Source organism: Yoonia sp. D2-7 (assembly GCF_055809435.1).
Window position 1 is genome coordinate 1,500,686 of record NZ_CM147912.1, and the last position, 55,351, is coordinate 1,556,036.

At 56.3% G+C, this 55,351-nt stretch carries 64 protein-coding genes (2 of these 64 cut by a window edge); 52 read left to right on the forward strand and 12 right to left on the reverse strand.

What is annotated here, in order from left to right:
* On the forward strand, window positions 1–1,034 hold the 3' portion of the coding sequence (locus AC0L7R_RS07160) for a DUF3422 family protein (RefSeq protein WP_473659900.1). It extends 247 nt beyond the left edge of the window; the window shows 1,034 of its 1,281 coding nt (coding positions 248–1,281); its start codon lies off the left edge, out of view; the stop codon is at window positions 1,032–1,034.
* 102 nt (window positions 1,035–1,136) lie between these two features.
* Window positions 1,137–2,300 carry an amidohydrolase gene (locus AC0L7R_RS07165; protein WP_473659902.1) on the forward strand — a complete coding sequence of 388 codons (1,164 nt, stop codon included), beginning with the start codon at window positions 1,137–1,139 and terminating at the stop codon, window positions 2,298–2,300.
* Between the two features lie 95 nt (window positions 2,301–2,395).
* On the opposite strand, the gene moaA is transcribed toward AC0L7R_RS07165, so the two are convergent.
* Window positions 2,396–3,400 (reverse strand): GTP 3',8-cyclase MoaA, encoded by a 1,005-nt coding sequence (moaA, locus tag AC0L7R_RS07170; RefSeq protein WP_473659903.1) that lies wholly within the window; start codon window positions 3,398–3,400, stop codon window positions 2,396–2,398.
* 50 nt (window positions 3,401–3,450) lie between these two features.
* Here moaA and AC0L7R_RS07175 point away from each other — a divergent pair, with 50 nt between their 5' ends.
* The gene (locus AC0L7R_RS07175; protein WP_473659905.1) at window positions 3,451–3,987 is read left to right on the forward strand and encodes a D-galactarate dehydratase; all 537 of its coding nucleotides are present in this window, start codon (window positions 3,451–3,453) and stop codon (window positions 3,985–3,987) included.
* Between the two features lie 14 nt (window positions 3,988–4,001).
* Here the strand turns inward: AC0L7R_RS07175 and AC0L7R_RS07180 are convergent, their stop codons facing one another.
* Genes AC0L7R_RS07180 through glmU form a run of 3 tightly spaced genes read right to left on the reverse strand, consistent with a single transcriptional unit; the run spans window position 4,002 to window position 7,864 of the window.
* Window positions 4,002–4,688, reverse strand: coding sequence for a DNA alkylation repair protein (locus AC0L7R_RS07180; protein ID WP_473659907.1), 687 nt, complete (start codon window positions 4,686–4,688; stop codon window positions 4,002–4,004).
* A complete protein-coding gene (gene glmS, locus AC0L7R_RS07185) occupies window positions 4,685–6,508 on the reverse strand; it encodes a glutamine--fructose-6-phosphate transaminase (isomerizing) (protein WP_473659909.1) in 1,824 nt (607 codons plus the stop codon). The genes AC0L7R_RS07180 and glmS overlap by 4 nt, the downstream gene beginning before the upstream one ends.
* 3 nt (window positions 6,509–6,511) lie before the next feature.
* On the reverse strand, window positions 6,512–7,864 hold the full coding sequence (gene glmU, locus AC0L7R_RS07190; RefSeq protein WP_473659911.1) for a bifunctional UDP-N-acetylglucosamine diphosphorylase/glucosamine-1-phosphate N-acetyltransferase GlmU: 1,353 nt from the start codon (window positions 7,862–7,864) through the stop codon (window positions 6,512–6,514).
* Between the two features lie 117 nt (window positions 7,865–7,981).
* Between glmU and AC0L7R_RS07195 the strand changes: the two genes are divergently transcribed.
* From AC0L7R_RS07195 to AC0L7R_RS07205, 3 genes are all read left to right on the forward strand, one after another.
* Window positions 7,982–8,641 carry an HAD family hydrolase gene (locus AC0L7R_RS07195; protein WP_473659913.1) on the forward strand — a complete coding sequence of 220 codons (660 nt, stop codon included), beginning with the start codon at window positions 7,982–7,984 and terminating at the stop codon, window positions 8,639–8,641.
* 228 nt (window positions 8,642–8,869) lie between these two features.
* Window positions 8,870–9,796 carry a sulfotransferase gene (locus AC0L7R_RS07200; protein ID WP_473659915.1) on the forward strand — a complete coding sequence of 309 codons (927 nt, stop codon included), beginning with the start codon at window positions 8,870–8,872 and terminating at the stop codon, window positions 9,794–9,796.
* 224 nt (window positions 9,797–10,020) lie between these two features.
* Window positions 10,021–11,214: a DegT/DnrJ/EryC1/StrS family aminotransferase gene (locus tag AC0L7R_RS07205; RefSeq protein WP_473659917.1), complete on the forward strand. Its 1,194-nt coding sequence runs from the start codon at window positions 10,021–10,023 to the stop codon at window positions 11,212–11,214.
* Here the strand turns inward: AC0L7R_RS07205 and AC0L7R_RS07210 are convergent.
* Entirely contained in the window at window positions 11,202–11,651 is a 450-nt protein-coding gene (locus tag AC0L7R_RS07210; protein ID WP_473659919.1) for a CreA family protein, read from the reverse strand. The genes AC0L7R_RS07205 and AC0L7R_RS07210 overlap by 13 nt on opposite strands.
* 123 nt (window positions 11,652–11,774) lie before the next feature.
* Here AC0L7R_RS07210 and AC0L7R_RS07215 point away from each other — a divergent pair, with 123 nt between their 5' ends.
* The 11 genes from AC0L7R_RS07215 to AC0L7R_RS07265 all read left to right on the forward strand — a co-directional run bounded on the left by AC0L7R_RS07215 (window position 11,775) and on the right by AC0L7R_RS07265 (window position 21,159).
* Entirely contained in the window at window positions 11,775–12,938 is a 1,164-nt protein-coding gene (locus AC0L7R_RS07215; protein WP_473659921.1) for an acyl-CoA dehydrogenase family protein, read from the forward strand.
* Window positions 12,935–13,429, forward strand: coding sequence for a lysozyme inhibitor LprI family protein (locus AC0L7R_RS07220; RefSeq protein ID WP_473659923.1), 495 nt, complete (start codon window positions 12,935–12,937; stop codon window positions 13,427–13,429). The genes AC0L7R_RS07215 and AC0L7R_RS07220 overlap by 4 nt, the downstream gene beginning before the upstream one ends.
* 2 nt (window positions 13,430–13,431) lie before the next feature.
* Window positions 13,432–13,731: a hypothetical protein gene (locus tag AC0L7R_RS07225; RefSeq protein WP_348107662.1), complete on the forward strand. Its 300-nt coding sequence runs from the start codon at window positions 13,432–13,434 to the stop codon at window positions 13,729–13,731.
* Window positions 13,728–14,234, forward strand: a complete 507-nt coding sequence (locus AC0L7R_RS07230; RefSeq protein WP_473659925.1) for a lysozyme inhibitor LprI family protein — start codon at window positions 13,728–13,730, stop codon at window positions 14,232–14,234. The genes AC0L7R_RS07225 and AC0L7R_RS07230 overlap by 4 nt, the downstream gene beginning before the upstream one ends.
* Window positions 14,231–14,710: a lysozyme inhibitor LprI family protein gene (locus tag AC0L7R_RS07235; RefSeq protein WP_473659927.1), complete on the forward strand. Its 480-nt coding sequence runs from the start codon at window positions 14,231–14,233 to the stop codon at window positions 14,708–14,710. The genes AC0L7R_RS07230 and AC0L7R_RS07235 overlap by 4 nt, the downstream gene beginning before the upstream one ends.
* Window positions 14,707–16,266, forward strand: coding sequence for a carboxyl transferase domain-containing protein (locus AC0L7R_RS07240; RefSeq protein WP_473659929.1), 1,560 nt, complete (start codon window positions 14,707–14,709; stop codon window positions 16,264–16,266). The genes AC0L7R_RS07235 and AC0L7R_RS07240 overlap by 4 nt, the downstream gene beginning before the upstream one ends.
* A gap of 23 nt (window positions 16,267–16,289) precedes the next feature.
* Entirely contained in the window at window positions 16,290–16,832 is a 543-nt protein-coding gene (locus AC0L7R_RS07245; protein WP_473659931.1) for a thermonuclease family protein, read from the forward strand.
* Window positions 16,832–18,778 carry an ATP-binding protein gene (locus tag AC0L7R_RS07250; RefSeq protein WP_473659933.1) on the forward strand — a complete coding sequence of 649 codons (1,947 nt, stop codon included), beginning with the start codon at window positions 16,832–16,834 and terminating at the stop codon, window positions 18,776–18,778. The genes AC0L7R_RS07245 and AC0L7R_RS07250 overlap by 1 nt, the downstream gene beginning before the upstream one ends.
* Window positions 18,775–19,437 carry a glutathione S-transferase N-terminal domain-containing protein gene (locus tag AC0L7R_RS07255; RefSeq protein WP_473659935.1) on the forward strand — a complete coding sequence of 221 codons (663 nt, stop codon included), beginning with the start codon at window positions 18,775–18,777 and terminating at the stop codon, window positions 19,435–19,437. The genes AC0L7R_RS07250 and AC0L7R_RS07255 overlap by 4 nt, the downstream gene beginning before the upstream one ends.
* Window positions 19,438–19,521: 84 nt before the next feature.
* Window positions 19,522–20,379 (forward strand): hydroxymethylglutaryl-CoA lyase, encoded by an 858-nt coding sequence (locus AC0L7R_RS07260; RefSeq protein ID WP_473659937.1) that lies wholly within the window; start codon window positions 19,522–19,524, stop codon window positions 20,377–20,379.
* 3 nt (window positions 20,380–20,382) lie between these two features.
* A complete protein-coding gene (locus AC0L7R_RS07265; protein ID WP_473659938.1) occupies window positions 20,383–21,159 on the forward strand; it encodes a crotonase/enoyl-CoA hydratase family protein in 777 nt (258 codons plus the stop codon).
* On the opposite strand, the gene AC0L7R_RS07270 is transcribed toward AC0L7R_RS07265, so the two are convergent.
* Entirely contained in the window at window positions 21,156–21,995 is an 840-nt protein-coding gene (locus AC0L7R_RS07270; RefSeq protein ID WP_473659940.1) for an aminoglycoside phosphotransferase family protein, read from the reverse strand. The genes AC0L7R_RS07265 and AC0L7R_RS07270 overlap by 4 nt on opposite strands.
* Window positions 21,996–22,187: 192 nt before the next feature.
* On the opposite strand from AC0L7R_RS07270, the gene AC0L7R_RS07275 reads away from it, so the two are divergent.
* From AC0L7R_RS07275 to AC0L7R_RS07445, 35 genes are all read left to right on the forward strand, one after another.
* Window positions 22,188–22,553 carry an NADH-quinone oxidoreductase subunit A gene (locus AC0L7R_RS07275; RefSeq protein ID WP_247128229.1) on the forward strand — a complete coding sequence of 122 codons (366 nt, stop codon included), beginning with the start codon at window positions 22,188–22,190 and terminating at the stop codon, window positions 22,551–22,553.
* Between the two features lie 123 nt (window positions 22,554–22,676).
* The gene (locus AC0L7R_RS07280; RefSeq protein WP_348394446.1) at window positions 22,677–23,078 is read left to right on the forward strand and encodes a hypothetical protein; all 402 of its coding nucleotides are present in this window, start codon (window positions 22,677–22,679) and stop codon (window positions 23,076–23,078) included.
* Between the two features lie 226 nt (window positions 23,079–23,304).
* Entirely contained in the window at window positions 23,305–23,838 is a 534-nt protein-coding gene (locus tag AC0L7R_RS07285) for a NuoB/complex I 20 kDa subunit family protein (RefSeq protein WP_247128227.1), read from the forward strand.
* 4 nt (window positions 23,839–23,842) lie between these two features.
* Entirely contained in the window at window positions 23,843–24,457 is a 615-nt protein-coding gene (locus tag AC0L7R_RS07290) for an NADH-quinone oxidoreductase subunit C (RefSeq protein WP_247128226.1), read from the forward strand.
* Between the two features lie 6 nt (window positions 24,458–24,463).
* Window positions 24,464–25,348, forward strand: a complete 885-nt coding sequence (locus AC0L7R_RS07295) for a sulfotransferase (RefSeq protein ID WP_473659943.1) — start codon at window positions 24,464–24,466, stop codon at window positions 25,346–25,348.
* On the forward strand, window positions 25,345–26,583 hold the full coding sequence (locus AC0L7R_RS07300) for an NADH-quinone oxidoreductase subunit D (protein WP_247128224.1): 1,239 nt from the start codon (window positions 25,345–25,347) through the stop codon (window positions 26,581–26,583). Before AC0L7R_RS07295 ends, AC0L7R_RS07300 begins: the two co-directional genes overlap by 4 nt.
* A gap of 19 nt (window positions 26,584–26,602) precedes the next feature.
* Window positions 26,603–26,899: a hypothetical protein gene (locus AC0L7R_RS07305; protein WP_348109446.1), complete on the forward strand. Its 297-nt coding sequence runs from the start codon at window positions 26,603–26,605 to the stop codon at window positions 26,897–26,899.
* A 53-nt stretch (window positions 26,900–26,952) separates the two neighbouring features.
* Window positions 26,953–28,167, forward strand: a complete 1,215-nt coding sequence (locus AC0L7R_RS07310) for an NADH-quinone oxidoreductase subunit E (protein ID WP_473659945.1) — start codon at window positions 26,953–26,955, stop codon at window positions 28,165–28,167.
* 161 nt (window positions 28,168–28,328) lie between these two features.
* Window positions 28,329–29,243, forward strand: coding sequence for a hypothetical protein (locus AC0L7R_RS07315; RefSeq protein ID WP_473659946.1), 915 nt, complete (start codon window positions 28,329–28,331; stop codon window positions 29,241–29,243).
* Window positions 29,244–29,255: 12 nt separating this feature from the next.
* Entirely contained in the window at window positions 29,256–29,480 is a 225-nt protein-coding gene (locus AC0L7R_RS07320) for a DUF5337 domain-containing protein (RefSeq protein WP_348109449.1), read from the forward strand.
* A gap of 6 nt (window positions 29,481–29,486) precedes the next feature.
* Window positions 29,487–30,773, forward strand: a complete 1,287-nt coding sequence (gene nuoF, locus AC0L7R_RS07325; protein WP_473659949.1) for an NADH-quinone oxidoreductase subunit NuoF — start codon at window positions 29,487–29,489, stop codon at window positions 30,771–30,773.
* Window positions 30,773–31,177 carry a hypothetical protein gene (locus AC0L7R_RS07330; protein ID WP_473659951.1) on the forward strand — a complete coding sequence of 135 codons (405 nt, stop codon included), beginning with the start codon at window positions 30,773–30,775 and terminating at the stop codon, window positions 31,175–31,177. Before nuoF ends, AC0L7R_RS07330 begins: the two co-directional genes overlap by 1 nt.
* Before the next feature lie 58 nt (window positions 31,178–31,235).
* Window positions 31,236–31,655, forward strand: coding sequence for a hypothetical protein (locus AC0L7R_RS07335; RefSeq protein WP_473659952.1), 420 nt, complete (start codon window positions 31,236–31,238; stop codon window positions 31,653–31,655).
* Window positions 31,656–31,770: 115 nt separating this feature from the next.
* Window positions 31,771–32,163, forward strand: a complete 393-nt coding sequence (locus AC0L7R_RS07340) for a hypothetical protein (protein WP_473659954.1) — start codon at window positions 31,771–31,773, stop codon at window positions 32,161–32,163.
* A 10-nt stretch (window positions 32,164–32,173) separates the two neighbouring features.
* Window positions 32,174–32,494, forward strand: a complete 321-nt coding sequence (locus AC0L7R_RS07345) for a hypothetical protein (RefSeq protein ID WP_473659956.1) — start codon at window positions 32,174–32,176, stop codon at window positions 32,492–32,494.
* The gene (locus tag AC0L7R_RS07350) at window positions 32,491–32,958 is read left to right on the forward strand and encodes a DUF3291 domain-containing protein (RefSeq protein WP_473659958.1); all 468 of its coding nucleotides are present in this window, start codon (window positions 32,491–32,493) and stop codon (window positions 32,956–32,958) included. The genes AC0L7R_RS07345 and AC0L7R_RS07350 overlap by 4 nt, the downstream gene beginning before the upstream one ends.
* On the forward strand, window positions 32,955–33,188 hold the full coding sequence (locus tag AC0L7R_RS07355) for a hypothetical protein (RefSeq protein ID WP_247128213.1): 234 nt from the start codon (window positions 32,955–32,957) through the stop codon (window positions 33,186–33,188). Before AC0L7R_RS07350 ends, AC0L7R_RS07355 begins: the two co-directional genes overlap by 4 nt.
* A gap of 111 nt (window positions 33,189–33,299) precedes the next feature.
* Window positions 33,300–33,707, forward strand: coding sequence for a DUF5333 domain-containing protein (locus AC0L7R_RS07360; RefSeq protein WP_348109456.1), 408 nt, complete (start codon window positions 33,300–33,302; stop codon window positions 33,705–33,707).
* A 137-nt stretch (window positions 33,708–33,844) separates the two neighbouring features.
* Window positions 33,845–35,863 carry an NADH-quinone oxidoreductase subunit NuoG gene (gene nuoG, locus AC0L7R_RS07365; protein WP_473659960.1) on the forward strand — a complete coding sequence of 673 codons (2,019 nt, stop codon included), beginning with the start codon at window positions 33,845–33,847 and terminating at the stop codon, window positions 35,861–35,863.
* On the forward strand, window positions 35,864–36,253 hold the full coding sequence (locus AC0L7R_RS07370; RefSeq protein WP_473659962.1) for a hypothetical protein: 390 nt from the start codon (window positions 35,864–35,866) through the stop codon (window positions 36,251–36,253).
* Between the two features lie 9 nt (window positions 36,254–36,262).
* Window positions 36,263–37,303 carry an NADH-quinone oxidoreductase subunit NuoH gene (nuoH, locus tag AC0L7R_RS07375; protein ID WP_348109459.1) on the forward strand — a complete coding sequence of 347 codons (1,041 nt, stop codon included), beginning with the start codon at window positions 36,263–36,265 and terminating at the stop codon, window positions 37,301–37,303.
* A gap of 1 nt (window position 37,304) precedes the next feature.
* On the forward strand, window positions 37,305–37,526 hold the full coding sequence (locus AC0L7R_RS07380) for a hypothetical protein (RefSeq protein WP_247128209.1): 222 nt from the start codon (window positions 37,305–37,307) through the stop codon (window positions 37,524–37,526).
* Entirely contained in the window at window positions 37,523–38,017 is a 495-nt protein-coding gene (nuoI, locus tag AC0L7R_RS07385) for an NADH-quinone oxidoreductase subunit NuoI (RefSeq protein WP_247128208.1), read from the forward strand. Before AC0L7R_RS07380 ends, nuoI begins: the two co-directional genes overlap by 4 nt.
* Before the next feature lie 21 nt (window positions 38,018–38,038).
* On the forward strand, window positions 38,039–38,464 hold the full coding sequence (locus AC0L7R_RS07390; protein ID WP_473659965.1) for a DUF4259 domain-containing protein: 426 nt from the start codon (window positions 38,039–38,041) through the stop codon (window positions 38,462–38,464).
* Window positions 38,461–38,847 carry a carboxymuconolactone decarboxylase family protein gene (locus tag AC0L7R_RS07395; protein ID WP_247128206.1) on the forward strand — a complete coding sequence of 129 codons (387 nt, stop codon included), beginning with the start codon at window positions 38,461–38,463 and terminating at the stop codon, window positions 38,845–38,847. Before AC0L7R_RS07390 ends, AC0L7R_RS07395 begins: the two co-directional genes overlap by 4 nt.
* Entirely contained in the window at window positions 38,844–39,239 is a 396-nt protein-coding gene (locus tag AC0L7R_RS07400; protein ID WP_247128205.1) for a carboxymuconolactone decarboxylase family protein, read from the forward strand. The genes AC0L7R_RS07395 and AC0L7R_RS07400 overlap by 4 nt, the downstream gene beginning before the upstream one ends.
* Entirely contained in the window at window positions 39,236–39,841 is a 606-nt protein-coding gene (locus AC0L7R_RS07405) for an NADH-quinone oxidoreductase subunit J (protein WP_247128204.1), read from the forward strand. The genes AC0L7R_RS07400 and AC0L7R_RS07405 overlap by 4 nt, the downstream gene beginning before the upstream one ends.
* A 281-nt stretch (window positions 39,842–40,122) precedes the next feature.
* The gene (locus AC0L7R_RS07410) at window positions 40,123–40,461 is read left to right on the forward strand and encodes a hypothetical protein (RefSeq protein ID WP_473659968.1); all 339 of its coding nucleotides are present in this window, start codon (window positions 40,123–40,125) and stop codon (window positions 40,459–40,461) included.
* A 448-nt stretch (window positions 40,462–40,909) separates the two neighbouring features.
* Complete coding sequence (gene nuoK / locus AC0L7R_RS07415) at window positions 40,910–41,215, forward strand: NADH-quinone oxidoreductase subunit NuoK (RefSeq protein ID WP_247128202.1); 306 nt, start codon at window positions 40,910–40,912, stop codon at window positions 41,213–41,215.
* A gap of 4 nt (window positions 41,216–41,219) precedes the next feature.
* Window positions 41,220–43,427, forward strand: coding sequence for an NADH-quinone oxidoreductase subunit L (gene nuoL, locus AC0L7R_RS07420; protein WP_473659970.1), 2,208 nt, complete (start codon window positions 41,220–41,222; stop codon window positions 43,425–43,427).
* On the forward strand, window positions 43,427–44,974 hold the full coding sequence (locus AC0L7R_RS07425; protein WP_473659972.1) for an NADH-quinone oxidoreductase subunit M: 1,548 nt from the start codon (window positions 43,427–43,429) through the stop codon (window positions 44,972–44,974). Before nuoL ends, AC0L7R_RS07425 begins: the two co-directional genes overlap by 1 nt.
* A gap of 11 nt (window positions 44,975–44,985) precedes the next feature.
* Window positions 44,986–46,425, forward strand: a complete 1,440-nt coding sequence (gene nuoN, locus AC0L7R_RS07430; protein WP_473659974.1) for an NADH-quinone oxidoreductase subunit NuoN — start codon at window positions 44,986–44,988, stop codon at window positions 46,423–46,425.
* Window positions 46,415–47,185: a biotin--[acetyl-CoA-carboxylase] ligase gene (locus tag AC0L7R_RS07435; protein WP_473659976.1), complete on the forward strand. Its 771-nt coding sequence runs from the start codon at window positions 46,415–46,417 to the stop codon at window positions 47,183–47,185. The genes nuoN and AC0L7R_RS07435 overlap by 11 nt, the downstream gene beginning before the upstream one ends.
* An 11-nt stretch (window positions 47,186–47,196) precedes the next feature.
* Window positions 47,197–47,970, forward strand: coding sequence for a type III pantothenate kinase (locus AC0L7R_RS07440; protein WP_247128197.1), 774 nt, complete (start codon window positions 47,197–47,199; stop codon window positions 47,968–47,970).
* Entirely contained in the window at window positions 47,967–49,640 is a 1,674-nt protein-coding gene (locus AC0L7R_RS07445; protein ID WP_473659978.1) for an MBL fold metallo-hydrolase, read from the forward strand. The genes AC0L7R_RS07440 and AC0L7R_RS07445 overlap by 4 nt, the downstream gene beginning before the upstream one ends.
* A 98-nt stretch (window positions 49,641–49,738) precedes the next feature.
* On the opposite strand, the gene AC0L7R_RS07450 is transcribed toward AC0L7R_RS07445, so the two are convergent.
* The 6 genes from AC0L7R_RS07450 to AC0L7R_RS07475 form a co-directional block, all read right to left on the reverse strand.
* Entirely contained in the window at window positions 49,739–49,966 is a 228-nt protein-coding gene (locus AC0L7R_RS07450; protein WP_473659980.1) for a DUF2798 domain-containing protein, read from the reverse strand.
* Window positions 49,967–50,018: 52 nt separating this feature from the next.
* A complete protein-coding gene (locus AC0L7R_RS07455) occupies window positions 50,019–51,524 on the reverse strand; it encodes a DEAD/DEAH box helicase (protein ID WP_473659981.1) in 1,506 nt (501 codons plus the stop codon).
* A gap of 119 nt (window positions 51,525–51,643) precedes the next feature.
* On the reverse strand, window positions 51,644–52,264 hold the full coding sequence (locus tag AC0L7R_RS07460) for a hypothetical protein (protein WP_473659982.1): 621 nt from the start codon (window positions 52,262–52,264) through the stop codon (window positions 51,644–51,646).
* Window positions 52,265–52,320: 56 nt separating this feature from the next.
* On the reverse strand, window positions 52,321–53,049 hold the full coding sequence (locus AC0L7R_RS07465) for a HupA family protein (protein WP_473659984.1): 729 nt from the start codon (window positions 53,047–53,049) through the stop codon (window positions 52,321–52,323).
* A gap of 113 nt (window positions 53,050–53,162) precedes the next feature.
* Window positions 53,163–54,758: a peptide chain release factor 3 gene (locus tag AC0L7R_RS07470; protein ID WP_473659986.1), complete on the reverse strand. Its 1,596-nt coding sequence runs from the start codon at window positions 54,756–54,758 to the stop codon at window positions 53,163–53,165.
* Between the two features lie 242 nt (window positions 54,759–55,000).
* Window positions 55,001–55,351 carry the 3' portion of a TetR family transcriptional regulator gene (locus tag AC0L7R_RS07475; RefSeq protein ID WP_473659987.1) on the reverse strand. 189 nt of this gene lie beyond the right edge of the window, so the window shows 351 of its 540 coding nt (coding positions 190–540); the start codon falls outside the window, past its right edge; it ends in the stop codon at window positions 55,001–55,003.

A 55,351-nucleotide genomic window follows, 5' to 3' on the forward strand; every position in this document is an offset into this window, starting at 1 on the left:
AATGGGAAAGCCATACAGAATTCGTGACCTACACGATCTTTGGTGACGGCAACGCCCAACGCCCGTTTGACGCTGAAACCTTCGCTGTTTTTCCACAAGATTGGCTCGATACGGCACCGGGTGTGCGGATCACGTCTGCGCTTATTCGGGTCGAAACGGCAGTTGGCGACGATGGTATCCTCGACAAAGTGGGGGATTGGTTCGTTCCAGAAAGCCTAGCGATTAGTCGCGTGTTGGATGATGGGCTGATCGTTGCAGGCGATTTCCGCATTGATGTGGGCGGACACATGCGGTTCGCGGTGTTCGCGCGCCCAGAAACCGGCCGCCGCCGGACAGGGCGAGTGGTGCAACGCCTCTGCGAGATCGAAACGTACAAAGCGATGGCAATGCTTGGTCTCGCGCTCACCCGCGAAATGGGTCCCAAGATGGGCGGCATCGATCAGCGTCTCACAGCCCTTTTGGCAGACATGAGCGGGGCGGAGGCTAAGCCGGAAAAGGTCTTACAGGACCTGCTGACGGTCTCTGCAGAGCTGGAAAATATCGTGGCTCAGACGTCTTTCCGGTTTGGCGCAACAGGCGCCTACGAGACGATCGTGAACCAACGCATCGATGTGCTGCGCGAAGACAGGTTTATGGGGCGGCAAACCTTCGGTGAATTCATGATGCGCCGATTTGATCCTGCAATGCGGACCGTGAATTCAACGCAGGGCCGATTGCAGGCCATGTCCAACAGGGCGCAACGCGCAAGCGATTTGCTGCGGACGCGGGTCGATGTGGAACGCTCTGCCCAGAACCAAGAATTGCTCACGTCGATGGACAAGCGTGCTGATCTGCAATTACGGCTGCAAAAGACGGTCGAAGGACTGTCTGTCGTCGCGATCAGTTACTACGCGGTGAACTTGGTGCTTTATGTGCTGGGGCCGCTGGAAAAGACACATGACGTGCCAAAGGCGGTGATGGCGGCCATCGCGACACCATTGGTTCTGCTTGCCGTCTGGTTGATGGTGCAGCGCATCCGTAAACACATGGAGTGACCCCGAATTTCCGCAAAAATCGGGGCTGACTACAGCCGTTTGACCGCTTGTCCTCAACGCAGGCTTTGGGCAGAGTGCAGCTAACCAAGAGGTGGACCCGATATGCCAATCAAGAACCGTTTTGCTGAACTTCTGCCAGATATCACCGCATGGCGGCGTGACCTGCACGAAAATCCGGAAATCCTGTTTGAGACGCACCGGACGGCTGGCATCGTCGCCGAAAAGCTCGCGGCTTTTGGGTGCGAGGAAGTGGTCACAGGTATTGGCCGCACTGGCGTTGTCGGTGTGATCAAAGGCAAAACCGATACGACGGGCAAGGTCATTGGCCTGCGTGCCGATATGGATGCGCTGCCGATCCACGAAGAAACGGGTCTGCCTTATGCCTCCAAAACCGATGGTGCGATGCATGCCTGCGGTCACGATGGCCACACCTCGATGCTATTGGGTGCGGCGCAATATCTGGCCGAGACCCGCAATTTCGACGGCACTGTTGTTGTGATTTTCCAACCCGCAGAAGAAGGCGGCGGTGGCGGTCGCGAGATGTGTGAAGACGGCATGATGGACCGCTTCGGCATCCAAGAGGTTTACGGCATGCACAACTGGCCGGGCCGTCCGCTTGGGTCTTTTGCGATCCGTCCGGGGCCGTTTTTTGCAGCGACCGATCAATTCGACATCACGATTGAAGGGCAGGGCGGTCACGCCGCGAAACCGCAGGAAACGATCGATCCCGTTGTCGTTTCCGCCCAAGTTGTGATGGCCCTGCAAACCATCGTCAGCCGCAATGCTGATCCTGTCGAACAGGCGGTAGTGTCGGTTACGTCAGTAGAAAGCAGTTCAAAGGCGTTCAACGTCATCGCCCAGTCCGTACAACTAAAAGGCACAATCCGCACGTTGACGCCTGAAGTGCGGGCCTTGGCGGAAGACCGTCTGCATAGGATCGTAAACGCAACCTGCGAGGCCTACGGGGCAACCGCCAACATCACCTACTACAAAGGCTACCCGCCGATGGTAAACCACGCGGCCCAGACTGAATTTGCGGCCAAAGTTGCCACCGATGTGGCCGGTGCCTGTGATGAGGCCCCGTTGATCATGGGCGGCGAAGATTTCGCTTACATGCTCGAAGAACGACCCGGAGCGTATATTCTGGTCGGTAACGGTGACACGGCCGCGGTGCATAATGCGGCCTACAACTTCAGCGACGAAGCCATCCCCGCGGGCTGTTCATGGTGGGCAGAGATCGTGGAACAGCGGATGCCAGCGGCGTGATCCCACGCCGGCGGCGCGTTTGACGAGAGTGCGGGATGCCTCCGGCGGGGATATTTAAGAGCCAAAAGAAATGGAGCGGACGCCGCTTTTGTTCGTTAGCCGCCAGTGTGTGACATATGGCGGCTGACCTGACCGTCTGCCTTTTGACGCGAATAGTCAAAATCATGCCCTTTGGGTTTTAGCGAAATTGCGTGCCGGATTGCGTCTTCGAGGTGCGCATCGGATTCGCTCGACCGCAATGGTGCCCGTAGGTCAGAATGGCCTTCTTGCCCCAGACATGTGTAGATTTCGCCCGTGCATGTCACCCGCACACGGTTGCAGCTTTCGCAGAAATTGTGGGAAAGCGGCGTGATAAAGCCGATTTTTTGTTGCGTATCGTCAAGCCGCACATAACGGGCTGGGCCACCGGTGCTTTCCGGCAGATCCGTCAGCGTGGTCCGTTCTGCAAGCCGCGCACGCAAGTCTTTCAGCGACCAATATTGTGTAATCCGGTCTTCGTTACCAATGTCACCCATTGGCATAACCTCGATAAATGTGATGTCCATGTCGCGGCTCGCGCACCAATCGGTGAGGGTGAACAACTCATCCTCGTTAAAGCCTGCAAGCGCCACGGTGTTGATCTTAACCCGCAGCCCAGCCTTTTGGGCCGCATCAATGCCGCGAATGACTTGGGGCAGGCGGCCCCAGCGAGTGATGTCCGCGAATTTCTGCTCGTCCAGCGTATCCAGCGAAACGTTGATCCGTTTCACACCAGCCGCCGCCAGATCGGCTGCGTATTTTTCCAGCTGACTGCCATTGGTCGTCACGGTCAGCTCTTCCAATGCACCGCTATCCAGATGCCGTGTCATCGACCGGAAGAAGGTCATGATATCGCGGCGCACCAGCGGTTCGCCCCCAGTAATACGTAGCTTTTTCACGCCCAACCGGACGAACGATGAACACAACCGATCAAGCTCTTCGAGCGACAACAAATCCTTTTTCGGCAGGAATGTCATGTTCTCGGACATGCAATACACGCAGCGAAAATCACACCGGTCGGTCACAGAGACACGGAGGTAAGAAATGGCGCGGGCGAATGGATCGATTAATGGCTGTGTCATGGTGTGACCGTAGGGGGCGGCAAAGGCCTGCGCAAGGTGGCCTTTGGTCCTTGCGATACCATTTTCGCCGGATTAACCTCACCCACATGAAAGTGATCTATACCTTACCCGTTTTGTGCCTTGCCGCCTGTACCGACCCTGCGTGGCAGTTAACCCCACCCAATGCCGCCCCTGTGGTCGATGCGGCTGCTGTTGTGCCGGCTGAACCGGTTGAGACACTTGACCCGACCCCACCACCACCGCCACCACCTGCGGCGCGCACGGTCGAAGAATTTGACACCACATCTGCCGAAGATCGCGCTGCTGCCGTCGCAGTGGTTGCTGAACCCGCAGGCGAACAGTCGCTTGGGATCACCAACATTTCGCTTGGACCACCCGCGCAGCCGGGAATTTGGATGGAAACCGGTCTTGTCAGCGAATTGGTACCAGGGCGGGTCGAAAACCCGGCATCTGGCAAATCCGTGAACCTTGAACTGCGTCCGTCTGGCGGCCCTGCGACAGCAGGCAGCCAGATGAGCCTTGCTGCGATGCGTCTGCTTGACGTCCCGCTGACAGGGTTGATCGACGTGCAGGTTTACCGCAACTAATTGAATTTCTTAGGTTACGCAGGGGCGGCTGGCAGTTTGCTGGCCGCCTCTTTGCGTGCGAAGGGTTTCATTCGGTCGCCGAAGTCTTCCAGAAACGCGCGTGTGCGGGGTTCATCGTGTTTCGACAGATCGCGTAACCACCACGCTACGGATTTCTGAATAAACCAGTCGTGGTCATCGACATAGGTCGCAGCCCAGCCCAGAACACGAACGCGCGCGGCTTCCTCATCCGGTTTTGGATGGTTCTGCTTCGCCCAAGGCAAGGTCATCACCAGCGCGGCGCGTTTCGTCCATTTGTCGTCCGAAGTTGTCCAAGCCTCGACTTCATCAAGCCGCGATGGATCCGCGACCAACCGCTTTTGACCTGCGATACAGGCGTGATCAGCCACGGCCCATGCATCAAAAGTCGGCACCCACGATGTGATGATGGTCCAGACGTCTGAATCGTCCGGCTTGATCCGCGCTTGGGACAGCAGTTTTGCCCCCGCGACCATGCCTTCGTGGATATTCGTAGCCCATAGATCGCGGGCCAATTGCAGACGGTCTTCAAAGCTCAACTCGGCGCGCCATGCTTTCACATGCACGTCGATGTCTGGGTTTGGCACACCAAGGTAGGGGCGGTCGACCTTATGGTAGGCCGCCATGCCGATGGCTTTGATGTCGTCGCGGCCCAAAGCGGCGATGGCGTCATTAACGTTCATTCGACGGTCACAGACTTAGCAAGGTTGCGCGGCTGGTCAACGTCTGTGCCTTTGGCAATGGCCGTATGGTAGGCCAGCAGTTGGGCAGGGACGGCATAAAGGATCGGCGCAAGGAAAGCGTCGATTTCCGGCATGATGATCGTGTCCCAGACACCCTCACCAGCTTCTTTTTCACCTTGCTTGTCGGTGATCAACAAGACCTTGCCGCCACGGGCCATAACCTCTTGCATGTTGGACACAGTCTTGTCGAACAGGCTGTCGCGGGGGGCCATGACGATGATCGGCACGTTTTCGTCAACAAGCGCGATTGGGCCGTGCTTCAGTTCGCCTGACGCGTAAGCTTCGGCATGGATGTAGCTGATTTCTTTCAGTTTTAACGCGCCTTCGTGTGCAAGCGGATACATCGCGCCGCGTCCCAAGAACAGAATGTCGCGGGCATCGGCCAGCTGGCGTGCCACGGTCTGGCATTTGCCTTCGATGCCAAGTGCTGCGTTGATCACACCCGGAATGCCGCGCAGATCGGCGAGCATTTTCCCAACTTTCGCGTCGGTCAAATGGCCACGTGCGCGTGCCGCTTCAATGACCAAGATGGCAAGCGTCGTAAGCTGACAGGTAAATGCTTTGGTTGATGCCACGCCAATCTCTGCGCCAGCCAAAATCGGCAGCGCCAGATCGCTTTCGCGCGCAATGGAGCTGGTCTCGACGTTCACGACGGAGATGATCTTGTCCGCCTTACCCTTCATGTAACGCAGCGCGGCCAAGGTGTCGGCGGTTTCGCCGGACTGGGACACGAACAACGCAGCGGTGCCTTTGGTGACAGGCGGTTCGCGATAGCGGAATTCGGATGCGACGTCGATTTCAACCGGCATACGGGCGACCTGTTCAAACCAGTATTTCGCGACCATGCAGGCATAATAGGCCGTACCACAGGCCACCAGCGTCATGCGTTCAATCTTGGTAAAATCGATACCGCTGTCGGGCAGGGTGATCGCATTGGCATCTGCGTTGATGTAATGGGACAAAGCGCCTTGCAACACAGTCGGTTGTTCAGCGATTTCTTTGGCCATGAAGTGTTTGTAGCCACCTTTGTCGACGTTGGTGGCGCTGACTTCGATGATCTTCATCTCGCGGCTTGTCTGCTGACCCGCCTCATCGCGGATTTCGACAGAATTGCGCGTGATGATCGCCCAGTCACCTTCTTCAAGGTATGTGATCTGGTTCGTCATCGGGGCCAGCGCAATTGCGTCAGAGCCAACAAAATTTTCGCCGTCACCGTGCCCGATCGCAAGCGGGGACCCTTTACGGGCCGCGACAAGCAGATCGTCTTCACCGTCAAACAGGAAGCACAGCGCATAAGCCCCTTCCAACATCGCGATGGTCTTCTCTGCGGCTTCGCGCGGGGCAAGGCCCGCATCGAGGTGGTATTGGGCCAGCAGCGCTACGGTTTCGGTATCCGTGTCGGTCGAATACGCGATGTTCTTTTCTGCAAGGAACTCGCGTAATTCACGGAAATTCTCGATGATGCCGTTATGAACAACAGCCACACCGCCCGCGCGGTGGGGGTGGGCGTTGCCGACGCTTGGCACACCGTGGGTTGCCCAACGCGTGTGGCCGATGCCGGATTTACCAGCCAGCGGTTCATGCACCAGCAAGTCGGACAGGTTCACCAGTTTGCCAAGCGCACGACGGCGCTCCAGCTTATTGTCGTTGATGGTCGCAATACCCGCGCTGTCGTAGCCGCGATATTCGAGCCGTTTCAGGCTGTCGACCAGCAAAGGGGCCGCTTGGTGGTTGCTTAGTACGCCAACAATTCCGCACATGTCTTAATGTCCTTTCGACTGCTTGGCCTTACGTGCCCGCAGCATATCAAATAATTTTGTCGCAAAACCTGCTTTGGTCACCTGACGCGCACGGCCAAGACCAAGTGCGCCATCCGGCACATCGTCTGAAATCACAGACCCGCTGCCCGTCATCGCGCCATTGCCGACAGTGACAGGTGCCACGAGCATCGTATTCGATCCAATAAACGCCTCGCGCCCGATGGTCGTCTGATGTTTGAAAAAGCCATCGTAATTGCAGGTAATCGTGCCCGCGCCGATGTTTGCTTTTTCGCCGATGGTCGCATCGCCGATGTAGGACAGGTGATTCACCTTCGCGCCCGCCGCGATTTGCGCGTTCTTGATCTCGACGAAATTGCCAACCTTGGTGTTCTCGGCCAGCTCTGCGCCAGGGCGCAAGCGGGCGTAGGGGCCGATGATCGACCCGCGCGATACATGACATCCTTCAAGGTGGCTGAACGCGCGGATTGTCGTGTCGGATTCAATGGTCACAGCAGGGCCAAACACGACGTTTGGCTCAATAATTGTGTCACGGCCAATGACGGTGTCGTGGGCGAAGTAGACTGTGTCCGGATCGGACAGGGTGATCCCGTCGGCAAGTGCCGAAGCACGGGCGCGGCTCTGGAATTGTGCCTCTGCGCCAGCCAGTTCTGCGCGTGAATTCACGCCGAGCGTTTCCGCCTCGTCGCAGCTGACGACCGTGGCGGACAGGCCCTGATCACGTGCAATGCCGATGATGTCAGTCAGGTAATATTCTTCGGATGCGTTATCATTGCCGACCTTTGAAATCAGATCAAACAAGACGTCAGATTTTGCCATGATCACACCGCTATTACAAAGCGTTATCGCGCGTTCCTCATCTGTCGCGTCTTTGAATTCAACGATCCGTTCCAGCGTGTCACCGTTAGTGACCAGACGACCGTAACGCCCCGGATCAGCGGCTTCAAAGCCAAGAACAACTACGTCATGACTGCTACGCGCTGCAGCCATCGCCTCTAGCGTTTCGGGTTGGATAAACGGTGTGTCACCGTACAACACAAGCGCGTCACCATCGAAACCATCAAGCGCATCTTTGGCCTGAGCGACCGCATGAGCGGTGCCCAATTGTTCGGTCTGCATAACCGTCGCAACGTCCGGGTCCCACGCGACTGCGGCGGCTGTCACTTTTTCCGCGCCGTGGCCCGCAACGATCACTGTCTTCTCAGGCTCGAGTGATGCACCTGCTTTCATCGCGTGCACCAACATCGGCGCACCCGCAATTTTGTGCAGCACTTTGGGCAGGTCGGAATTCATCCGCGTTCCCATGCCCGCGCCAAGAATGATCAATGCTGTGCTCATAATACCGCCCCAAACCCTTTTGCGCCCTTCTACCTGAGCGGGGGGCTACCGCAAGGGTGGGGGCTTCACTTCGCCTTACACATCGTTACAGAAGGGTAAACGGTGATGGAGACGGACATGCGCACGGTGATTTTCGATCTTGATGGGACGCTTGCGGATACCAGCGGCGATCTGCTTGCTGCGGCTAATACCTGTTTTCGCGACCTGGGGTTGGGTGATCTGCTGACACCTGCGGACAGTGGGACCGCGCTCAAAGGTGGACGTGCAATGCTACGCCTTGGGTTTTCGCGGGTTGATGGCTACGGCGAAGACGAAGTCGACCGCCAGTATCAACCACTGCTCGACGCTTACGCGCAGGACATCGACAGCCACACCGTGCTGTACCCCGGCGCGATGGACGCGGTGCGCGCATTAAAGGACGACGGCTATGTCGTGGCGATCTGCACGAACAAACCCGAAGGATTGGCCGAGACACTGATGAACAGCCTCGGTGTGCGTGATGAATTCGCGGCCCTTTTGGGGGCGGACACATTGCCCGTCCGCAAACCCGATCCGGAACACCTGTTCGAAACGGTCCGCCGCGCAGGTGGTCATATCGACAAATCCCTGCTGGTGGGGGATACGCTTACAGACCGCAAAACATCTGCCAACGCAGGCCGGCCGTCGATCCTCGTGACTTTTGGGCCGGGGGATGACGACGTGCGAGACCTCAACCCCGAAGGGCTTATCGGGCACTTCGACGAGCTGCACGCTGAAGTGCGCCGCTTGATCGGGTAGCGGCAAGGACAATGTCGAAGTGGCGCGGCGCGCGCTAAAGTCTGCTCTGGAAACAAAGCTTCCGTCGGATTTGGCCCTACAAATGACTGCTGAGAATGGGATGTAGTCATACGGCAGCCATAAATTAAAGAATTAGCTATTCGAAAGTATAGTGGCTTACCCCATAAGATCGACTGACCTATGCTATTCGATAACTGAAAAGTTGGGCCAATGTGCGATGTCTGAAATATGTTAAAATCTGACGCACAATTTTCCCCAAATTTCTTCGTGGTTGGAGCACCGAAAGCTGGAACTACGGCGGCCTATCATTGGTTACGGTCGCATCCAGCCGTGTTCTTACCTACTGTTAAAGAACCGAGCTACTTCGCCTATGCTGGCAATTCTGCAATTCCGACGAACGGTCCCTATGATCCGGATTACGTCAGGCAAATCACCGTAGAACTTGAAAGCTATGCCGAGTTATACGAGGCAGCAGGCACAAGGCTAACAGGGGACATCTCGCCGGTTTACCTGTTGGATGACTATGCAGCAGAGCGGATCGTAGCGGCGTGCCCGGATGCACGAATTATCATTCTTCTGCGGGATCCGGTTGAACGGGCGTTCTCTCAGTTCATGCACCATGTGCGCGATAGTCTTGAACCCTGTGAAACTTTCGAAGAGGCGCTCGCGCAAGAAGAGCAGCGTCTGCGTGACGGATGGAGCCCGGGCCATGGCTACGCGACCTATGGTCACTATTTGTCACAGATCGAAAAATACTTTGCCGTATTCCCCAAAGAACAGATACTTGTTCTGGAATATCAAGATTTACAATCCACCCCAGAACACTGTTGGCATCAGATCTGTGAACATCTGCGCATTGAACCGAAAAGCTTGGTTCGAAACGAACGGGTCAACTCGACCCAAGATTTAGCCGAAGTGCCTGGCCGCCCCGGGTTGGTACGTCGATTGAAACACCCAGGAGCGGCTCAAGCGCTGCTCAAGCGATTGATGCCCCCGCGTCTTAGGGCAAAGCTTCGCCAATTCCTCGAAGGACCTCCGCGTCCGGTTCCCGTGCTATGCGCGGACACAGCGCATGCTCTTGCAAGCAGATACCAAAGCGAACGCCGTCAAATCGAACATCTCACTGGCCTGTCCCTGGCACACTGGACTTCATGAACTGAAGATGACCGCTTTTGGTGCATGATTCAGCATGCGTTGCGATGGGATTATTTCCGCTGTCCGTTGCGGGCGCTTCCGTTTTGGCGTTTCTTTGCAAAGCTGCTTTCCACCTGCCGACCCGCAATCAGTTTCCCTGAAACATCGGCTCAGCTTATGCAAACCGGTCCTTCACCGCCGCACTTTCGATTGACCCTGTTCCAAAGGCTCTGCACAAATCGGGCATGACAGAGCGATTCAACGGTAGTTTCACCCAGCAAGAACCGATCCCTGACGCGGGGATCAAGGCCGCTATGGCTGTGATGCAAAGCGGGCGTCTGCACCGCTACAATACGCATGGCGATGAAATCGCCGAAGCTGCGTTGCTGGAAGAAGAATTTGCCGCACAAGTCGGGTCCAAATATTGCCTTGCTGTGGCCTCTGGCGGCTATGCGATGACGACTGCGCTGCGGGCCTGCGGTGTGAAACACGGTGACCGCGTTTTGACCAACGCTTTCACGTTGGCACCTGTCCCAGGTGCGATTGCGGCTGTGGGCGCCGTGCCTGTCTTTGTCGGCGTGACCGAAAGCCTCGTGATTGATCTGGACGATCTGGCGGCCAAACTGGATCAAGCCAAGGTGCTTTTACTCTCACACATGCGCGGCCATATCTGCGACATGGATGCGCTTATGGCGATGTGCGATGCGGCGGGCGTCGTCGTGATCGAAGATTGCGCACATACGATGGGGGCCGCGTGGAACGGCGTGCCATCTGGGCGTTGGGGCAAATTTGGCTGTTATTCCACCCAGACCTATAAACACGTGAATTCCGGCGAAGGCGGTTTGCTGATCTCTGACGATGGAGAAGGTATGGCGCGGGCGATCATGCTGTCGGGCAGTTACATGCTGTTCGAAAAGCACCGCGCAGCGCCGCCGCCCGAGGTCTTCGCGCAGATCAAATATGAAACGCCAAATATCTCTGGCCGGATGGACAATCTGCGGGCAGCAATTTTGCGTCCGCAACTGCGCGACTTGCAGACGCAATGTGACCGCTGGAATGCGCTTTATGCGGTTGTCGACGAAGGCCTCGCCGATACGCCGGGGCTGACACTGGTGCCACGTCCGCCAAAAGAGAGCTTTGTCGCGTCATCCCATCAGTTTTTGTTGTTGGACTGGAGCGATGCCGCCATCGCCGACGTCATCGCACGCTGTGAAGCTCGCGGTGTCGCGCTAAAATGGTTCGGTGGGGCAGAGCCCACGGGGTTCACGTCGCGCTACGATTCGTGGAAATACGCGCCATCCGATCCCATGCCGCAAAGCGATCGTATCCTGAAAGGGATCATTGATATGCGTTTGCCGCTTACCTTTACCACGGACGATTGCGCCCTCATCGCGCGGATCATCCGGTCAGAGGTGTCAGCGGTCTATCAATCGGCCTGATACAACGGGATCGTTGAGATCGACATCTTGGCTGACCCTTGGCTCAGCTCGGACGCATGCGCCAGATAAATCAGCGTGTTGTTTTCCTGATCAAAAATGCGTTTGACCCGCAGCGATTTAAGAACAATCGACTGGCGTTCGCGAAACACGTTTTCGCCGTCGTCACTGCGGTCGATGTCCCCGAGCACAATAGGGCCGGTCTGGCGGCAGTCGATGCTGGCGTTTGACGGATCTTCGAACCAGTTGCCGTTGGAAATCCGGTCAAAGAACGAGCGTTCGAAATAGGCAATGTGGCAGGTCACCCCGGTAACATCGGGGTCTTGAATGGCCTCGATAATAATGTCGTTGCCCACCCAATCAACGCCGACACGGCCCACTTCATCCGCAGATGCAGTGAATGGAAACAGGGTGAGGGCGGCGATCATAAGCTTTTTCATGCAGGTTCAACTGGTCAGTTCGCACTTGGTTCCCACCTGCAAGACGAATGTTTGTTGACGCGGCAAGCAGGCTCTGCATACAATTGAACAAGCGTTCAATAAATTTCTGGGGGGAGTCGCGCGATGTTCCATGGATCAATGACATTTGATTTGGGCGAAGATACCAATGCACTGCGCGATATGGTGCATGGCTGGGCGCAAGAGCGCGTCAAACCGATGGCGGCGCAGATCGATGCGGATAACCTGTTCCCGCCAGCGTTGTGGACGGAAATGGGTGAACTTGGCCTGCTAGGCGTCACGGTGGATGAAGCCTACGGTGGGGCGGGCATGTCCTATCTTGCGCATACCGTCGCCATTGAAGAAATCGCACGGGCCAGCGCGTCAGTGTCGTTGTCTTATGGTGCCCATTCGAACCTGTGCGTGAACCAGATCAAGCTGAACGGTACCGAAGAACAAAAGGCCAAATACCTGCCGCGTTTGATCTCGGGCGAACATGTCGGCGCATTGGCAATGTCCGAAGCAGGCGCTGGGTCAGACGTTGTGTCCATGACGCTGAATGCCGAAAAGCGGAACGATCACTACCGTTTGAACGGCAACAAATACTGGATCACCAACGGGCCGGATGCGGACACGCTGGTGGTGTATGCCAAAACCGACAAAGACGCTGGATCGAAAGGAATCACTGCCTTTCTGATCGAAAAGGAAATGACCGGTTTCAGCACATCCCCTCATTTCGATAAGCTGGGGATGCGCGGGTCGAACACTGCAGAGCTGATCTTCGACGATGTGCAAGTTCCTTTCGACAACGTGCTTGGCGAAGAAGGCAAAGGCGTCCGCGTCCTGATGTCCGGACTTGATTACGAACGTGTGGTGCTGGCGGGCATCGGCCTTGGCATCATGGCGGCTTGTCTGGACGAAGTGATGCCGTATCTGTCCACCCGCAAACAATTTGGCCAGCCCATCGGCAATTTCCAACTGATGCAGGGTAAGATCGCGGACATGTATACGGCGATGAATTCAGCGCGTGCATACGTCTACGAAGTCGCCAAAGCCTGCGATCGCGGCACCGTCACCCGCCAAGACGCAGCAGCCTGCTGTCTTTACGCATCCGAAGAGGCGATGAAACAAGCCCACCAAGCCGTACAGGCGCTGGGCGGGGCAGGGTTCTTGAATGACGCGCCTGTCGCGCGGCTGTTCCGCGACGCAAAGCTGATGGAAATCGGCGCAGGCACTTCCGAAATCCGTCGCATGTTGGTGGGTCGCGAATTGATGGGGACGATGGGATGAAACGCCTCGCCTGCATCATAGCAGTGATGGCGGGGCCAGCTTTCGGGCAGGGCGTCTTTGAAGGTTATGATCCGACAATCCTTGAAACCTGCCTCATGCAGACCGAAGCGTCAGGATTGCAGTCTGATTGCATCGGTCAGGGGGCAACAGCCTGTGTGGCTGGTGACGCTGGCAGCTCGAATGTTGGCTATAGCATGTGCATGTCGGCGGAATGGCAAGACTGGGATGACCGGCTGAACGAAGTTTACGCGATCGTACTCCAGCAACAGCGCGAATTTGGCGTCCATTTGCAAGATGTTAACCCTGCGTTTCCGAACCCCGACGAAGTCATGCGCGATATGCAGCGGGCCTGGATCAAGTATCGCGATCTGGCGTGCGACTGGGAACGCCTGCAATGGAGCGGCGGCACTGGTGCCGGACCTGCGGCCGCACAATGCATGCTGGAAGTTACCGCGCAGCAAATGCTGTTCCTGAACACACGGGGCCAATAGGAATGACGCGCCGCTGGATCATCGCACCTATCGCAGCACTGGCCATTGTGGCCGGTTATCTGGGGCTGCAACTGGGCCAGCCGGTGACCGAAACGCAGATTATCACGCAGTTTGCGCAGGCTTACGTCGATGATCACGGGGACGGAGCAGATGTATCCGACTGCCTTGCCGTGCCGGATTTGCGAACCGATGTTCGGTTGGTCGTGCGATGCACGCATCCGAGCGGGATTATTTATTCATATTTTGCGGGCCAACGCGGGCAATTGCGCGGGTCTGAAACGTCACAGGATCCAAAAGCATGATACGCCACTTGATTTGCGCTGCGGCGCTCGTCGCATTCCCCGTCACGGCTACAGCGCAAGACGCAGCCTATGACCAGAACGCTACAACGTCCTGCCTCGCTGATGCGGGCACAATTGTGGAAAGGCGCGCATGTATCGGTCTTTCGGCCGACGCCTGCGCTGATGCGTCAGTAGGTGGCTTCAACACACGCAGCATGACAGCCTGTCTGCAGTTCGAATATGACCTGTTCGATGACATGCTGAACGCAGAATACGGCATCGTGCATGACCTCGCACAGGACTTGGATAAGCAAGACAACGGCACCAGCTTTGACGACGTGTCGATGGCGGACCGCTTGGTGCAAATGCAACGGGCGTGGATCGCCTACCGCGACGCCACTTGCGCCTATGAACAGCGCCAGTTTGATGGTGGCACCTTGGGGCAGTTGGTTCACATCGATTGCCTTGCGCAATTGACGGCAGAGCAGACGTTCCGGCTGCAAAGCACGGCTTTGGGCCTATGATGCGGCGTCTTGGGATCATTATCGCAGTGGGATTGGCGCCACTGCCTGTCTCCGGCCAGACCCTAACAGTCTCCGAAGTTCAAATTCGCGCCTGCGCCGATAGCGCGCCTGCTTGGGAAGGGCTGCCGCAATGCGTGACGGATGCCGCAAATGACTGTCAGACCCTGCCGAGTGGTAGCACAACCATCGGGATCGTCGATTGCCTGTCTGCGGAAACCGCCGTGTGGGACGCGATATTAAACGAAGAATACGCCAAGGCCCGCTCTCTGTTTGACGACGTGGGTGGCGACGATTTGACGATCAGCCTACGCGACGCCCAACGCGCGTGGATTGCCTTTCGCGATGCGGATTGCGCCATGCGATACCAACGCTGGATCGGCGGGACGATCCGGTCCGTTGTATCCGCTAGCTGCCAACTGACGATGACCGCCAGCCGTGCGCTCGCGTTGCGCGACTTAGCAAGGAATACGCCATGAGTAGAACAATACACGAAACGGCATTGGCCGAGGTTGCGACCGCAGCTCAAACAGCGGCTGCGGGTGGCGGTGAAAAATCCCGCGCAAGGCATGTGTCGCGCGGCAAAATGCTACCTCGTGATCGTGTTGCCAACCTGCTTGATCCTGGATCGGCGTTTCTTGAAATCGGGGCGACAGCAGCGCATGGCATGTACGACGGGGCGGCGCCCTGCGCAGGCGTGATCGCAGGCGTCGGCACGGTGTCAGGCCGTCAGGTGATGATCGTATGCAATGACGCGACGGTGAAGGGCGGGACCTACTACCCGATGACCGTCAAGAAACACCTGCGCGCCCAAGAGATCGCAGAAAGCTGCCATCTACCTTGCGTTTATCTGGTCGACAGCGGCGGCGCGAACCTGCCGAACCAAGACGAAGTGTTTCCCGACCGCGACCACTTTGGCCGCATCTTCTACAATCAAGCTCAGATGTCCGCGAAAGGCATCCCGCAGATCGCAGCCGTGATGGGATCTTGTACGGCAGGCGGGGCATACGTGCCTGCGATGGCCGATGTGTCAATCATCGTGAAAGAACAGGGGACGATCTTCCTCGCGGGTCCACCTTTGGTGAAAGCCGCAACGGGTGAGGTGGTATCTGCTGAAGACCTTGGCGGCGGGGACGTGCACACGCGCCTATCGGGCGTGGCGGACTATTTGGCCGAAGATGACACGCACGCGCTGGCTTTGGTCCGGCAAGCGGTGGCGTCTTGCGCGTTGCCCCCCGTGAACGCTGCGACGCGGCAGGTGCCGGAATTGCCTGCGCTGGACCCAGAAACGCTGTTCGACGTGGTGCCCGCTGATCTACGCACGCCCTACGACAGCCGCGAGGTCATCAAACGGATCGTCGACGGGTCACGGTTCGACGAATTCAAGGCGCGGTTTGGCGAGACGTTGATCACAGGCTTTGCCCACATCGACGGCTGGCCCTGCGGGATTATCGCGAACAACGGTGTGCTGTTCTCGGAAGCCGCGCAAAAGGGCGCGCATTTTGTTGAACTGTGTTCGCAACGCAAAATCCCTTTGATCTTTCTGCAGAACATCACCGGCTTTATGGTCGGCCAGAAATACGAAAACGAAGGCATCGCGCGGCACGGGGCCAAGATGGTGACGGCTGTGGCGACGACTAATGTCCCCAAGATCACCATGGTCATCGGCGGATCGTTCGGGGCGGGCAACTACGGCATGGCCGGACGCGCCTATTCGCCGGACTTTATGTGGACATGGCCCACATCGCGGATATCCGTGATGGGTGGTGAACAGGCGGCGGGGGTGCTGGCGACCGTCAAGCGCGATGCGATGGACCGCGCTGGGCAGGAATGGTCAGCGGAGGAAGAAGCAGCCTTCAAGCAACCCACCATCGATATGTTCGCCGAACAATCGCACCCGCTCTACGCATCCGCGCGGCTCTGGGACGACGGGATCATCGACCCGCGCAAATCACGAGACGTGCTGGCGCTGTCGCTCGCCGCCGCAATGAACAAAGAAATAGAGGACACGCGGTTCGGCGTGTTTCGGATGTGATGGAACGAAAGGATCATCACAAAGTGGTTCCATTCAGTCGCGATTACCGTCGTGCGCCGAAATTAGATATGGGGCTGCCGCCGAGGCGGCCCAATCGGGCTGCGCGTCGCGGTGCAAGTCCAGTGCGCTATCTTAAGGCGGTTGTGGTGCTTGGCACTGCGGGGCTGTTCTTTTTGCCTAGCCTTTTTGACGCGGTCATGGGGCTTTCAAAATCAACGGCGTCATCCGACGCGGCGTGCCGGGTCATGCAGGTCGTCGATGGGGACACGGTCACACTGACCTGCAGTGATGGACCCGAACGGGTGCGGCTCACAGGCTTTGATGCTCCGGAACTGTTTTCGCCGCAATGCGCGACCGAAGCTGCAGCCGCCATCAAGGCGAAATGGGCGTTGCGCTTGATGCTATTTCAAGCGGATCAATTGCGTTTCGTACGCGAAGGACGTGATCGTTACGACCGCGTGTTGATGCGTGGTTTTGTGGATGGCGAGACAATCGCGTCTCGTATGATTTCAGCGGGCCATGCCCGCCTTTATGACGGTGGCCTTAGGCAAGGATGGTGCGCGTGATGTTTAACAAAATCCTCATAGCCAATCGTGGCGAAATTGCCTGCCGCATTATCCGAACGGCCCGCGATATGGGTGTGAAAACGGTGGCTGTTTATTCAGATGCGGACGCGGATGCGCTGCATGTCAGGAACGCGGATGAAGCAGTACGGCTTGGACCGGCCCCTGTCGCTGACAGCTACCTGCGCAGTGACCTGATCATTCAGGCAGCGTTGGATACCGGCGCGGAAGCGATCCATCCGGGGTATGGCTTTTTGTCCGAAAACCCTGATTTCGTGGATGCAGTGACCAAGACAGGCCTGACATTCATTGGGCCAAGCGCCGACGCGATCCGCGCCATGGGGCTGAAAGACGCGGCCAAGGCTTTAATGATCAAGGCGGGCGTGCCCGTTGTACCGGGCTATCACGGGGCAGATCAGGACCCAGACCTGCTCGCGGCAGAGGCCGACAAAATCGGCTATCCTGTGCTGATCAAAGCCGTGGCCGGTGGCGGCGGCAAAGGCATGCGTTTGGTTGAGAAAGCATCAGATTTTCTAGAAAATCTGAACTCCGCGCAGGCCGAAGGAAAAACCGCTTTTGGCAATCCTGACGTTTTGATCGAAAAATACATCCAAAGCCCGCGTCACATCGAAGTGCAGGTCTTTGGCGACGGCACAGATGCAGTCCATCTATTCGAACGGGACTGTTCGCTGCAACGCCGCCACCAGAAGGTCATCGAAGAAGCCCCAGCGCCCGGCATGACCGATGCGATGCGCAGTGCCATGGGCGATGCGGCCGTCACAGCCGCAAAGGCAATTGGTTACGCAGGCGCGGGCACGATTGAATTCATCGTGGATGGGTCAAACGGTCTGCATCCGGACGGGTTCTGGTTCATGGAAATGAACACACGTCTGCAGGTTGAGCACCCCGTGACCGAGGCGATCACCGGCGTTGATCTGGTCGCGTGGCAACTGCTGGTCGCATCGGGTCAGGGGCTTCCGATGCAACAGGACGATCTGTCGATCACGGGCCACGCGTTCGAGGCGCGTCTTTACGCCGAAGATGTCCCCGCAGGCTTTTTGCCCGCAATCGGGACGCTGTCGCATCTGTCTTTCCCTGACACTGCCCGCATCGATAGCGGCGTCACCCAAGGCGATACGATTTCACCGTGGTATGATCCGATGATTGCCAAGGTCACGACCTACGGGCCGGACCGGACGACGGCTTTGCGCAAGTTGAGTGATGCATTGGCCGCGACCCACGTGGCGGGCACGACAACCAATGTCGGTTTCCTTGGCGCGTTGTCACGACACGCAGGCTTCGCGGCGGGCGATGTGGATACAGGCCTGATCGCGCGGGACATCGACGCCCTGACAGCGCAGGACGATCCGACAGCACTTGATGTGGCGGCCGCTGCGTTTTGTGCCGCAGGACTTACCGATGCGGATGGGCCAATGACAGGCTTTGCACTGTGGCAGCCGCTCCCGCAAACCGTCCACTTGCGATTGGGCGACGATGATTGCGATGCTGTGGTGGCCTTTGTTGATGGCAAGACCTGTGACGTAACAACACCATTCGGGACGGTCCGCGTGACACGCGGGACGGGCGGTTGGCGCAGTGCGGCGAAGGCGCTTCCTAAAGCTGTCTGTCATGTCGGACAGGTGACTGTCTTTGGGGGGACGGCTACTTGTTTCGATATCGTTGATCCGCTCGCGCGTGAAGGCTCTGCGGGCAGCGGTGATGCGGTCATGGCCCCGATGCCGGGCCTGATCCAAGACGTTGCCGTCACCGTCGGGCAAGCGGTGTCCGAAGGCGATCGGCTTGTGGTGCTTGAAGCGATGAAGATGGAACACGTGCTGCGCGCACCGCGCGACGGCGTGGTCGCAAAACTCGGCGCGGCGCTGGGCGACCAAGTCGTGGCAGGGGCCGAATTGGTCACATTGGAAGTGGCAGGTGAGGAGGCATCATGATCCGACTGCATCATTGCCACCAAACACGGTCGATGCGGAGCCTTTGGCTGTTGCATGAATTGGGTGTGCCGTTCGAATTGCAGGTCTATCCCTTCGACGCATCGATCAAATCAGAGGCATATCTGGCGCTGAACCCCGCGGGGCGCGTCCCGTCGCTCGAAATCGACGGGCAGGTGCTGTTTGAAAGCGGCGCAATTGCTGAAGCGCTTTGCGAATATGCGCCAGACGCAGGCCTAGGGCGGCTAGCCGGTGATCCGGAAAGATACGCATGGCTTAACTGGATCCATTTTGCCGAAACGATCAGCCAGCATTGCGCGGCATTGACCCAACAACACGTGGCGCTCTTCGAAGACCACATGCGCAGCCCGATTGTGATGAACCTCGAAGCCCGCCGTTTGGCCAAGACGATTGGTACGGTCGAAACGGGGCTTACGAAATCGGGATACCTGTTGGACAGCGGGTTTTCTGCGGCGGACATCGGTGTGGGGCAGGCCGTCTATATGGCGACCCATTTTGTGTCATTGGACGCCTTTCCAAAGGTGACAGCTTGGTACGATCGATTGACCACGCGGGATGCTTTTCAAAAGGCGCTACCGCCGCAAAATGAGCCTGGGCTTTATGCCAAAGATTTCTACCCACCGTGGCCGGTTGAAAAATGATGCTGCGGGTGTTGCTAGGGAAGACATGGGGGCCAGCCCCCATACCCCCGAGATATTTAAGACCAAAAGAAATGGGGCTGCACGATGGCTGAACATGTGACGATCCACGAGGTTGGCCCGCGTGACGGCTTGCAGAATGAACCGGGCGTGATTTCGGTTGCGGATAAGGTCGCTTTGATTGATCTGCTGGGGACCTCTGGCTTGACCGATATCGAAGTCGGGTCCTTCGTCAGCCCCAAATGGGTTCCGCAGATGGCCAACACGCCTGACGTTTTGACGAAGATGACGCGCGTGGCCGGATGTACCTACGGCGTTTTGGTCCCCAACATGCGCGGCTGGGAAAGTTTCGCCCCCTTCTCGGACGGGCCGTTTGAGGTGGCTGTGTTTATCTCTGCCTCTGAAGGGTTCAGCCAGTCCAACCTGAATTGTTCTGTGGCTGAATTGATTGTACGCCTGACACCCGTTGTGCGCGCGGCAGAGGCGGCAGGTGTTCCGGTCCGCGGTTATGTGTCCTGTATCACCGATTGCCCGTTTGATGGGCCCACTCAGCCCGAAGCTGTCGCCAAGGCCGTCGCCGATTTGCGTTCCGTTGCTTCGATGCAGGTGTCGCTTGGTGATACGCTGGGTCGTGGCGAACCTGCGCGTGTTGCGACGATGCTGGATGCAGTTCTGGATATCGCGCCTGCAGATCAATTGGCAGGGCATTTCCACGATACGGGCGGGCAGGCGTTGGAAAACGTGAGCGTCGCGCTGGGCAAGGGGTTGCGTCATTTCGATAGCGCAGTCGGCGGTTTGGGCGGTTGTCCTTACGCACCCGGTGCGCCCGGCAATGTCGCCACAGAAGCGGTATTGGCCCATGTCACAGCGCTTGGATACACAACAGGCGTCGACGGAGACGTTATTGCGCAGGCTGCGGCATTGGCCCGCAGCATGAAAGGATAAAAGATGGATCACGTGAAACTAGCAGTTGATGCGCGCGGTGTGGCGACGGTGTCGTTGGCGCGATCTGAAAAGCGCAACGCCCTATCCGCGCAGATGATGGACGAATTGACGCAAATGGCAGCCCAGCTTGACGCGGATGACGCCGTGCGCGTTGTGGTGCTGGCGGCAGAAGGCGGGGTGTTCTGCGCTGGTGGCGATTTGGGTTGGATGCGGGCCCAAATGGAAGCGGACGATGCAGCACGAACGGTTGAAGCGCGCCGGATCGCAGGCATGTTGCAGGCCCTGAACAGCATGACGAAGCCCTTGATCGGTCGTGTGCACGCCGACGCGTTCGGCGGCGGTGTGGGTATGTGCTGCGTATGCGACGTGGTCGTGGCCAGCGAGGGTGCGATGTTTGGTCTGACCGAGACAAAGCTCGGGCTTATTCCCGCTACTATCGGGCCTTACGTGATGGCCCGCATGGGCGAAGGTCGCGCGCGCCAAGTCTTCATGTCGTCCCGTCGTTTTGGTGCGCACGAGGCGAAGGATCTCGGGATCGTCAGCCGCGTTGTGGCGGATGCCGATCTGGTTACAGCTATCGCACGCGAAGTGGATCCATATTTGGCGTGCGCCCCGGGTGCGGTGGCTGCTGCCAAGGCTTACGCCCGCAGTTACGGCCCCAAGATTGATGCAGCCACAATGGAACGCAGTATCGCGGCCTTGTTGGCGCAATGGGCCAGCGATGAAGCGCAAGAAGGAATCGCTGCGTTCTTTGAAAAGCGTAAACCGCGCTGGGCTTAGGCCTGCGTTGCTTGGTGCGCAAAGGTCAGGAACTGATCGATAAGGGCGATCTCGGACGGTTCTTCTTGATCGAACAGCCCGTTGTTCGTCCATGCTAAGGACAGGGCCGCATGCGCCGCGGCCCATTGCAGCAATCGAATCTCTGATACGTCGAATGCTGCGGCCCATATCTTCACGCGATGCTGAATAACGGCAGGCTGACGGTAGTGGTCTTCTGCGCCAACAGGATTGCGCAGCGCGTTCGCCAGATCATAGGTCCGATCCCCCAATACGCCCTTCGCGTCAAACGCAAGAAACCCGCGCGCGCTGCCTTTGATGTTATCGTGATGGAGATCGCCGTGCAGCGGGCGGACGTCCTTTTGATTGGACAGCAGATTGGCCGCGAGGCCGCGTGCGGCATCAATCGTGACGTTAGTCGCTTGCGAGCATGTGGTTGCATAACGGGCGGTCATCAGCGCGTTGAACCGGTCCGTCAGCGATGGCAGGGGTGTGGTCAGGACCGGAATTTGTGCATGCAGGCGACGGGCCGTTTGTCCCAGCTCGATCGTCGCTATTTCCTCCGATCCGTCCCTCACCATGTCGCCTAATGTCGGACCGTCGAGCCATTCCAATAAGGCAGCGCCTCTCATGCGCCCCAGCAGTCTTGCGGCCCCACGCCCTTCCCAAGCACGCAGCAGCGCGAATCCCGGTGCCTCTTCTCCGGCTGATCCATCCTTATAGACCTTGAGCGCCGCCGCCGTGCCATCCGCTTGTGTGACTTTCCAAATGGTCGCAATCGGGGTGTCGGCCACATGGGAGGGCAACGAGACGGCAAAATGGCGTAATAAGTCATCCATGACAAAACTCTGCCTTGCGTGGCTGCGATTGTCATCATTGCTTTCGATCCGATGAACAAGCGGACAAGAGTCGCAGAAAATTTTGAACGCATCCGGGCGTCCGACCCGTTGACCCTTCCGGACGCCAAGGGTAAGTGTCAGCCAGCCAAGAGAGGCGGGGTCACCCCCTGCCTGTTAGGGAAAGGACCACCCGTGCAAGAGATGCTGACTGAATATTTGCCGATTATGATCTTTTTGGGCCTCGCGATTGCGCTGGGCGTGATCTTGATCCTTGCAGCGGCCGTTGTTGCGGTCCGCAATCCTGATCCGGAAAAAGTGTCCGCATACGAATGTGGGTTTAACGCCTTTGACGACGCGCGGATGAAATTCGACGTGCGGTTCTACCTCGTGTCGATCCTGTTCATCATCTTCGATCTCGAAGTCGCGTTCCTGTTCCCATGGGCGGTGGCGTTTAAAGACGTCAGCATGGTGGGTTTCTGGTCCATGATGGTGTTCTTGGGCGTACTGACAGCGGGCTTTGCCTACGAATGGAAAAAGGGCGCGCTTGAGTGGGAATAACCCCATTCGCGACACCCCAGTGAAATTGAAAGCCGCTCAAGATTTTGGGCGGCTTTTTTCGTGGGAAGGCGAAGGGGAAAGACACCCGTTGAGCGTGTGTATTCGTTCGGCTAATGTCGCCTGATGAATAAACCAATCATGAAAATAGTCGCGGGGCCTTCGCCAACGCAATCAGGCATATCTGACGCCGCAACTGCGGGACTTGGGTCAGTCATGTCCGCAGCAAGCAAAGCGGCGGATGTCATTGCGCACGACGACGACGGCCTGCTTCAAATACTGCATTATCGTAAACAGGTCGCGATCGCGGCAAAGCGAAGAAGCCGTTGGTTCGGTGGCCGTCTATACAACAAAATGACGGGCGAAGACCCCGATTATATCCCGATATCAGGCACCCATCTGCGTCAAACCTTTTCGATCATTAACTTTGATGCTCCAGATTTTATCGTAGCGTCTGGCCAATACCAGCTTCGGACGGATTTCGCGGAAGAGGCGGTCGATGCCCTCCAGAAAAAGCGCAGCGCATAATGACGGTTGTGCCTGCGACTTGACGACGCTGGGCGGTTATACCTGAGCATTTCACTTGGGTATAACCGCCTGACATTCATACTTTATTTGCCTCGATAATGTTAAATTCACCCCCTGCGACGGGCCACTGTCGGCTTGACCTTTCCGGGCGTGCCGCATACTCCCAATCGCGAAGCTGTGCCGCATCTGCAGGTGGCACATGATCGATCAAAGAAGAGGCATCGTTATGGGTATCGCTACGGGATTGAATGACGCTGGCGCCGACAAAGAGCACGCGACTCAGGTTTTGAACCAAGAATTGCAGGATAAGGGCTTTTTGGTCACATCCACGGCGGACATGATCAACTGGGCGCGGACCGGCTCTTTGCACTGGATGACCTTCGGGTTGGCCTGCTGCGCGGTCGAAATGATGCACACATCGATGCCACGCTATGACCTTGAACGGTTCGGGACAGCGCCGCGGGCCTCCCCGCGTCAATCTGACTTGATGATCGTGGCCGGCACATTGACCAACAAAATGGCGCCCGCACTGCGTAAAGTTTACGACCAGATGCCAGAGCCACGCTATGTGATCTCTATGGGGTCATGCGCGAATGGCGGCGGCTACTACCACTACAGCTATTCCGTTGTGCGCGGCTGCGACCGGATCGTGCCCGTGGACGTCTATGTTCCGGGGTGCCCACCAACAGCCGAGGCGCTGCTTTACGGTATCCTTCAGTTGCAACGCAAAATCCGCCGCACCGGCACAATCGTGAGGTAAGGTGATGACCGAAGCACTCCAACAACTTGGCCAACACATCGAACTGAAACGCCCTGATTGCGTTTTGTCGTGGGACGTCACGAATGATGAACTGACGTTGAACGTATCCGCGTCCAACCTCGTGTCCTTCGTGGAATTCTTGAAAACGGACGGTTCTTGCCAGTTTTCGTCCCTCGTGGATATCACGGCTGTTGATTACCCAAGCCGTGCAAAGCGGTTCGACGTCATCTACCACTTCCTGTCGATGTACCAGAACCACCGCATTCGCCTGAAAACACAGGTGCGCGAACAAGACATGGTGCCGTCGATCATTTCTGTGCATCCGTCTTCGAACTGGTTTGAGCGCGAAATCTTCGACATGTACGGCATCCTGTTCTCAGGCCACCCTGATCTGCGTCGTATCCTGACCGACTACGGTTTCCGTGGCTATCCGCTGCGCAAGGATTTCCCGACAACGGGCTACACCGAAGTCCGCTATGACGAAGTGCAAAAGCGCGTTGTTTATGAACCGGTGTCACTGGTGCAGGAATACCGTCAGTTCGACTTTATGTCACCGTGGGAAGGGGCCGAGTACATCCTTCCGGGGGATGACAAAGCAGACGCTGAGGCAAAAGGTTAATCCTTGATGGACGACAAAACGTTGATGTTTGGTCTAGGTGCGACGAAGGCAGGGACATCCTGGCTTCACCGTTACCTGTGCGACCATCCGCAATGCGCTTTGCCGAATATCAAAGAACTGCACTACTTTGACCGCGCCGTGCCCAAGCATCGCGAAAAGGAAATTATCCGGCTGGAAACAGTTCGCGCTGATCTGCTTGCGAAAACGTTGTTGGCTGACAAAGCCAAGGCGGCGCGTCTTGATCGCCGCATTGATGAAGTCGAAGCGTGGATCAAAGTGATGAAGACGGGTGGGGCGGATCATACCGGCTACACAGATTTTCTGACACGCGACGCTGGCAGTGATGTGAAACTTGTTGGGGACATCACACCGGCCTACGGTTTGATGAATGAACCAACACTTGTCCGCATGCGCGACATGGCGCCGGATACGCGCTTTGTGATGCTGTTGCGTGACCCGCTGGACCGTTTGTGGTCTAATCTGCGTATGATGGCAGGCTGGCGCGTGAAAGACGGGGAAGCTCTGTCCGACAAGGCGAACCACCTGTTTGATCGCCTGCTGAAGGGCGATGAAAACGGCGTCGCGAAACGGTCCGATTACACAGGGATGCTGACTCGTATTCTGAACGTGATCCCGCGCGATCGTCTGCATGTTGCATTCTACGAAGGCCTGTTCACGCAGGCGTCCGTTGACAAAATTTGCGCGTTTCTGGGGCTGGCCCCACGCGTTGGGGACTTTGATCGTGTGATCCACGCGTCAAAACCCGCTGAACTTGATCGATCCCGTGCGCGGCTCGTGCGCGAGATGCTGATCCCACATTATGATTATGTTGAACGGCTGATGGGCGAACTGCCCGACCGCTGGCACCAAAACAGAGAGGTCCTGACATGATGGACGGCGATATCCGGGTAAACACCTACGATGACGGCTCAACCGATGCGGTGACGGGCGAACAGAAGATCCGTAACTTCAACATCAACTTTGGCCCGCAACACCCTGCGGCACACGGCGTTTTGCGTCTCGTGCTTGAACTCGACGGCGAAATCGTCGAACGCTGCGATCCGCACATCGGCCTGCTGCACCGTGGCACAGAAAAGCTGATGGAGAGCCGGACGTACCTGCAAAACCTGCCGTACTTCGACCGTCTGGACTACGTGGCACCGATGAACCAAGAACACGCTTGGTGTCTTGCGATTGAAAAGCTGACAGGCACCGAAGTGCCGCGTCGTGCGTCGCTGATCCGCGTGCTTTATTCCGAAATCGGCCGCGTGCTGAACCACCTGCTGAACGTCACCACGCAGGCGATGGACGTGGGTGCGCTGACGCCGCCGCTTTGGGGCTTTGAAGAGCGCGAAAAGCTGATGGTGTTCTACGAACGGGCCTGTGGTGCGCGTTTGCACGCCGCGTATTTCCGTCCGGGTGGGGTGCACCAGGATCTCCCGGATCAGCTGATCGAAGACATCGACCAGTGGGCAGTGGAATTTCCAAAAGTCATCGACGACATCGACGGCCTGCTGACCGAAAACCGGATTTTCAAACAGCGGAACTGCGATATCGGCGTTGTGACCGAAGAAGAAATCCAAGACTGGGGTTTCTCGGGCGTCATGGTCCGCGGGTCTGGCCTCGCATGGGATTTGCGCCGTGCGCAGCCATACGAATGCTATGACGAATTCGAATTCCAAGTGCCTGTGGGCAAAAACGGCGACTGCTATGACCGGTATCTGTGCCGCATGGAAGAAATGCGCCAGTCGACCCACATCATCCGTCAGGCCTGCGAAAAGCTGCGCCATGAAAAGGGTGACGTGATGGCACGCGGTAAAATGACACCGCCGACGCGCGGCGAAATGAAAACGTCGATGGAGGCGTTGATCCACCACTTCAAGCTGTACACCGAAGGTTTCCACGTTCCTGCGGGCGAAACCTACGCGGCTGTCGAAGCCCCGAAAGGCGAATTCGGCGTGTTCCTCGTGGCGGACGGGTCCAACAAACCATACCGCGCGAAATTGCGTGCGCCGGGCTTCCTGCACCTGCAGGCGATGGATCACGTCGCAACGGGCCACCAGCTGGCTGATGTTGCTGCGATTATCGGGACGATGGACGTCGTGTTCGGTGAAATTGACCGCTGATTTTTATAAAGAGTAGGGGATGAAGATCATGATGAAATCCGGATTTGCTATTATTGCCGCCCTGTCATTGGTGGCGTGTTCCGGCACGCAAGAAGCGTCAGCACCGACACGTCAACTGTCGGACAAAGAACGCTTTGTCGCTGCGATCGAAGCCAACGGCTGCGTGATCAACATCGCAACAATTGGTCCGATCATGTCCCAAGCTTCGATCAATCAAGACCAGCTTGCGACACTGACCGTCGCACTTGAAACTGACGGCGTACTTGCGCCGGATGGCACGGACACTGTCCGTCTGTCGTCAAACAACTGTATTTAACGGCCTGCGGCCGGCTAACGGCTGCTGCCCCGATCTGAACCGGAAGACCTAAGATGCTGCGTAGACTACACCCTGATCAGCCCGAAAGCTTCGCCTTCACGCCTGAGAACCAGAAATGGGCCGAAGCTCAGACGACGAAATACCCAGAAGGGCGGCAGGCATCTGCGATTATTCCTATCCTGTGGCGTGCGCAGGAACAGGAAGGTTGGTTGACCCGTCCGGCGATTGAATATGTCGCGGAAATGCTGGGACTTGCCTACATCCGTGCGCTCGAAGTGGCGTCGTTCTACTTCATGTTCCAGCTGCAACCTGTTGGTACTGTGGCGCATATTCAGGTCTGCGGCACGCTGTCATGCATGATCTGTGGCGCGGAAGATTTGATCGGTGTGTGTAAAGACAAGATCGCGGACAAAGCGCATGCGCTGTCGGCCGACGGTAAGTTTTCGTGGGAAGAAGTCGAATGCTTGGGCTCTTGCGCAAACGCGCCCATGGCTCAGATCGGCAAAGATTACTACGAAGACCTGACCGCTGAACGTCTGTCCGAAATCATCGACGAACTGGCTGCTGGCAAGGTTCCGACACCGGGTCCGCAGAACGGTCGTTACGCGGCTGAACCGCTTAAGGGTCTGACATCGTTGACCGAATACGATAGCGGCAAAACCAAATACAACGCATCTGTGCAATTGGCGACAGACATCGGCGATACGGTCAAACGGATCGACGGAACCGAAGTGCCGATTTTGACGCCTTGGTTGGATGGTGAAGTGAAAACCAAACCTGCCGCGAAAAAGAAGGCTGCGCCAAAGAAAACAGCTGCTGAAAATGCGGCTGATGCGAAGAAAACGCCAGCAGCGCGCGCTGTCGAAGAACGCCGCAAAGAAGAAATCGCCGATGCGGAAAATACACCCGTGTCAAAGGCGAAACCAAAAACAAAACCGGCCGCAAAGCCTGCTGCGACAAAGGGTAAGACCGATGCAGCCGCTAAGGCCAAAGCCGCACCAGCGCCTGTCGCTGCGGCAGACGGTCCTGAAAAGCAACCAGAGGTTCTGACCGCTGCACGTGCAGGCGGGGCAGATGATCTGAAACGGATCAGCGGTGTTGGCCCGAAACTGGAAGGCGTGTTGAACGACCTTGGTTTCTATCACTTTGATCAAATTGCCAAATGGACGTCCGACGAAATTCAGTGGGTCGATAATCGCCTGAAATTCAAAGGCCGGATCATTCGGGATGACTGGGTTTCTCAGGCCAAAGCCTTCGCAGAGGAGTAATCGCAACAGGCGGCGGCCTGTATGAATTCACATTTTCTTATCAGATTCCGCACAAATGGGCTATCTATGCCCCGTGGGGGGATGAAAGGTGCAGTTTGCGCCCGATCCCTAGCTGTTAAGATGGTGGTAACACACGCCGCTTGTATGGAGATTAGACTGCTATGAATAATACTGCGCCAATAAGTATGGGTATCCTCGTCGTCGCCGGCCTGTTCGGCTTTATCGGCGGTGCGCTATCCTTTGTGGTGTTCGACTGGAGTTTTCTGGGCGCCCTTTTCCTTGCAATTGTAATCGCGATTATCGTCGCCATCGTCTTGATGTTGGGCTGGCGTGAACCTGCGTCCGGTCCGGTAGAGGCTGGCACGGCTGGTGTCGGGGCAGGGACTGCGCCAACTGCCAGCACCGCCGCGTCTGCTGCCGCGAAAAGCGATGTGGCTGATGAAACGACAGCCGTTGCTATTGATCCGCAGATCACGACTGATGCTGCGATGAAAGATGAAGAGGCAAAAGCGGTCGAAATGACCGATCCGCAGGTCAAATCCGATGGTGCCTCGGCTGCGGCAGCGGCCAAAGTGACTTCATCCGCGGCGTTGCCTGGGCAGGACGACCTGGCCGCACGCAAAGGCGAATGGAAATACGAAGGCGGCGGTGCTGCTGCTGAAAAAGCGCCTGTTGTCGACGAAAAGCTGGACACACCTGCAAAGGTTGCTGAAGCATCTGCGGAAATGACCAGTGGTTCGGGTGACAAAGATTACGACGGCGACGGCGTGATCGAAGGCGAAAACGAAGGCGCGAAGCCAGAGATGCTGACAGCCGCCCGTGACGGTGGCGCTGATAACCTCAAGGAAATCAAAGGCGTCGGTCCAAAGATGGAAAACATGCTCAATGAAATGGGCGTATACCACTTTGATCAGGTCGCTGGTTGGTCCGCACAAGAAGTGGCTTGGGTCGATGCGAACCTTAAAGGCTTCAAAGGCAGGGTCAGCCGTGATGGCTGGGTCGATCAAGCGAAAATTCTGGCCGCTGGTGGCGATACCGAATTTTCCAAGAAAGTAGAGAAAGGCGGCGTTTACTAACGCCGTGTAAGAATGACACCCACAGGTAAGACAACAGAAGCAAAAGCAGGACAACGCGTCGCGTTGATTATGGCTGCGACTGGTGTTTTGTGGGTGTTGTTCACCGCATTGGGCAAAGAATACGGGTGGCCCAATCGGGTTATCGCACTTTTTGACCTTGCAGCGCTCGCCGGTTTCGGGTTTGCGCTATGGAACACCTATCAACTCTGGCGGGCCCGCCAGACCGACAAAGGCTGAGAAACGATGCTCAAAGATCAGGACCGCATTTTTACCAACATCTACGGTATGCATGACCGCACTTTGAAAGGTGCGCAGGCGCGTGGACATTGGGATGGCACTGCCGCCATCATTAAAAAGGGCCGCGATTGGATCGTTGACGAAATGAAAGCATCCGGTCTGCGTGGACGCGGTGGTGCGGGCTTCCCAACTGGCCTGAAATGGTCGTTCATGCCGAAAGAATCGGATGGTCGTCCGGCATACCTTGTTGTGAACGCGGATGAATCCGAGCCGGGCACATGTAAAGACCGCGAGATCATGCGCCATGATCCGCACACATTGATCGAAGGGTGCCTGATCGCATCCTTCGCGATGAACGCAAACACCTGCCACATCTACATTCGCGGCGAATACATCCGCGAAAAAGAAGCGCTGCAGGCGGCGATCGACGAAGCATATGACGCGGGTCTCGTTGGTAAGAATGCTTGCGGTTCTGGCTGGGACTTCGACATTTTCCTGTCACACGGGGCAGGGGCATACATCTGTGGTGAAGAAACAGCGCTTCTCGAATCCCTCGAAGGGAAAAAGGGTATGCCGCGGATGAAACCGCCATTTCCTGCGGGCGCGGGCCTTTATGGTTGCCCGACAACTGTGAACAACGTCGAATCAATTGCTGTGGTGCCGACCATCCTGCGTCGCGGTGGCAGCTGGTTCGCGGGCATGGGCCGTCCGAACAACGCAGGCACGAAACTGTTCGCGATTTCCGGCCACGTGAACAACCCATGTGTGGTTGAAGAAGAAATGTCGATCACGTTCGAAGAACTGATCGAAAAGCACTGCGGCGGTATTCGCGGCGGTTGGGATAACCTGCAGGCTGTGATCCCGGGTGGGTCGTCCGTACCATGTGTGCGCGGCGAGCACATGAAAGACGCGATCATGGACTTCGATTACCTGCGCGGTGAACTTGGCTCCGGCCTCGGGACTGCTGCTGTGATCGTCATGGATAACTCCGTCGACATGATCAAAGCGATCTGGCGTCTTGCCAAGTTCTACAAGCACGAAAGCTGCGGCCAATGTACGCCGTGCCGTGAAGGTACCGGCTGGATGATGCGCGTGATGGAACGTCTGGTCAAAGGCGAGGCCGACCCGGAAGAAATCGACATGCTTTGGGACGTGACCAAGCAGGTCGAAGGTCACACAATCTGTGCGCTGGGTGACGCGGCTGCGTGGCCGATCCAGGGTTTGATCAAGAACTTCCGTCCCGAAATCGAAGACCGCATTAAGTCCAAGCGCGGCGTGATCGCGGCTGAATAATGCAGAAACTGGCGGTACTTTTGGTAGTGATGGTCGCGGGCTGTGCCCCGCGTCCTGCCCCTATGATCCAAGGGGACCCGACGGCCGTCGCCGCACTTCTGGCGACAACGGACGCGCAGTTCTTTGCGCAAACGGCATTGGCCCAAAAGGTCGCCAATGCCTGCCCAAGTATTTCCTTCAATGATCGCTTTAACCAAGCCCTGATTGCCCACCGTTTTGGCGGTGGACGACGCGGGCTTGCTGCGGCGGCCAACACCCGCGCCATTGATCTTGAAGAAGACGTCGCAACCCGTTCTTTGCAAGCGCGTTACGAAACGCCCCTGACCGACACAAACCTTTGTGTCGTCGGAACGGGTGAAATCGCGCGGAAATCTGCGCTGAGCGCGGTTTTGATCGCCTCATAGGTGCATGGACATCCGACACGTCCTTGCTAGGCTAAGCAAAACGCCGAAAGGGACCGCCATGTCATTCAGAAAAGCCATCACCGCAACTGCCTTGATCGCAACGACAGCCTGCGCACCGGCACGGCCCCAAATCCCCGATGGCCAGCTTGGCCTTGTGATGGACATGACAGCATTCAATCGTGGCCAATGTGACGTAGTCGGCGAAGGCATCGCAGTCGACAAATCCGTGGTCCTGAACGGGGACTATTTCAAAGTCGTCGGCAACATCTTCAATTCGCAACTGGTCTGCACGCTTGATAACGGGCAAAGGGTCCGCACAATCACGCATCACCAATTCTTCGACCAAGGCGGTTTCAACTACGCCGCCATCGTTGTCGGTCGCATTCAAGGCGCGGGCGAAACCCAGATTTACGGCTATAACGACGGTCCCAACGGCAAAGTGGATGTGGATGGTTTCTTTGTTTTCGAAGCGTTCTAGGGCGCATGTCTGTGGGCTAAGTCTGGTTTGGCTCTTGTCGGCGTGTTCAGCAAATACTCCGATAACTGACGCCAGCGAAATCCGGTTCACGTCGGCCCAGCAGATGTATGATTTCATGCTGGATCAAAGTGTCGCCAGCAAACACGCGCGTGATATCGTTCAAGCGTGCTTGCCTCTTCAACTTGATCGGGCGGCCATCGCGCGGCGCAATGATATCCTGACCAGTGAAATGGCGCGTCTCGAGCAGGACGATCCGCAGGTGCTACTTGATTTTGCAGACCGGATGGGAATTCCAGTGGAAGTGAACTCGCGGATCGCGAACCGAACCGGAACACGCAACCCGACGGCTTTAGCGATGACTGGCCTGAACTCCGGCATGCTTGCTGACTTTGGCGGAAGCGTTCTTTTGCGGCTCGCAGTATCGCCATCATCCGACAGCTGCAGCGACGGCGCGCGTGAAATGGACAACGGCACATTGGTTGGCTCATTTCTAAAGCGTGTAGGGTAGGGATTTCACTGTGAAATTACTGCCCACGCGGAACAAGGACCAAAAACGCGAAGGTATTTCCGAAGCAATGGTTGAGCTGGCGATTGCATTTGGCATGTTTGCGACTGGCGGCATCCTGATGTGTTTGCAGATTTATGTATTTGAAACGGCGCCATGGCTGTCATTTGTTGGCGGGTTCGTCATGCTGATCGGTGTCTACGCGATTGCGCAGGCCTGCATTGGTTTGCTGCTCGAACTCACTCTCGGGATTGAGCGTTTTGTTGCAATTCTCTGTTGCTGCTTTTTCATCTTATTGCTTGTTCAAGGATATCAACTAATAACAGCCCCATGACCCAAACAATGCACCTCGCCGAACTCAATGTTGGACGCCTTGTCGCCCCGACAGATGATCCGCGTGTCGCTGATTTCATGAACAATCTCGACCGGATCAACGGGCTTGGCAAACGAATGCCGGGGTTTGTGTGGATGATGGAAGGGGCGGGCGAACCGGGGACGGGGAACACGGATGTGAAGCTGGATGGTGATCCGTTGTTTGTGGCCAATCTGACCGTTTGGGAAGACTACGACAGCCTGAAGACTTTCGTGTACCAGACGCTCCATAAGAAATTCATGGACCGCAAAGCCGAATGGTTTGAAGCCTTGGCCGACAAGCATTTCGTGATGTGGTGGATTCCTGCGGGCCATACCCCGAAAATCGACGAAGCATTGGCACGGTTGGACCACCTGAAACAGCATGGCGATTCCGATCATGCATTCGGCTGGTCCCATATGACAAAACAGGACGACACTTTATGAAGACGATGTGGGACGGATTGCTCAGCTTTTTGGCGGCAATCGCAACAGCGATCATTACGGGCGGGCCAAGCTGGTACACCTATCAAGCAACAGAAGCGGGCATTGCACCCAAATGGGCGCTTGGCTTCGTATTCGTGTTGGGCGGTATGGGATTGATCCTGACAATTGCGTTTCTACGCAAGGCAAAAGGCGGAATCAGTCCGACGCGCGACCGCAAACGCAGGTCATGAATTTGGGCCGAAGATTGCCAGCAAACGGCTCTTGATATTGAATATCAAGGCGCGTCACCCAATGTCTTCACCAACGCAGTATATGTGCCTCGCACAAAGGAATAACGAACAATGACGCTTTCAAAAATCGCCACCGCTGGGGTTCTGTCCCTTGGACTGATGACCAACGCAGCCACGGCACAGCAGTCGCTCCGTGATGTCGGCTATGTCACCGAAGGTTTGATCGCAGTTGGAATCGCTTACGAGATTTCCGAAGTCTGCGACGGTATTTCGGCGCGGACCCTGCGCGGTCTGGGTTATCTGAACCAGCTTCAAAACCACGCCAAGGGCCTTGGATTTACGTCCGCGCAGATTGACGCGTTCCGCAAAGACAAAGGCGAACAGGACCGTCTTGAAGCAATCGCGCGCCAGCGCCTTGCCGCGATGGGGGCCACACCCGGAAATGCCGCGTCACATTGCACCGTTGGACGTGCTGAAATCGCAAAAGAATCCACGATTGGTTACCTGTTGCGCGGGTAAGGGTTAACAACCTCACATTTCAGCTTCAAAAAGATGGCCTAGCGTCTGGTATCGGGTGCGACCATCCGCTAGAACGCCTTCCAAAGCCGTCACGCATTTTCATGTGTGGTGCTGCATGCGGAACGAAAAGGCGCGATATGTCTGATCTGAAAAAAGTCGTCATTGATGGAACCGAAGTTGAGGTGGATGGGGCAATGACCCTGATCCAGGCCTGCGAAGAAGCAGGCGTGGAAATCCCGCGGTTTTGTTACCACGAACGTCTGACCATCGCGGGCAACTGCCGCATGTGTCTGGTTGAAGTTGTCGGCGGGCCGCCAAAGCCTGCCGCATCCTGCGCGATGCAGGTCCGCGATCTGCGCCCCGGTCCGGAAGGCCAGCCGCCTGTTGTGAAAACTAACAGCCCTATGGTAAAAAAGGCCCGCGAAGGCGTGATGGAGTTCCTCCTGATCAACCACCCGCTGGATTGCCCGATCTGTGACCAAGGCGGCGAATGCGATCTGCAGGATCAGGCGATGGCCTACGGCGTCGATTTTTCCCGCTTCCGCGAGCCAAAGCGTGCGACAGAAGATCTGGATCTTGGTCCATTGGTCGAAACCCACATGACACGCTGCATTTCCTGCACCCGTTGTGTGCGCTTCACGACTGAGGTCGCAGGTATCCACCAGATGGGCCAGACGGGCCGTGGTGAAGATGCAGAGATTACATCGTACTTGGGCGAAACGCTCGATTCGAACATGCAGGGCAACATCATTGACCTGTGTCCAGTTGGCGCGCTTGTGTCCAAACCATACGCTTTCACCGCCCGCCCTTGGGAATTGACCAAAACCGAATCTATCGACGTGATGGACGCGCTTGGGTCAAACATCCGCGTGGATACCAAGGGTCGCGAAGTGATGCGGTTCCTGCCGCGTAACCATGACGGCGTGAACGAAGAATGGATTTCCGATAAAACACGTTTCGTTTGGGACGGTTTGCGCAGGCAGCGTCTCGACACACCTTACATCCGCGAAAACGGTAAGCTGCGCAAAGCCAGCTGGCCCGAAGCGCTTGCCGCCGTCGCATCCGCGATGAAAGGCAAGAAGGTTGCAGGTCTCGTTGGCGATCTGGCACCTGTTGAGGCTGCATTTGCGCTGAAACAACTCATCGAAGGGCAGGGCGGTAACGTCGAATGTCGCGTCGACGGGGCGAAGCTGCCAATCGGCAACCGGTCCGCTTACGTGGGGACTGCTGCGATCGAAGACATCGATGATGCGGAAATGATGGTCCTGATCGGGACCAACCCGCGTCTGGAAGCCCCTGTTTTGAACGCACGTCTGCGTCAGGCTTGGTCACGCGGCGCGAACGTTGCCCGCATCGGCACAAATGATGATCTGACTTTCGACATCAAGCAAATCGGTTCTGGTCGTGATGATCTGGTTGATCTTGCTGGCATGGACCATTCCGACAAACACGGCACCAAAGGTGTCATGATCGTCGGTCAAGGCGCTTTGACAGAAGCTGACGGCGAAGCGGTGCTAAGCCAAGCGATGAAAGCGGCGGACGCTGCACAATCCAAATTCCTTGTTCTGCACACAGCGGCCAGCCGCGTCGGTGCGATGGACGTGGGCGCTGTGACTGAGGGCGGTCTTGAAGCGGCATTGGACGGGGCAGAGGTTGTTTACAACCTTGGCGCGGACGAAGTTGAAATCAAACCGGGTGCCTTCGTGATCTATCAAGGGTCGCACGGCGACCGTGGCGCACACCGCGCTGACGTGATCCTGCCGGGTGCAGCTTACACCGAAGAAAACGGTCTGTTCGTGAACACAGAAGGCCGTCCGCAGCTTGCGATGCGTGCATCCCATGCACCGGGTGAAGCCAAAGAAAACTGGGCGATCCTGCGGGCTTTGTCTGCGGAACTCGAGGCGACATTGCCATACGATTCCATGGCGCAATTGCGCTCTGCTATCGTGGCGGCGCATCCGCATCTGGGTGACATCGACGTTGTTGCAGAAAACGACTGGCATCCAATCTCGGTCAAGAAGCCGGGCAAAGCGGACTTCGTGAACGCTGTGACTGATTTCTACCTGACTAATCCAATCGCACGGGCATCCCAGCTGATGGCGGAACTGTCCGCCAACGCCAAAGCCCGCGCAAACGCACCGATGGCCGCCGAGTAAGTGAAAGCTGTCGCCGTCATAAGCGCGTTGGCCCTTGCGGGTTGCACAGGAAGCGGGGCCGACGTGTCCCGCGATACCTTTGCGCCTGTCTATAACGGGATCGAAACGCGTTTGCTGGACGGTGATCTGGTGAACTTTCGGGTCAGCATGACCGGTGCGCGGACCCAAGCGGACGTAGATCAATACGCCCGCTGTGCTGCCGCCCAATATACCCTGATCCGGGGCTATGGATTTACGCGCCACGTGCGCACGACTGCCGCCCAAGAGGGCGCAACATGGACCGGCGATGCGGTCTTTGTGATTTCGCCAGCGCTGCCTGCGGGTAGCCGAACAATTGACGCCGAAGTGACTGTCGCGGATTGCGGTCAGTCCGGAATTCCAACGGTGTAGGGGACGACAATGATTGAGTTTTTCACCAATACAAACCTAGGCATGGTCCTTGTGATGTTGGGCCAGTGTCTACTGGTTTTGATCCCGCTGTTGGTCGCCTTGGCCTTCTTGATGTATGCGGACCGCAAAATCTGGGCGGCTGTCCAGATGCGCAAAGGGCCGAACATGGTTGGTGCCTACGGTTTGCTGCAATCCTTCGCGGATTTCTTGAAATACATCGTCAAAGAAATCGTCGTGCCTGCGGGCGCTGACAAAGGTGTCTTCTTCCTTGCCCCGATGATTTCCTTCGTTCTGGCGGTTGTCGCTTGGTCGGTGATCCCATTCAATGACGGTTGGGTCGTGTCCAACATCAACGTCGCGATCCTGTTCGTCTTCGCTGTGTCATCGCTGGAAGTTTACGGCGTGATCATGGGCGGTTGGGCGTCGAACTCAAAATATCCATTCCTCGGCTCGCTGCGGTCTGCCGCGCAGATGATTTCTTACGAAGTGTCATTGGGCCTGATCATCATCGGTGTGATTATCTCAACCGGTTCTATGAACTTCGGGTCAATCGTTGCAGCGCAAGACACTGATTACGGTATCCTCGGCTGGTACTGGTTGCCGCACTTCCCGATGGTATTCCTGTTCTTTATCAGCGCCTTGGCTGAAACGAACCGCCCACCGTTCGATCTGCCAGAAGCGGAATCAGAATTGGTTGCGGGCTACCAAGTTGAATATTCATCCACCCCATTCCTGCTGTTCATGATCGGCGAACTGATGGCCGTCGTGCTGATGTGCGCGCTGATCTCGCTGCTGTTCTTCGGTGGCTGGTTGTCCCCACTGCCGTTCCTGCCGGATGGCGTGTTCTGGATGATCCTGAAAATGGCGACCGTGTTCTTCTTCTTCTCCATGGTGAAGGCGATCACACCGCGCTACCGCTACGACCAACTGATGCGCATCGGCTGGAAAGTCTTCCTGCCAATGTCCCTCGTATGGGTCGTGTTCATCGCCTTCATGGCAAAGTTCGAAGTCTTTGGCGGCTTCTGGGCACGCTGGGCAGTAGGCGGCTGATATGGCAAACCAGCTCAACAAAATGTCGCTCGAAGACTTGCGTCAGATGCGCAGCGACATTCTGGCTGGTCAAACGGCTGAAGACGGAAAAATGACCGTCGGTGAATATATCGCCCAATTCGGCGACCAAAAAACGCAGCGGGCCGAAAAAGCTGCGTTTCTTGTGCAAATTGATGAAGCAATCGGCAAACTAGACGTGACTGGTTCGGAGACCCGCCCATGACCCAAATCGATTATACCCGCGCCGCGAAGTACTTTTTGCTTCAGGATTTCTTCCAAGGCTTCAAGCTTGGGTTCAAATACTTCTTCTCGCCAAAAGCGACGTTGAACTACCCGCACGAAAAGGGGCCTTTGTCCCCGCGTTTCCGCGGTGAACACGCGTTGCGCCGCTATCCAAACGGCGAAGAACGTTGCATCGCATGTAAACTGTGCGAAGCGGTTTGTCCTGCGCAGGCGATCACCATCGACGCGGAACCGCGCGATGACGGATCCCGCCGGACCACACGCTACGACATCGATATGACGAAATGCATCTACTGCGGCTTCTGTCAAGAAGCCTGCCCAGTGGATGCCATCGTCGAAGGTCCAAACTTCGAATTCTCAACAGAGACACGCGAAGAATTGTACTACGATAAAGACAAACTGCTGGCGAACGGCGACCGTTGGGAAGCCGAAATCGCACGTAACCTCGAAATGGATGCACCTTACCGATGATCCTTGGGCCGGTTTCATAAGATGGGCGCTTGGGGCACAGGTAGCTTTGACAACGATGGGGCGTTGGACTTCCTCGCGGATTACCGCGAAGGGACCGCTGCTGTTGTGGAAACTGTTCTGCGCGACATCGCAAATCTTGCGGATGGCACATACATCGAAATCGACGCAGGGCAGGCGGCTATCGTCGCTGGCGAAGTCGTCGCAGCATGCCACGACAATCCATCGACGAAGGTGGACGAAGATGTGGTATCCGAACTTCTGGTCCATCGTGCAGATGTTGCCGAAAACCTCGACCTGATTGATTATGCTGCGGCTGCGATCCCAAAGGTACTGGCGTCGGAAACATCCGAACTCGCCGAACTGTGGGAAGACGCATCTCCTGAAGATGCCGAATCCTTCCAAAGCAACACAGCCGATTTGCTGACGCGTTTGGGGGATATCGTATGACCCAAACAGACACCTATGCAGCAGGCAAAGCCCTTTCTGAGGCCGTAAACCCCGGCATGGAAGACGCACTTGCGGCGCGTTATGATGCGCTTGTGCCTGGTCTGTCCAAGATGGTTGTGAATGTGGCTTATGGCACGTTCTACGCACGTGACGGCGTTGACGAAAAGACACGTTTGCTGGCCACCATTGCAGCGTTGACCGCGCTTGGCGGCCAGACAAAACCGCAATTGCAGGTCAACATCCGCAGCGCCCGCGCTGTCGGGGCCACCCGCGAAGAAGTCTGCGAAATCATCTACCAGATGACGCTTTACGGCGGCTTTCCGGCGATGATCAACGCGATGAACGCGGCCATCGAAGTCTTTGAGACGGAGGATGCGGCATGACCGATAACCCGTTCGAGGCCATGATGAAGATGGGCCAGGAAATGGCCAAATCCATGAACCCTGATCTTGAATCCTTTATCCCAAAGGGTTTCGAGGATATGTTTCCGACCATGCCAAAAGACATGATGGAAGCATTCATGGGGAAAGGTATCTCGCCTGACGGGCTGGATGCAAAAACGAAACTGCTGCTGACCTTGCATGGGCTGACCATCGCTGGGGCAACCGCAGAACCGCAGATCAAATTGACCGTGCGCCACGCTGTCGAAGCAGGGGCCACAAAGCAGGAAATCGCAGAAACGATTGCCACAGCCGCTATGTTCGGTGGTGTGCCTGCAATGACAAAGGCCATGGAATTGGCCACTGACGTTTTAGACAAGGATCAGGACGCATGACAGTTTTCGCGTTTACTTTCTATCTCTTTGCCATCTCCGCGCTTGTCGGTGGGCTGTTGACCGTGGTCAGCCGCAATCCGGTTCATTCGGTCTTGTGGTTGATCCTCGCGTTCCTGTCATCGGCGGGTCTTTTCGTCATGCTGGGCGCCGAATTTGTGGCGATGCTGCTGATCATCGTCTACGTCGGCGCGGTCGCGGTGTTGTTCTTGTTCGTCGTGATGATGCTCGACGTTGATTTCGCCGAACTGAAGGCGGAAATGACCAAATACATGCCGCTCGCGTTGCTGATCGGTTTGGTCTTGGTCATGCAGCTGATGATCGCACTTGGCGTTTGGGGCTTCTCTGACGGGGCGGAACTTCGTGCAGCCGCACCAGTCTCCGACGTTGAAAACACCGCAGCCCTTGGTCTGCTGATCTACGACAAATACTTCATGCTGTTCCAACTGGCTGGTTTGATCCTGCTGGTTGCGATGATCGGGGCGATTGTTCTGACACTGCGCCACCGTGTGGACATCAAGCGCCAGAATGTTTTGGAACAGATGTACCGCGATCCTGCAAAAGCGATGGAACTGAAAGATGTGAAACCGGGGCAGGGGCTTTAATCGCCCTCTGGTCTTCGGCCACTACACTTTCGACTATACGACGGGGCAGCTTCGGCTGCCCTGTTTGCGTTTTGGGGCCAGATTTTTCGTCAAAGCCCGCTTTTCCTTAATTATGACAATTATTTCGGGTCTATTCTGCGCAACTGGCTTGGTTAAATCATAAGCGTAGTTTGCGCTATACGGTTGATACTAAACGGTAAAGTAGAATGGTGTGGGTTTGTGTCGACGTTCCCAAGCCGACAAGAAATGTAAGACCTAGAACCTGAACAAGGACGATAACGATGAAAAATGTACTTATTGCTGCCACAATTGCAGTCTGTGCGACGGCTGCAGGCGCGCAAGACCTGGCAGTCGAAGGCGAAACAGGTGTGACATACACTGTGCTGGAAGTGTCCAACGCATCCGGCGTGAAAAAAGATGCGGTGACGCGTCGCAATGCTGATGGCGCGAACACATACACACAGCATCACGTCAGCTGTGAACCGTACCGGATCGGTCTTGTTGCATCAGGTCCGACACTTGATTCGTTGAATGAAAACCCTGTTGCAGATCCCGAAATGGTCGAAATCATCCGCGGTTCCGCTGAAGATAAAATCGCTGCATACGCCTGCGCAAACTAAGCGCTGCGACCAACGTCTGACCGCGATGGCGTCGATAGACGTCGTGCCGCGCCCCAATGTGGGTTTGTCAAAACGTCGGTCTTGAAGGTTAAGAAAAGGGGTCCTCGGGCCCCTTTTTTGTTTTCTACGTCTGTTCGACCGGTCAAATAGGTTCGACGGTTCCTTTGGCAAAGCCTGATAGAAAATCCCCACAAAAGCTGCTGTTTTGCAGCGATACCTGTCCATTCCGACGCGGTTCAGAAATAAACCTTTCAGTAACTTACGGCGCGATATTCCCTTTTTTTGACGCCATCGAGAATTAATGCCGCGATAGAGGCCCTTGAATGGCAGTTTGCGCGGTCCTAGGGCTTGAACCTACCCCCCCAAACTGACTATGACGTCTTGGAAAATACCGCGCCCGCGCACGGGTGCCGAACCGGGGATCGCCACCCCGAAGGGGATGCAAAGCATGATCGGACTTGAACATTATCTCGCGGTGGCTGCGGCCCTGTTTGTGATCGGGATTTTCGGACTTTTCCTGAACCGTAAGAACGTCATCATTTTGTTGATGAGCATCGAATTGATGCTGCTCGCGGTGAACATCAATCTTGTCGCCTTTTCCAGCTACCTTGGTGATCTCACCGGTCAGGTCTTCACCCTGTTCGTTTTGACGGTCGCCGCTGCCGAAGCTGCGATTGGTCTCGCCATTCTTGTCTGTTTCTTCCGCAACCGCGGCACTATCGACGTCGAAGACGTCAACGTGATGAAGGGTTAATAATATGGAAACCATCATCCTCTTCGCCCCGCTTGTGGGCGCCTTGATTGCGGGCTTCGGCTGGAAGATCATCGGCGAAAAGGCCGCGCAATACCTGACGACAGGTCTGTTGATGTTGGCCGCGTTCCTGTCTTGGATCGTTTTCTTCACATTCGATGGCGTAACAGAGCATATCCAGATCCTGCGTTGGATCGAATCCGGCACGCTCAGCACAGACTGGGCGATCCGCATGGACCGTCTGACTGCGATCATGTTGATCGTGATCAACACAGTATCCGCCTTGGTGCACCTGTATTCCTTCGGCTACATGGCCCACGACGAAAACTTCGGTGAAGGCGAAAACTACAAGGCGCGTTTCTTCGCGTACCTGTCGTTCTTTACTTTCGCTATGTTGATGCTCGTGACCTCTGACAACCTTGTCCAAATGTTCTTTGGCTGGGAAGGGGTGGGCGTCGCGTCTTACCTGTTGATCGGTTTCTACTACAAAAAACCATCCGCAAACATCGCCGCGATGAAGGCCTTTGTCGTCAACCGCGTCGGTGACTTCGGTTTCGCGCTTGGTATTTTCGGTCTTTACATGATGACCGACAGCATCAAGTTCGACGACATCTTCGCCCAAACACCGCAACTGGCTGAAACTACACTTGGTTTCATCGGGTTGGAGTGGAACGCAGCGAACCTGCTGGCGATCCTTTTGTTCATCGGTGCGATGGGTAAATCGGCACAGTTGTTCCTGCACACATGGTTGCCAGACGCGATGGAAGGCCCTACGCCTGTGTCCGCATTGATCCACGCCGCGACAATGGTAACGGCTGGTGTCTTCCTCGTTTGCCGGATGTCACCACTGTACGAATTTGCGCCAGAAGCGAAGAACTTCATCGTCTTCCTTGGTGCGTCGACTGCATTCTTCGCGGCCACTGTTGGTCTGGTCCAGAACGACATCAAGCGCGTCATTGCTTATTCTACATGTTCCCAGCTGGGCTACATGTTCGTCGCGGCCGGCGTTGGCGTCTATTCCGTTGCGATGTTCCACCTGCTGACACACGCGTTCTTTAAAGCGATGTTGTTCTTGGGCGCGGGTTCCGTGATCCACGGGATGCACCACGAACAAGACATGCGGAACTATGGCGGTCTGCGACACAAGCTGCCTAAAACGTTCTGGGCGATGATGATCGGCACATTGGCGATCACCGGTGTCGGTATCCCATTGCTTTACATTGGTTTTCCTGTCGGCTTTGCGGGCTTTGTATCCAAAGATGCGATCATCGAATCCGCTTATGCAGCCGGTAACGGCTACGCGTTCTGGATGTTGGTTGTGGCTGCGTTGATGACCAGCTTCTACAGCTGGCGCCTGATGTTCCTGACGTTCTACGGCACACCGCGCGGTGACAAGCATACGCACGAACATGCGCACGAAAGCCCGAACGTGATGTTGATCCCATTGGCAGTCTTGGCCATCGGCGCAATCTTCTCGGGCATGTATTTCTACAAGGACTTTTTCAAGTCTGACAAATACGTAGGCCAGTTCTTTGGCGTGCTTGAAACGAAGTACGAAGAAGATCACGCAGCCCTTGGTTTCACCCTTGTTGCACCTGCTTATGCAGCTGGCGAAGAAACCGACGATCATGCTGATCACACTGATGAGACCCATGCAGAGCACATGGCCGACGGCACTGCAGCTGCAGAGCACGGTGAAGATGCGGCTGGTGCACACGATGCCCATGGTGACGATCACGAAACGGCATGGCCAGCAACACCGGGGCAGGGCGCGATCTTTAAGCACCCTGACAACCACGTCCTACACGAAGCGCACAGCGTTCCGGTTTGGGTAAAGCTGTCACCGTTCTTTGCAATGCTTGCCGGTTTCGCGCTGGCGTTCCAAATGTACATCCGTCGTCCGGACCTGCCTGCCAAACTGGCAGAGCAACAGGCGCCGCTGTATAACTTCCTGCTGAACAAATGGTACTTCGACGAACTCTACGATGTGGTGTTTGTGCGTCCGGCAACCGCCATTGGCCGCTTCCTGTGGAAACAGGGTGATACCAACACAATCGACGGCGGGATCAACGGCTTGGCCATGGGTATCGTCCCGTTCTTCACACGGCTCGTGAATAAAGCGCAGTCCGGCTACATGTTCACTTACGCATTCGCGATGGTTCTGGGGATTACTGTGCTTCTCACATATGTGACTTTGTTTGGGGGGGCTGGCTAATGGGCAACCTTCTTTCACTCACAACATTCATCCCGCTTGTCGGGGCGGCGATCCTTGCGCTTTTCCTGCGCGGCAACGACGCGGCTGCGCAAAAGAACGCAAAATGGGTGGCTTTGGCGACGACCATCGCAACCTTCATCGTATCCTTGTTCATCATCGGTCAGTTCGATCCATCCAACACAGACTTCCAGATGGTGGAAGAACGTGACTGGCTGCTTGGTCTGCAATACAAAATGGGCGTCGACGGGATTTCGGTTCTGTTCGTCATGCTCACAACATTCCTGATGCCACTGGTGATCGCGTCCTGCTGGAACGTCGAACACCGCATCAAAGAATACATGATCGCATTCCTGTTCCTTGAAACACTGATGCTTGGCGTGTTCATGGCGCTGGACCTCGTATTGTTCTACCTCTTCTTCGAAGCAGGCCTAATCCCGATGTTCCTGATCATCGGTATCTGGGGCGGGGCGAACCGGATCTACGCATCCTTTAAGTTCTTCCTCTACACCTTCCTCGGCTCTGTTCTGATGCTGGTTGCGATGGTGGCAATGTTCACTGACGCAGGCACAACAGACATCCCGACACTGATGACACACACATTCGGGTCCGAAGGGTTCTCTGTCCTCGGCATCCACGTTGTCGGTGGGATGCAAACCCTGATGTGGCTCGCGTTCTTCGCATCGTTCGCGGTGAAAATGCCAATGTGGCCGGTCCACACTTGGTTGCCAGACGCACACGTGCAGGCCCCAACAGCCGGTTCCGTCGTTCTTGCAGCGATCCTGTTGAAAATGGGCGGCTACGGTTTCTTGCGCTTCTCCCTGCCAATGTTCCCAATCGGGTCCGAAGTCATGGGCCCACTGGTTCTGTGGCTGTCAGCAATCGCGATTATCTACACGTCGCTTGTGGCCTTGGTCCAAGAAGACATGAAGAAACTGATCGCCTATTCATCAGTCGCCCACATGGGTTACGTGACAATGGGTATCTTTGCGGTGAACCAGCAGGGTATCGACGGCGCGATTTTCCAGATGATTAGCCACGGCTTCATCTCTGGCGCGCTCTTCCTCGCGGTTGGAGTGATTTACGACCGGATGCATACTCGCGAAATCGACGCTTACGGCGGTCTGGTTAACCGGATGCCGGCCTACGCGCTGATCTTCATGTTCTTCACAATGGCGAACGTTGGCCTGCCGGGCACATCTGGCTTCATCGGTGAATTCCTTGTTCTGATGGGCATCTTCCAAGTGAACACATGGATCGCCGTGTTCGCGACAACCGGTGTAATCTTGTCTGCGGCCTATGCGCTGTGGCTGTACCGCCGCGTTGTTATGGGCGACCTCATCAAGGAAAGCTTGAAGACAATCACCGACATGACCGCCCGTGAAAAGTGGATCATGGCACCGCTGATCGTGATGACCCTTCTTTTGGGTGTCTATCCGGCGCTGGTTCTCGACATCATCGGTCCAAGTGTTGCGGCACTTGTTGATCAATACGACACTGCAACGGCGGCGTTCGGCGCTGCTGACCAAACCGCTGCTGCGGCACATTAAGGACAGACATTATGATTTCCGCTGACCTTTCCATTGTCCTCCCCGAAGTTCTGTTGTCGCTTTACGCGATGGCGGCCCTTTTGATCGCGGTCTACACCAGCAAAGACGGCATGGCCTCTTTGTTAACGTGGACCACGTCGGGCGTTTTCGTGCTGCTGGCCGTTTGGTTGATGATCAACGGGGCAGGGACCCAAGAAGCGTTTGGTGGCATGTTCATCGACGACGGCTTCGCGCGGTTCTCCAAGGTTGTGATCCTGCTGTCCGCTGCGGCCATCCTGCTGATGTCCGAAGGCTACATGCAGCAGCGTGACCTGCTGAAATTCGAATACCCGCTTCTGGTCGCTTTGGCAGTGGTTGGGATGATGGTCATGGTGTCCGCAGGCGATCTGATGGCGCTTTACATGGGCCTCGAATTGCAATCTCTGGCGCTTTACGTGGTCGCATCCTTGCGCCGCGATAGCGTGAAATCCACCGAAGCTGGTTTGAAGTACTTCGTCCTCGGAGCGCTGTCGTCCGGTTTGCTGCTCTACGGTGCATCCCTGACATACGGCTACGCTGGTACGACATTGTTCTCCGGCATTATTGAGGCCACCGCAGACGATCCATCTTTGGGCCTGCTGTTTGGCATCGTGTTCCTGATCGCGGGTTTCGCGTTCAAAGTATCCGCAGCACCGTTCCACATGTGGACGCCAGACGTCTACGAAGGCTCACCAACACCTGTGACCGCATTCTTCGCAACGGCCCCAAAGGTCGCCGCGATGGCATTGTTCGCACGTGTTGTGCATGACGCATTCGGCGGTATCGTCGGTGATTGGCAGCAGATCGTGGCGTTCTTGTCCGTTGTGTCCATGTTCCTTGGCGCAATCGCGGCCATCGGCCAAACCAACATCAAACGCCTGATGGCCTATTCATCCATCGCGCACATGGGCTTTGCGCTGATGGGCTTGGCGGCTGGTACGGCGTTCGGCGTGCAAGCGATGCTGATCTACATGGCGATCTATGTCACCATGAACATCGGTACATTCGCGTTCATCCTGTCGATGGAACGTGACGGCCAAGTTGTGACCGACATCAACAGCTTGAAAATGTATTCCAAGGGCCAGCCTTTGCGCGCCTTGGCGATGCTGATCCTCATGTTCTCGCTCGCGGGTGTGCCACCAATGGTTGGCTTCTTCGGCAAGTTCTACGTGCTGCGCGCCGCTTATGACGCGGGTCTCGGCTGGTTGGCCGTGGCTGGTGTGGTGGCGTCCGTGATTGGTGCGTTCTACTACATCCGCATCGTGTACTTTATGTACTTCGGCGAAGAGAATGAAACCGCGCTCGACAGCAAAATGTCTCCGGTCCTGTGGACGTTCTTGATGGCGTCTGCTGCTGCGATGATCTTTGGTGTGTTCAACCTGTTCGGGATTGAACCATCCGCAGCGGCTGCGGCAGCAACGCTTGTCAACTAAGGTCACGACAACACCAGATTGGCCGCAAACCTACGGCCGGATCGTCTTAAACGAAGTCGATAGCACGTTGGATGAAGCCCAAAGGCAATTTCCAGCGCTGACCCAAAAAACATGGTTCCTTGCGCATCACCAAACAGGTGCGCGGGGCAGGCGGGGTCGGGCATGGGATATGCCCTCTGGTAACTTTGCCGGAACGCTTGCAGTTCAAGATCCCACACCTTCAACTTTGTCAGCACTACGGTCGTTTGTGGCGGCATTGGCGCTCTATGACGCGCTTGTCGTCGTGACAGGTCGTCCCGATAGTTTTGCGCTGAAATGGCCGAACGACGTACTACTGAACGGTGGCAAAGTCGCTGGTATCTTGCTCGAAAGCATCAGCCAAAAGAACGCCATTGTTGGCATCGCGGTGGGCATTGGCGTGAATTTGGCAGGCGCACCGCATGTCTCGAAGGTTGAAGAACGCGCGCTGCGGCCCGTCAGCGTTGCTGGCGAATTCGGGATCGCGGTCGGGGCAGAGGACTTTCTTGATATTCTCGCACCGATCTATGCTCGCTATGAAACCCAACTGATCCAATTGGGGTTTGGGCCGATCCGCGAAGCATGGCTCGCGCGGGCAACAAAACTGGGCGAAGTCATCACAGCACGACTGCCCAACGAAGAAATCACCGGCACGTTTGAGACCTTGGACGAAAACGGCTACCTCATCCTGAAGACATCAAAAGAACGGCGCAAAATCGCGGCGGCAGATATCTTTTTCTAGGGAGACGACCCATGCTTTTGGCCATCGACTGCGGTAACACGAATACGGTTTTCTCGATCTGGGACGGGGACAGCTTTATCGCGACGTGGCGGACATCGACCGAATGGCAGCGGACCGCGGATCAGTATTACGTCTGGCTGTCTACGTTGATGAACTTTCAAAAGATCGACGTTGAAATCGACGAAGTCATCGTCAGTTCAACAGTGCCACGCGTCGTGTTTAACCTGCGTGTTCTGTCGGATCGCTATTTCAATTGCCGCCCCATGGTGGTGGGCAAATCCGATTGTGCATTGCCGCAAGAGGCGCGTGTCGATGAAGGCACAACCGTCGGTCCGGACCGTTTGGTCAACACCGCGGGGGCGTTCGATAAATTCGGTGGCGACCTGATCGTGGTCGATTTCGGAACCGCCACAACTTTCGACGTTGTGGCGTCAGATGGTGCATATGTGGGCGGGGTGATCGCGCCGGGTGTGAACCTGTCGCTCGAGGCATTGCACAACGCGGCCGCAGCCCTACCTCATGTCGATATATCCAAGCCGCAATCTGTTGTGGGCACCAACACGGTGGCCTGTATGCAGTCCGGCGTCTTTTGGGGTTACATCGGTCTGGTGCGTGAGATATGCGCACGGATCAAGGCCGAACGCGGCGTGCCGATGCGGGTCATTGCGACCGGCGGTCTGGCCCCGTTGTTCCAGCAAGCAGAGGCGCTATTCGACGCCTTCGAAGAAGATTTGACGATGCACGGACTAATCGTGATTCATCGCTTTAATAAGGAAATAACATGAGCAAAGGCTCTGACCGCTTGATCTATCTGCCCCTCGGTGGGGCCGGTGAGATCGGCATGAACGCATATGTCTACGGCTACGGCAAACCAGGCAAAGAACGGCTAATCGTTGTTGATCTGGGGGTCACGTTCCCCGACATGGACGGCACACCAGGTGTGGATCTGATCCTGCCCGATATCGCGTGGCTCAAAGAACGCCGCGCGCAGATCGATGGCATCTTCATCACGCACGCACACGAAGACCACGTGGGCGCGATCGGGCACTATTGGGACCAGTTAGGTGCACCAGTCTACGCGCGGCCTTTCACGGCCAATATCGCGAAACGCAAAATGGTCGAAAACGGCCAGCCCGAGGGCGCTGTGAACGTCGTTGGTGTCTACCCTGAAGTCATACAGTGTGGCCCGCTATCGGTGTCCTACCTGCCGATTTCGCACTCGATCCCCGAAAGCGCAGGCCTGCTGATCGACAGTCCTGACGGGCGCATTCTGCATTCGGGCGATTTCAAAATCGACCTGACACCGGGTGTTGGTGATCCGTTTGATCCAGACCTCTGGGCTGAAGTGTCCAAAGACGGCGTCAAAGCGCTGGTTTGCGATTCCACGAACGTCTTTTCTGACGCACCGGGCCGGTCTGAAATGACTATCGGGCCAGCGATTGCCGAGATGATGAAAGAAGCATCCGGCATGGTTGTAGCGACGACATTCGCGTCCAACATTGCACGTCTGAAGACGCTCGCTCTGGCTGCGGTCGAAGCCGACAGATCGGTCGTTCTACTGGGCCGCGCGATGCGCCGCATGGTCGAAGCCGCGACCGAAGTGGGCATCCTGACCGGTTTCCCACCCGTGGTCAGCCCCGAAGATGCACTGCAAATGCCGCGTGAAAACGTCATGTTGCTGGTGACAGGATCTCAGGGCGAACGCCGCGCGGCTTCTGCGCAATTGGCGAACGGCAACTACATGGGGATCAAGCTGAAAGAAGGGGACACATTCCTGTTCTCGTCCAAAACGATCCCCGGCAATGAACGCGGCGTGATCCGCATCATGAACCAATTGTCCGAACTGGGAGTCGACGTGATCGACGACGCAGGCGGCAAATACCACGTCTCCGGTCACGCGAATAAGCCCGACATCTTGGCGCTACATGACATCGTGAAGCCGCAGATGGTGATCCCGATGCACGGCGAACACCGTCACCTGCGCGAACACGTCAAACTGGCGAACAAACATGGCCGCACGGGCATTGTCGCTGTGAATGGCATGATGCTAGACCTGTCCGGCAATGCGCCGACGGTGGCTGAATACATCGAAACGGGGCGGACTTATCTTGATGGGACGGCCAAAATCGGCCAGTTCGACGGAATTGTACGTGACCGGATCCGGATGGCGTTGAATGGCCACGTAGTTATCACGCTGATCATTGACGAAAACGACGAACCGCTCGGCGATCCTTGGGTCGAATTGAACGGTCTGTCAGAAGTTGGTGGGTCAGGTGCGGCTTTGGTCGATGTGATAGAACAAGACCTGTCACAGTTCATCAACCGCGCGAACCCCAAAACATTGCGTGATGATGTGAAGCTTGAGAAAGAGCTGAAATCTATCGCGCGTCGCACTGCGCAAGGCGAGATCGGCAAAAAGCCAGAGGTGATGGTGATCGTGTCGCGCCTGAGCTGAAGACGGCGCTGCGCTGAAAGTGCGGATGCCTCCGGCGGGGATATATTTTGAGGCAAAAGAAATAGGCGTTCCGTGTCACATGGCCGGGGCGCCTTTTCTTATGAAGGGCGGACCAGCTTTGCCACGATTTTGCGTGTGACGGGGCCAAGCACCAGAACCAGCGGGAACGCGACAATCCAGCTGGCGATCCATGATCCCATCCAGAGCGCCACAAATCCTTCGGCCACTCCAATCGCCCGCCACGTCGCGATCAATGTGACGAAGAATGTCATCATGCCGCTCAGGATCAGACCAAACAAAATCGGTGTGGCGCGGGTTGGAAACATAATGCTGCTCTATGGAAACAAAAAAGGCGGGCGCAGTGCCCGCCTGATGATGTTAGGCCTTTGCGCGATCCGCAAAGCTAAGGGCGATGAATGCTGGGGTGTCATCGCCAAGCCCCACAACTTTGTTGTCGTTGTGACGGTTGTTCTGGCCACCCCGACCACCACGTCCGCGATTGTTCGTGTCGCGTGGTTTGTCGTCGTGACGCGGCTTTTCATCACGTTGCTTGTCTTGACGTGGTTTTGCCTCGCGCGGCTTTTCGTCTTTGGCTGCTTGCGGTTTTTGGTCCGGCGTTTCAGCAGCAGCATCCGTAGCCACAGGTTTGTCGTCCGATTTACGACCACGTGACCGCGACCGTTTTGGCTTTTCAGCTTTCGGCGCATCCTCGGACGGGGCGTCGGCGGCGGCTTTTGCCATCGGGTTTTCAATGCGCGGGATTTCTTCTTTGACCAAGGCTTCGACGTCGGCAAAGTTTTTGTCGTCACGCCCCACGCAGATCATGATCGCGGTGCCTTTACGGCCTGCACGACCCGTCCGGCCGATCCGGTGTACGTAGTCTTCGGCGTGTGACGGCACATCAAAGTTAAACACATGCGTCACAGCTGGGATGTCGAGACCACGGGCAGCCACGTCGGATGCCACAAGGATTTTCAGTTCATTGTCACGAAACTGTTCCAGCGTCCGTGTCCGGTGGCTTTGGTCCAGATCGCCGTGAATAGGGGCGGCGTTATAGCCGTATTTATTCAGGGACTTAGAAACAATATCGACGTCAGACTTGCGGTTACAGAAGATGATCGCGTTAGTGCAGGCGTCACCTTCCAGATCAATCAACTTGCGCAGCAAAGCGCGCTTCTCAGAAGGTTCCTTGCGCTTATCGGACCCTTTGAACATCACAACACCTTGCTTGATGTTGGTGTTTGTGGTGGCCGCACGGGCGACTTCGACTTTGGCGGGGTTCGACAGGAACGTGTTGGTGATCCGTTCGATTTCAGGCGCCATCGTGGCCGAGAAGAACAGCGTCTGGCGGGTAAACGGCGTCCGCTTGAAGATTTCTTCGATGTCCGGAATGAAGCCCATGTCGAGCATCCGGTCAGCTTCATCAATTACCATGACCTTTACGTCGGTCAGAATCAGTTTGCCGCGCTCTAAATGGTCAAGCAAACGACCAGGTGTTGCGATCAGCACGTCGACGCCTTTGTCGATCAGCTTGTCTTGGTCCTTAAAGGATGTCCCACCGATCAGCAGGGCTTTGGACAGTTTGGTGTACTTTGCATATGCGTCAAAGTTTTCCGCGACCTGTGCGGCCAATTCCCGTGTCGGGGCAAGAACAAGCGAACGCGGCATCCGCGCCCGTGCCCGACCACGGCCCAAAAGGGTGATCATTGGCAGTGTAAATGCGGCAGTTTTGCCTGTCCCTGTCTGGGCGATGCCCAAAACGTCGCGGCCTTCCAACGCGGGCACAATCGCGCCTGCTTGAATAGGGGTAGGGGTATCATAGCCCGTCTCTGCAACGGCTTTGAGAACCTTATCGCTCAGGTTCAGGTCAGAGAATTTTGTCATAGGCGCCTTTCGAAATGTTGCGGCTGTAGTGACCGCAAGATAGCGCGGCCCGCCTGACCGGATTGTCAGTGCGTTGGACACGCGTTTCCTATGCGCAACCTCTGTCTAGGTCAAGGAAATCAGTGATTTGTTAGGATTGAGGGGTGGATTTGTGGGATATAACCCGCTTGCAGCACAGTGACGGTGGGTTTTGGTGTCAAAACGGAAACAGTTGTTTCAGAATCAGTATCAATGGCTGGGCGGTATCCGTCGGGTGAATAGGGGTGCAGACCCCGTTCCCAGACCAACGCAGGGCCCGCGTCGTGCCAGATCATTACACCGTCCGGCAGCGCGGAAAGTATGGCGTCATAGCGAACTTGGCTGCGATCCCGCCGGACACGCGCAGGATGCAGCACCTTGTCCATCGCTTTGGCGCTTGGCCGATGCCCCGTTGCCGTCGTCCATGCTGCGACATAATCTTGATAAGCCGCCCGCCGACAATACCCGCAAGGGCGGTGCCCGGCGGCAAAGGCCACCGCTTCGTCGAGGAAAAACAACTCGGTCCAATTGCGTCCTGTCATGACCGGACGGCGGCGACCCTGCCAATCCAGCGTGCAACAAATCCAAGCGTGATGCGACCACCGCGAGGTGCCCAGAGTCTTGTCATCACGGTGAATGATCCCACGATTACCGGTCAGCGTGCCACGGGCGGAGATGGCTGCAATGTCGCCAGTGGGAAGGACGCGGTTTTGAAGGGGCATTGATCACACTTCAATATGCTGGCGGCAGGAAATCCGCCGCCAGCCAAAACGCGTGTTTAGCGTTCGCCAAGGAATTCCCCATAAAGGAATTCAGAATCCGATGACCCACTTTCGGTCACGGTGCCCTCTACGAAACCTTCTACATATCCGTAATCGGTGTCGGTAAAGTCGCCCAGCATCGTTGCTTCAACATCGTAGCTGCCAGTATCGTCAGACAACGTTCCGTCAAGCCCCGCCGAAAAAGTGAAATCAACGCTTGTATCAGTTGATCTATCAATCGCGCCGGACGCGGATGTAATCGCCAGCGATCCTGTCGCGACCGTGTCATCACCCAAGACAACGTTGCCCACAGTGCCGCCAATCGATCCATCGCTAAAGTTCGCGATCAATTCCATTTCACCAATTGCCGGACCGAGGCTGAGCAGGCCATCGTAGGAAGCGCTGCCGCTTGTCGGAAGGGTAGTTGGGTCCGTGTAAGGTGTCGTGAACAGTTCTGCGATTCCGCCGTACAAGTCTTCGGCGCGGGCTGTGAATTCTTCGCCGAGATCGTCATAGTCTTCTTCATAGAATTCTTCGAAATCGGGCAGTTCTACGACAACGTCATCGGATGAATCTGCCTCAGATTTTTCGTTTTCGCTGACAAGCAAGCCGGACCCGACGCCGTCAAGGCTGTCGCGTGCGGTATCTTCAGCTTCGGTTTGGATGGCTTCTTCTATGGCGCTGCCCACACAACCAGTGAGCGCGAAAATGGACGTTAAAATAGCAGCCGTTTTTAAAGTCTTCATGGTATCCCTGTATCTTACAAAATCATAATTAACTTAGCAGCACGCCAGCGTCGGAATTTCGGCGGTGCCTGTCAACTTAAAAGTGAATTTTGACCAATACGATACAGGGGATACTAAACCATCATTTCTTTCGTCGCCGACAGTTCCACATCCGGATAGTCCCGCGCTACGCGGTCAATGTCCCATTGCAGGCGCGTCAGGAACACGGTGTCACCGTCGTTATCCGTCGCAATATGCTGCTTGTTGGCATCCGCGAACTTCTCAACGGCATCCTTGTCACCCAATACCCAACGGGCTGATGTGAACTGCGATCCTTCGAACCGCACGGGCAGGCCGTATTCCATCTCAATGCGGCTGGCGAGCACTTCGAACTGCAACGCCCCTACAACGCCAACGATGAAGCCGGATCCAAACGTTGGTTTAAAGACCTTCGCGGCCCCTTCTTCAGCAAACTGCATTAGGGCTTTTTCAAGGTGTTTCGCCTTCATCGGATCACCCGCACGGCAGGTCTGCAGCAATTCTGGCGCAAACGACGGGATGTTCGACACACGGATCGCTTCGCCTTCGGTCAGCGTATCACCGATGCGCAATTGGCCGTGGTTCGGAATACCAAGGATATCGCCCGCATAAGCCTCTTCGGCAAGTTCACGATCTGCCGCGAGGAACATCACAGGGTTCGTCACAGCCATCTGTTTCTTGGACCGCACATGCGTCAGCTTCATCCCACGGTTAAAGTGACCGGACGCGAGCCGGACAAAGGCCACACGGTCGCGGTGTTTCGGATCCATGTTCGCCTGTACCTTGAAAACAAAGCCAGTGACCTTCTTTTCCTCGGGCGACACGTTGCGCGGGGTCGCGGTCTGCACTTGCGGTTCGGGACCGTAGTTCGCGATCCCGTCCATGAGTTCTTTTACACCAAAGGAATTCATCGCAGAGCCGAACCAGATCGGCGTCATCGTCCCGTCAAGCAAGGCCTGCGGATCAAGCGGCGGCAGTAATTCCTTCGCCATTTCGATCTCTTCGAGGAATTTCTCGAGCAGATCAGCAGGGACAAGTTCGGCCAGCTTCGGGTCATCCAACCCGTTCACTTGCACGCTTTCGGCAACCTTGTTCCGGTCAGCACGGTCCATCAATTCTAGCTTGTCGCGCAGGATGTCGTAACACCCGATAAATTCACGACCCACACCAATCGGCCATGACGCAGGGGTCACGTCGATGGCGAGGTTCTCTTGAATTTCGTCAATGATCTCAAACGTATCTCGGCTTTCGCGGTCCATCTTGTTACAGAAGGTCAGGATCGGCAGATCGCGCAGACGGCAAACTTCGAACAGCTTCTGGGTCTGACTTTCCACACCCTTCGCACCATCAATCACCATCACGGCGGCATCAACGGCGGTCAACGTCCGGTACGTATCTTCCGAGAAATCAGAGTGACCGGGCGTGTCCACCAGATTGAAGCGGTATTTTTCAAAATCAAACGACATCGCAGATGCGGACACGGAAATCCCGCGGTCCTTTTCCATCTGCATAAAGTCGGACCGCGTCCGGCGTGCCTCGCCTTTCGCACGCACCTGACCCGCCATCTGGATCGCGCCACCATACAGCAGGAATTTCTCAGTCAGCGTCGTTTTACCAGCATCCGGATGCGAGATAATCGCAAAGGTCCGGCGGCGGGCAATTTCAGGCGGTAAGGTCGGGCGATTTGTCATGGGAAGCGTTTACGCGGCAGGCGCGGAAAGGGCAATTGGCAAAGCGGCGGTGCATTGGGGCGCTTGACGGGGGACCTTCAGACTGAGTGGTCAGTTAGCATGCGGTAGTACATGGAAAGGGGGCGCGGATGACGGGTTTGAGCCATATTGACTTATACTGCACCATCAATGAATGGCCGCTTTCGCATGTGATCGATCAGGAACAAGCGACATAAGTGTCGCGCTAAGTTGAAACAAAAATACTATTTCGAAACGGCCAAAAGGGCATGAACCACGGCTGTGATATCGCGCGCGACGTCTTCTCGGGTGCGGGCGTTTCTGTGAATGCCGAACGCGCAAGACAGGATGAGGTGCGTGAGATCGCTGGGGTTTGTGTATCCTGCTTCGGCCATCATGCCCTCGATCTGTCTGGCGACGTCGGTGTTCAGCTTTTCAAACGCTTCGCCTGCGTAAAGCACCTTGTCTTCCATCATTTGGGCGACGTGAGGCGATTGAAGCATATCGAAAACGACACAGTATTTGGCCACCAAAGCGGCAGTGAGGCGGCCCTCAACGCTCCCTGATTTCGAAAACTCCTCATCCATCAGGGCGCG

Excerpts from the sequence above, each read along its gene's own strand:
- AC0L7R_RS07235 (WP_473659927.1), top strand. The coding sequence starts at position 14,231 with ATGATGCGGCGTCTTGGGATCATTATCGCAGTGGGATTGGCGCCACTG.
- glmU (WP_473659911.1), bottom strand. The coding sequence starts at position 7,864 with ATGAGCACAGCATTGATCATTCTTGGCGCGGGCATGGGAACGCGGATG.
- AC0L7R_RS07205 (WP_473659917.1), top strand. The coding sequence starts at position 10,021 with ATGACAGAGCGATTCAACGGTAGTTTCACCCAGCAAGAACCGATCCCT.
- AC0L7R_RS07450 (WP_473659980.1), bottom strand. The coding sequence starts at position 49,966 with ATGTTTCCAACCCGCGCCACACCGATTTTGTTTGGTCTGATCCTGAGC.
- nuoI (WP_247128208.1), top strand. The coding sequence starts at position 37,523 with ATGACCCAAATCGATTATACCCGCGCCGCGAAGTACTTTTTGCTTCAG.
- AC0L7R_RS07340 (WP_473659954.1), top strand. The coding sequence starts at position 31,771 with ATGCTGGATCAAAGTGTCGCCAGCAAACACGCGCGTGATATCGTTCAA.
- AC0L7R_RS07425 (WP_473659972.1), top strand. The coding sequence starts at position 43,427 with ATGGGCAACCTTCTTTCACTCACAACATTCATCCCGCTTGTCGGGGCG.
- nuoG (WP_473659960.1), top strand. The coding sequence starts at position 33,845 with ATGTCTGATCTGAAAAAAGTCGTCATTGATGGAACCGAAGTTGAGGTG.
- AC0L7R_RS07290 (WP_247128226.1), top strand. The coding sequence starts at position 23,843 with ATGACCGAAGCACTCCAACAACTTGGCCAACACATCGAACTGAAACGC.
- AC0L7R_RS07380 (WP_247128209.1), top strand. The coding sequence starts at position 37,305 with ATGGCAAACCAGCTCAACAAAATGTCGCTCGAAGACTTGCGTCAGATG.
- AC0L7R_RS07265 (WP_473659938.1), top strand. The coding sequence starts at position 20,383 with ATGGATCACGTGAAACTAGCAGTTGATGCGCGCGGTGTGGCGACGGTG.
- AC0L7R_RS07405 (WP_247128204.1), top strand. The coding sequence starts at position 39,236 with ATGACAGTTTTCGCGTTTACTTTCTATCTCTTTGCCATCTCCGCGCTT.
- AC0L7R_RS07270 (WP_473659940.1), bottom strand. The coding sequence starts at position 21,995 with ATGGATGACTTATTACGCCATTTTGCCGTCTCGTTGCCCTCCCATGTG.
- AC0L7R_RS07220 (WP_473659923.1), top strand. The coding sequence starts at position 12,935 with ATGAAACGCCTCGCCTGCATCATAGCAGTGATGGCGGGGCCAGCTTTC.
- AC0L7R_RS07440 (WP_247128197.1), top strand. The coding sequence starts at position 47,197 with ATGCTTTTGGCCATCGACTGCGGTAACACGAATACGGTTTTCTCGATC.
- AC0L7R_RS07300 (WP_247128224.1), top strand. The coding sequence starts at position 25,345 with ATGATGGACGGCGATATCCGGGTAAACACCTACGATGACGGCTCAACC.
- AC0L7R_RS07445 (WP_473659978.1), top strand. The coding sequence starts at position 47,967 with ATGAGCAAAGGCTCTGACCGCTTGATCTATCTGCCCCTCGGTGGGGCC.
- AC0L7R_RS07200 (WP_473659915.1), top strand. The coding sequence starts at position 8,870 with ATGTTAAAATCTGACGCACAATTTTCCCCAAATTTCTTCGTGGTTGGA.
- AC0L7R_RS07395 (WP_247128206.1), top strand. The coding sequence starts at position 38,461 with ATGACCCAAACAGACACCTATGCAGCAGGCAAAGCCCTTTCTGAGGCC.
- AC0L7R_RS07390 (WP_473659965.1), top strand. The coding sequence starts at position 38,039 with ATGGGCGCTTGGGGCACAGGTAGCTTTGACAACGATGGGGCGTTGGAC.
- AC0L7R_RS07285 (WP_247128227.1), top strand. The coding sequence starts at position 23,305 with ATGGGTATCGCTACGGGATTGAATGACGCTGGCGCCGACAAAGAGCAC.
- AC0L7R_RS07360 (WP_348109456.1), top strand. The coding sequence starts at position 33,300 with ATGACGCTTTCAAAAATCGCCACCGCTGGGGTTCTGTCCCTTGGACTG.
- AC0L7R_RS07250 (WP_473659933.1), top strand. The coding sequence starts at position 16,832 with ATGTTTAACAAAATCCTCATAGCCAATCGTGGCGAAATTGCCTGCCGC.
- AC0L7R_RS07225 (WP_348107662.1), top strand. The coding sequence starts at position 13,432 with ATGACGCGCCGCTGGATCATCGCACCTATCGCAGCACTGGCCATTGTG.
- AC0L7R_RS07470 (WP_473659986.1), bottom strand. The coding sequence starts at position 54,758 with ATGACAAATCGCCCGACCTTACCGCCTGAAATTGCCCGCCGCCGGACC.
- nuoH (WP_348109459.1), top strand. The coding sequence starts at position 36,263 with ATGATTGAGTTTTTCACCAATACAAACCTAGGCATGGTCCTTGTGATG.
- nuoK (WP_247128202.1), top strand. The coding sequence starts at position 40,910 with ATGATCGGACTTGAACATTATCTCGCGGTGGCTGCGGCCCTGTTTGTG.
- AC0L7R_RS07195 (WP_473659913.1), top strand. The coding sequence starts at position 7,982 with ATGCGCACGGTGATTTTCGATCTTGATGGGACGCTTGCGGATACCAGC.
- AC0L7R_RS07350 (WP_473659958.1), top strand. The coding sequence starts at position 32,491 with ATGACCCAAACAATGCACCTCGCCGAACTCAATGTTGGACGCCTTGTC.
- nuoL (WP_473659970.1), top strand. The coding sequence starts at position 41,220 with ATGGAAACCATCATCCTCTTCGCCCCGCTTGTGGGCGCCTTGATTGCG.
- AC0L7R_RS07355 (WP_247128213.1), top strand. The coding sequence starts at position 32,955 with ATGAAGACGATGTGGGACGGATTGCTCAGCTTTTTGGCGGCAATCGCA.
- AC0L7R_RS07410 (WP_473659968.1), top strand. The coding sequence starts at position 40,123 with ATGAAAAATGTACTTATTGCTGCCACAATTGCAGTCTGTGCGACGGCT.
- AC0L7R_RS07210 (WP_473659919.1), bottom strand. The coding sequence starts at position 11,651 with ATGAAAAAGCTTATGATCGCCGCCCTCACCCTGTTTCCATTCACTGCA.
- glmS (WP_473659909.1), bottom strand. The coding sequence starts at position 6,508 with ATGTGCGGAATTGTTGGCGTACTAAGCAACCACCAAGCGGCCCCTTTG.
- AC0L7R_RS07180 (WP_473659907.1), bottom strand. The coding sequence starts at position 4,688 with ATGAACGTTAATGACGCCATCGCCGCTTTGGGCCGCGACGACATCAAA.
- AC0L7R_RS07305 (WP_348109446.1), top strand. The coding sequence starts at position 26,603 with ATGAAGATCATGATGAAATCCGGATTTGCTATTATTGCCGCCCTGTCA.
- AC0L7R_RS07165 (WP_473659902.1), top strand. The coding sequence starts at position 1,137 with ATGCCAATCAAGAACCGTTTTGCTGAACTTCTGCCAGATATCACCGCA.
- nuoN (WP_473659974.1), top strand. The coding sequence starts at position 44,986 with ATGATTTCCGCTGACCTTTCCATTGTCCTCCCCGAAGTTCTGTTGTCG.
- AC0L7R_RS07400 (WP_247128205.1), top strand. The coding sequence starts at position 38,844 with ATGACCGATAACCCGTTCGAGGCCATGATGAAGATGGGCCAGGAAATG.
- AC0L7R_RS07465 (WP_473659984.1), bottom strand. The coding sequence starts at position 53,049 with ATGAAGACTTTAAAAACGGCTGCTATTTTAACGTCCATTTTCGCGCTC.
- AC0L7R_RS07455 (WP_473659981.1), bottom strand. The coding sequence starts at position 51,524 with ATGACAAAATTCTCTGACCTGAACCTGAGCGATAAGGTTCTCAAAGCC.
- AC0L7R_RS07240 (WP_473659929.1), top strand. The coding sequence starts at position 14,707 with ATGAGTAGAACAATACACGAAACGGCATTGGCCGAGGTTGCGACCGCA.
- AC0L7R_RS07335 (WP_473659952.1), top strand. The coding sequence starts at position 31,236 with ATGTCATTCAGAAAAGCCATCACCGCAACTGCCTTGATCGCAACGACA.
- AC0L7R_RS07280 (WP_348394446.1), top strand. The coding sequence starts at position 22,677 with ATGAATAAACCAATCATGAAAATAGTCGCGGGGCCTTCGCCAACGCAA.
- AC0L7R_RS07460 (WP_473659982.1), bottom strand. The coding sequence starts at position 52,264 with ATGCCCCTTCAAAACCGCGTCCTTCCCACTGGCGACATTGCAGCCATC.
- AC0L7R_RS07310 (WP_473659945.1), top strand. The coding sequence starts at position 26,953 with ATGCTGCGTAGACTACACCCTGATCAGCCCGAAAGCTTCGCCTTCACG.
- AC0L7R_RS07320 (WP_348109449.1), top strand. The coding sequence starts at position 29,256 with ATGACACCCACAGGTAAGACAACAGAAGCAAAAGCAGGACAACGCGTC.
- AC0L7R_RS07330 (WP_473659951.1), top strand. The coding sequence starts at position 30,773 with ATGCAGAAACTGGCGGTACTTTTGGTAGTGATGGTCGCGGGCTGTGCC.
- AC0L7R_RS07260 (WP_473659937.1), top strand. The coding sequence starts at position 19,522 with ATGGCTGAACATGTGACGATCCACGAGGTTGGCCCGCGTGACGGCTTG.
- AC0L7R_RS07215 (WP_473659921.1), top strand. The coding sequence starts at position 11,775 with ATGTTCCATGGATCAATGACATTTGATTTGGGCGAAGATACCAATGCA.
- nuoF (WP_473659949.1), top strand. The coding sequence starts at position 29,487 with ATGCTCAAAGATCAGGACCGCATTTTTACCAACATCTACGGTATGCAT.
- AC0L7R_RS07295 (WP_473659943.1), top strand. The coding sequence starts at position 24,464 with ATGGACGACAAAACGTTGATGTTTGGTCTAGGTGCGACGAAGGCAGGG.
- AC0L7R_RS07255 (WP_473659935.1), top strand. The coding sequence starts at position 18,775 with ATGATCCGACTGCATCATTGCCACCAAACACGGTCGATGCGGAGCCTT.
- moaA (WP_473659903.1), bottom strand. The coding sequence starts at position 3,400 with ATGACACAGCCATTAATCGATCCATTCGCCCGCGCCATTTCTTACCTC.
- AC0L7R_RS07315 (WP_473659946.1), top strand. The coding sequence starts at position 28,329 with ATGAATAATACTGCGCCAATAAGTATGGGTATCCTCGTCGTCGCCGGC.
- AC0L7R_RS07230 (WP_473659925.1), top strand. The coding sequence starts at position 13,728 with ATGATACGCCACTTGATTTGCGCTGCGGCGCTCGTCGCATTCCCCGTC.